Below are 57323 nucleotides of genomic sequence, written 5' to 3'. Positions count from 1 at the left end.
CAGATCTTGATTGAGTGCATGAAAGGCGGGCGAGCAATCCAGCAGACCACCGGCAGCCGGCAGGCGCCGTGGGTGTCGGCCTGATTGAAAAGGTTCACATAGTCAGCTTCGTCGGCTGTCTCGTCCGTCGCGCATTGAGCCGCGATCCACTGACCGCGGATCTCACGCGCTATCGGTTCGTGGTTCTGAAATCACGAACTCCGCAATAGAGACGATCCAGTCCCTCTGTGCTGCCAGCATCTAACTCCAGCGCGAAGACGACGTCTGAGGTGACCGCAGGCGACGCTTTAACCTTTTTTCTCCTGCCCTCCTCCGGTCGGGAACTGTCGGTCTTGATTGGAAAACATGCGCAACTCCCTTTGCCATGTCGATCGTATCGCGCATCATTCGAACGTCGGCCCCCTTTAGCGTTCATTCGGCATTTGCGGACGGCAACCTAGTGTATTTTATACAATACGGCAACAGTAATCGACTAGACAAAAGCATTTTGTCTCGGTAAAACACAATTCAGTAACTTAGAGGCGGACAATGCAGACACCACTTCAGACCCGGATTTTGGAGCAGCTTCGGCTTGAGCTGAGTGGAGATCTGAAATCGGGTGATCGCATCAACGAAGCGGAGATTGCCGAACAACTCGGAGTATCTCGCACGCCCATCCGCCGCGTTCTTCAAAAGCTTCAGGATGAGGGCGTTCTCGCCTTCGAACCACGCCGCGGTTTCATCCTGCGTGACCCCGCCTCCCTGCTGAAGAATGGCGAAGGAGAAACTGGGAAATCGCTTGACGAACGCGTAATGCGTGACATGGCGACTGGTGAGCTCAACGCGGTGATGAGCGAGCGCGCACTTATGCAACGCTACTCGGTAGCGAATGGCGTTCTCGCTTCAACTCTTCGCCGATTGACGAGGGATCATCTCGTCGAACCGTCACCGGGCCATGGATGGATTTTCGCGGACGTCAGTCCTCGGGCCATGGCCGAGAGCTATCGCTTCCGTCAGATTATCGAACCCGCCGGAATATTGGCGGATGGCTACGAAGTAGACCTGGCTGCGCTCAAGGAGCTCGACGACGATCACGCTGGTGCGATTGAGCACGTGCACCAAATGGATCGCCGGCGTCTTTTCGAATTGGACGCCCGCTTCCACAAGCTCGTTGCACAGGGCGCCCGCACAAGCGAATTGGTGAGTGCGATCGAGCGTCAGAACAACATCCGCCGAGTAACCGAGTACCTCGGTTTCATCCGCATCGAGCGCTTGCGGCAGTCGATGACTGAGCATCGCGGCATTATGGCCGCCCTCTTCGAAGGCAATCGCCAAGTCGCTGCGTCTCTAATGCATATTCACCTGCAAGTCTCGAGAGACGAGACATTCATTCACATGGACGACGATCTTGAGCTTCTTCGCGATGGCAAGGTGCGTCTGATGGAAGAGGACGACTCCGAGCTCACCGGAGACGACGATATGTAGAACTGATTTCCAAAGGTCACGCGGGAGAGATCGCGTGCGGCGCCGACGGAGCAATCCCCCAGGAAACTCTCAGGCAAAAGGACCGCGTGACTGGAAAATCTGGAGAGTGGCAGCAACGCCCACCGAAGGGGATACCGTTCAAACGGGAAGCTCTCAGGTACCAAGGACAGATGGGGATTACTAGGTCGCTTGACCTTTCGACAACTGTCTTTGGGAGAACACAAATGCCCCATATCGCGATCATTGGCGCGGGAATAACCGGGATCACCACTGCATACTCGCTGTTGCGCCGAGGCTACGACGTTACGATCTTCGATCGCCATGCCTACCCTGCTATGGAGACTTCATTCGCCAACGGCGGCCAACTGTCGGCGAGCAATGCAGAAGTCTGGAATCATTGGTCGACCCTCCTCAAGGGTATCAAATGGATGCTGACAAAGGACGCGCCCCTGCTCCTCAATCCCAGCCCATCATGGCCTAAATATTCATGGCTGGCTGAATTCGTATCCGCAATACCCAAATACAAGGAGAACACGATCGATACGGCGAGGCTCGCGATTCAAGCTCGCCAATACATGTTCGACATCGCTGAGCATGAAGGCATCAACTTCGATCTTGAGACGCGCGGCATCCTTCATTTTTATCGCGACGCAAAGAGTTTCCGTCATGCGGCGCAGGTGAACACTCTTCTGCAGGCCGCGGGCTTGGAGCGGAAAGCAGTTTCGCCTGATGAAATTCGATCCATCGAACCGACCTTGAGCGGAAATTTCTATGGGGGATTCTACACGCCTTCGGACTCTACGGGCGATATCCACAAATTCACACGCGGGCTTGCGCAAGCGTGCATCCATAGAGGTGCGCGGTTCGAACTTGAGGCCGACGTCGTTGGTTTCCAGCACCAAAGGGTCGGCATATCTGTCCAATGGGATCGGACTGTCGAGGCCGGAATGGCCGTCGCGGAGCGAGCGGAGCGGAGTTTCGACGGCCTGGTAATTTGCGCAGGGGTTGCCAGCCGGCGCTTTGCACGAATGCTGGGCGACCGCGTGAACATCTATCCGGTCAAAGGCTACTCGATCACGGTTCATCTTGACGATGAACGCAGTCAACAGGGAGCGCCCTGGGTCAGTCTTCTCGACGATGCCGCGAAGATTGTAACCAGCCGCCTTGGCAAGGATCGCTTCAGAGTCGCAGGAACCGCCGAAATCAATGGCGTGAACTACGACATCCGGGCTGACCGCATCGCTCCTCTGGTGCGTTGGACACGTCAGTACTTTCCGAACATCAACACCAGCCGAGTGATCCCGTGGAGCGGGCTGCGCCCGATGATGCCGAACATGCTTCCGCGGGTTGGAAAGGGTCGCCGGAACGGCGTTTTCTACAACACTGGTCACGGCCATCTCGGCTGGACACTTTCATGTGCTACGGCAGAGCTTGTTGGCGAGACCGTTGCGGGCGCCTACGCCGCCTGATGGGGCGGCCGGAGCTGAACGAAGACCCCGGAACCGAATTCAAAGGATGGAACCGAGATTCCACCCTTCCGGTTCTGGGGCATCACCCTTTGTCGCCGCCGAAAGCCTCCTGTGAACATTCTCGCGACCGCTCTCAACGACCGTCGTAACCACCGGTCAGCAGATGTCGCCAGAGTATTTGTTTGCGGTTGGAAGGCCCAGGAGAATTGCCGCAACGGCCGAAGGATCGAGCTGCGGGGAAATGCCAGCGATATCATCCCTTTGCCATTGCGGGTGGACGTTCTTCTCGATGTAGTTTGGAAACGCGGCTCGAAATCTTGCCAGTCGCACGGTTGTTTCGAAGAAGGATGCAAGGCACCGATAGCGCAGACAAAGCTGTCCATCACCGCCCCTTCTGAGCACCCGCCCCGCCGCCGAGATGACGGCGGGACGATTTTGCTCGATGGCGACAGTTAGAACCTCTCCGGGCTCATGAAGCGCCTCAGGACGTTTTCTGTAATTCGGGCAACGTTGTTATCGTATCCGCTCCAAGCCATCGCCGCTGCCCAGGCGATCGAGCCCGTCGAGAACACCGCGCCTCCCGATGAAGTTTCGAAGAAGGTCAGGTCGGATCTTATGAGATCGCTCTGCGTTCCGGACCATGTTGGTGTCGGATCCAGAAGATCCTCGGGCGTCATCAGATAGATGTCGGTGTGTAGACGCGAAGAGGCAACGACGAGCGCATTGGGTGGAGTGCCGAGTGTGAAATCGGTTCGGTCGATCTCATTGCCCGCTGCACCGCCCCCGTTGAGGCCGAAGTCCCCAATGATGTCTCCGTCAACCCCTTCGAAGATGAACGCAGCTCTGGGGTTCTTCGCGTCCTCGGTCTTGATGTAGGGCGACGATAAATCGAACCCTTGGGCCGTCATCCCTACACCGAATACTTCCTGTGGAGCTCGTCCGATGCGTCTCCATAATCCCCCAAGCTCTCCGGAGAACTGGTGATAGTAGTTCCCGGTGCCTGGCTCCCATCCGCGAATGCCGCTTTCTGAGCGCCTGCATTCAATCACGCCCGGAAGCTTTTCGTTGTAGGTGATACGCCAGTAGAAGCCGTTGCCACCAAGGTACATGATGCGGCCACCGCCGTCGGAATAATCCCGATAGGCGTCGAGCATTTTCGTGCTCGTGTATTCCGGATGACTTCCGGTAACGACGACCTTGTATTCGGCCAAGGCTTCGACGCCTTCCGCTTCAAGGTCCTCATCAGTCAGAACATCGTAGCCAATACCACGGCTCTCAAAGAAGCCCAGAATATGGGTGTCGGCATTGAACTGCCAGATATTGGATCCCAAGCCCCCGATAAACCCTTGAACCTTGGGCTGAATGTCTAGAACTGGTCGGAGACGGGATGAGTAGAATACGCCCGAGCCGTCCGAGTGGACCTCGTACAAGGAAAGCCCGTACTGTGGATTTTCCTGCAGGAAGACGTGGTGCCTGTCGATCTGCAGAAGCTGCCCTGCACCGATTTCGGTTTCCGAGACATCGATGCCGAGCCTATGGTTCGCGTAGGCCATATAGCTGGCCGTCGGCATTACGAACACGACAGAATTCTTCCGAGCGGTTTTTGCGGCTCTCACCGCAAACACTAGATAGTATTCGCTGTCGCCATCAGCCGAAGTCAGATGTGCTGCGTAGACGCCGCTGCGCAGGTCTTCGGGAAGCTGGAAGGTGAAATCATTTTCCCATCCGGCATTATAGAGGTCGTCATCGTGGAAATGGACGGCAGCATACTGTTCGGGACGCTCGACCCACTTATAGACAGACCCGTCCCAGGCATGGCCGGCCACAGCTCTGTGCGGAAGATTGAACAATGTTCCATCAAGGGAGTGCGGGCCGCGATCACTGAAGGTATCGTTTGCGATATCGGTGCTGAAATCCCATTCGGCGATGACTGTGCCGATCCGTCGCTTGCCCGTCAGGTGCTGGACCACGCTGTCTGCCGAGGGTTGGCCACTGCAAACAAATGGCGCCTCGATCTTCCCATTGTAGCAGAGCGTCGGCCTGCCGCCATCAAGCACGGCCGCGAACGCAATCTCGCTCCAGTCGACTTCGAGCGCAGCTGAAACTCGCCCTGTGCCGGCGCCACTGTCGCGGATCGATGGAAATGTCTTAAGAGGCTTTTGTTCGACGCGAAGTTCATTGGTGGCCGGATTGAACCATCCGACTACGGCATACCACGTTTTGCCGCGGCATGGCACATCTGTACTTGCTTCTGCGATGCGTCTGCCATCGCTGATCGCTTCAAGGGTAGCGCAGCCCCGGTCATCGAGGCTGAGCCGCAATCCGGACCCGGAGCCGACGGAGATGATGGTCTGCCGCGAAGAGCCCGGCGTCGTCGGCCAGATGAGTGCGGCGATGGAGACAGGGCCTTCTACGGAAAGAGGTGCCCGCGGCAAGACGCGCCCGTAGGAGCCTGTGACTATCTTCTGTTCACGTGCGTTGAACGGTCCGCCGATTTCGCAAGCGACCTCGTCTTCCTTGTAGCCTGGCCCATCTGGATTGATGTCGCCTTGAACGATCCGCTTGAGGGTCGCGTTGTAGGCGTCGATACCCTGCCCGCTGACTTTCACGTCGACCTCTTCTCCAGGCCGATAGCTGATCTTGCTGCTGTAGGCTGTTATCTTAAGCATTGACGGCGCCCTCCCCGATCAGTTCGTGGTCGATGTCCTCTCCTGTAAGGTCCTTCCAGCGCCGGACAAAAACGTCGCGCTCAGCTTGAAGCTGGCATTTGTATTCCACTCCCTCTACCAGGGAGATGGGCTCACCACGGCGGGCAGGAAGTCGACCGAGCGCCCATCTCCGATAAGGCTGCAAGATGACGAGAACGTATTTTCCATCGAGCTCTCCGCCGCGCATGACGTTCAAAACGCGCTGTAAGCCCGGGCTGTGGTGCCCTATAGGGTTGCGCATGAATTCGTCGATGAATTGTTTGTCTTCCGGTTGAAGCGAATACCTGTTCATAGCGCACCTCAGACGTTGAGCTTGAAATGATACGACTTAGGACGGGTCAGATAGTCAAATCCAACACGCGACAGGGTTGCCCCTCTTCCCGAGTCCTTCACGCCCGTCCACGCGAGTTCGGGATCGAGGAAGTCACATCGGTTCATAAAGACCGTTCCCGTGTCGAGCTGCTCACCGATCGCTTCGGCAGCGTCCGGATCTGCGGTCCAGATGGAAGCTGTGAGCCCATACCTGCTGTCATTCATGAGGCGCACAGCTTCGGCGTCGGATTTCACCGGCATGATGCCTGCGACTGGTCCGAACGTTTCCTCTGTCATGATCGACATCGTATGCGCACAATTCACGAGAACCGCAGGAGCAAGATACGCCGTTCTCCCGTTGTCTGCAGCAAACTTGCGGCGATCGACGAGTGCCCTGGCGCCCTGGTCCACGGCTTTGCCTATCTGCCGCCTGACAAAATCGGCCGCAGATGCCTTGACCATCGGCCCGAGGGTGGTCGCGGCGTCGCGCGGATCTCCAAGTTTCAGCTGCTCTGCGTAGGCGACAAGCCCATCCACCACTGTCTTGAAGTGGCGTTCGTGAACATAGACACGCTCGATCCCACAGCAACTCTGGCCTGAATTGAAAAAGATTCCATCGGCCACATTGGCAATGGCGTGGTCGATGTTGGCGTCTCCCCGGATATAGGCGGGATCCTTGCCTCCGAGTTCGAGCCCTGCTGATTTGAAAGTCTCAGCCAGGGCGCGTTGGACGGCGCGCCCGCCGGCAACCGAGCCCGTGAAGCAGACGTAAGCCACGCGCAGATCTGCAACCATTTTGGCGACCTGATCGTGATCGATGTGCAGGTACTGGAAGACACCATCGGGCAGGCCCGCTGCTCGGAACGCCTCATCCATTCTTTCAGCCGCTAAGGGCGTTTGATCAGAATGCTTGAGCAGAACGACATTGCCCGCGACCAGCGCCGGGATAACGGCATTGACCGCGGTTAGGAACGGATAGTTCCAAGGAGCCAGGACAGCGACCGTTCCTAACGGAGCGCGACGGATGGAACGGGCAAAGCCATCCATTGCGTTTGGAACAATCGGGGCTAGCGCGTCTGGTGCCAACGATAACATGGTATGCGCACGGGCCTCGAAACCGTTCACCTCGCCGCCGCTATATGCGATCGGTCGCCCGATCTGGTCAGTGATCTCGCGTGCGATTTCGTCCTTGCGTTCGACGAAGGCGCGGACGGCGCGCAACAGTATCTCGACACGGTCAGCGATAGACAGTCTGCGCCATTCCTCGAATCCCACGGCAGCCCTGCTGAGAGCAGCGTCGACGTCCGCGTCGGTGTGACGCTTCCGGGTAAGAAGGACGCTGTCGTCGATAGGGGTAATCGTTTCAAATGATGACATGCTGTTTCTCCTCCTCTTCCCGGCTCAGCAGCGCTCGAACAGCCGTAGCTTTTCCCAATCAGTGACCGCACCCTCGAAAGCGCCGAGCTCCCAGCGACCGCAGTGGAGGTAATGGCGCACAACATCCTCGCCGAGGGCTTCACGAAACGGACCGGAACGCTCAAGCGCATCAAGCGACCGATAAAGCGCTCCCGGAATGCGCGCTACGTTGTCCGCAGTGTAGGCGTCTCCGGCAAAGGCTTCCTCGAGAGGAAGCTTTTCCTCCACGCCGCGAAGGCCGCTCGCAATCAATGCAGCAAATGCGAGATACGGATTCGCATCGGCGCCTGGAACGCGGCATTCGAACCGAATCGACTTGCCCTTTCCGAGAACACGAAAAGCGGTTGTACGGTTGTCGACGGACCACGCCAGGCGAGTTGGCGCGAACGTCCCGGCCGTGAACCGCTTATACGAATTGATGTTGGGCGCGTAGAAATAGGTCGCCGCCGGAGCATGCTTTATCGCGCCCGCGAGGAAGTGCTTGAAGAGAGCCGACATTCCATCATCTGCCGTCGCATCATGGAAGCCAGGCGTTCCATCCTTGAGGCTGCGGAGCGACAAATGGATGTGGCATGAATTTCCCGAGAGGTCCGCGCCGAGCTTTGCCATGAAGCTGACTGACTTGCCCATCTGGTGGGCTATTTCCTTGCATCCGTTCTTGTAAAGGACAAGACGGTCGCAAGTCTCGAGGGCCTCGGCGTATTGAAGATTGATCTCCTGTTGACCTGGGCTGCATTCAGCCTTCGATCCTTCAACAGGGATATCGGCCCGCTCCATCAGATTGCGGATTGCACGGATGTAAGGTTCATCCTTTGACGTCTGGAAGATGTGACCGTCCTCAGGATACCAGCTCGAGAACTTCAAGTTCTCGTACTTCGACGATCTCGCGTCGTCGAACGTCTGGTTGAAAAGATAGAACTCCAACTCCGCAGCCATGTCTGCGGCAAAACCAAGCTCTGCGAGCTGATCTTGCTGTCTGCGAAGGACTTGCCGAGGGGAATGTTCCAGCGCGATACCGTTGGACGTCGTTACATCCGAAAGGACAAGCGCTGTCTTGGGAAGCCAGGGGATGGCGCGCAGAGTGGACATGTCAGGCACGAGCGCGAAGTCTCCATACCCCTTTTCCCAGGAGGCCGACTCGTAGCCGGGGACGAGCGTCATCTCCATATCGGTTGCGAGGAAGTAGTCGCAGAATAGCTGGGGCGAAACATTGGTTTCGAGGAAGAAGCGTGCAGTCAGGCGTTTTCCGATCAAACGCCCCTGCATGTCCGTCATCGCCACGATGACCGTGTCAATCTCGCCATTGGAAACCGCGGTCTGGAGCTGCTCCAGGGTTAAGCGGCCGGCGAGTGTCTCGTTCAACGCCTGGCCGCCCATGTCAGGCAGCCGCACCGCGTCGCGGTTCGAGAAAAATTCGTGGTTCAATCTCTTCTCCTCCAAAGAAGACCCTTCCTCATATTGGGCCCGGCGCTCAACGCCTATTGTATCTTGCATGCGTGAAACGCACACATCCGATTTCGCGCGCAGCGGATCGGTGAAGCAGCCTACGCGAGCGAGCGGCTATGGTGTCAAACTGGCAAGAACACCACAAAACCGCAGATTTGGCGGTTCTTCGGGGTGTTTTCGATGCTATCCGGACACTTTGCTTCACCGGAAGACATAAAAACTCGCTCAACTCACGAAAAGCACTTTGATCACGAATTGACATATTGCGCAAGATGGTGTTTCATTCATTTAGTGTTTTGTTCGATCAAAACGCAATTGAAGAAAAGCGAAGCCATCGTCTCAATTGGAGGAGACCTCATGAGTATTGCAGCCCAATCCTGGGAACGCCGCGAAGCGACGAGCTTCTTCCACACATTCACCGATCTTCCTTCTCTCAAGGCCGATGGCCCGGTGATCATCGATCATGGTGAAGGTCCCTATATCGTTGACACCAGTGGTCGGCGTTTCTTCGAAGGAAATTCGGGCCTTTGGAACATGACGCTCGGTTTCTCCGAGCAGCGCCTGACGGATGCAGCGATCAAGCAGTATCGGGAGTTCCCGGGCTACCACACGTTCTTCGGACGCAACTCCAAGCCGACGGTGCAGCTTGCCGAACGGATGCTGGCGCTCGCTCCTGTCCCGATGAGCCGCGTGTTCTTCACGAACTCGGGTTCGGAAGCGAACGAATCGATCGTGAAACTGCTTTGGATGATGTGGGCGGCCGAGGGCAAGCCTGATCGCCGGAAGTTGCTCACGCGCAAGAATGCCTATCACGGCGCCACCGTTATGGCTTCGGCCCTCACGGGCAAGGACTACGTCAAGGCCTTCGGCCTGCCGGGTCCGGAGATCGTCACATTGGAGTGCCCGCACGCATGGCGTTTCGCACTCCCGGGCGAGAGCGACGAGGAGTTTGCAGCGCGTCTCGCGAGTAACCTCGAAGCAACGATCCTGAAGGAAGGGCCGGAGACCATTGCTGGCATGTTTGCGGAGCCCGTGATGGGTGCAGGTGGCGTGATCGTTCCGCCAGCGACGTACTTCGCAAAGATCCAGCCGATCCTTAAGAAGTACGGCATTCCGCTGATCGCCGACGAAGTGATCTGCGGCTTCGGCCGTACGGGCAGCCTCTGGGGCACGCTCGCGGTCGGACAGCAGCCGGACATCATCGTCGCCTCGAAAAGCATGTCGGCCGGCTATTTCCCAATGGGCGCTGTGATGCTTTCCGCAGACATCGACAAGCGAGCTACCGCCGCGAGCGAGATCTGGGAGGAATTCCCTCACGGATTCACCACGGGCGGACATCCGGTAGGCTGTGCAATCTCACTCGAAGCCATCCGGATCATCACGGAAGAAGGCGTGTTCGAAAACGTGAAGTCTGTCAGCGAGACGTTCCAGTCGGGGCTTCGTGCGCTTGCTGATCATCCTATGATTGGCGAAGCGCGTGGCCTAGGCCTTATGGGCGCACTTGAAACCGTGGCTGACAAGAAGACGAAACAGTCCTTCTCCGGTGATCTGCGCATCGGCGAAAGGATCGCCAAGGAAGCCCGGGATCGCGGCTTCATCATTCGACCGCTCGGAGCCTCCGTCGTGCTTGCACCCCCGTTCATCTCGACGCGAAGCCAGATCGAGGACCTCCTCGGAGTACTCAAGGAAGTCCTGGACAGCGTCTACGGCGCCGTCAAAGAGAAGGTCGCGTAACAATGGACGCGCTACCCTTCCTCGACGGTCGCACGCCTGTCAGTGTCCGGAATGAGGATGGCAGCTCGCGGATCGTTTTGGTCTGCGAGCACGCGTCCAACTACGTGCCGCCGCATCTGGATGGACTGGGCCTGCCTCCCGAGAAGCTTGTCGAGCATATTGCCTGGGATCCCGGCGCCCTCGGGGTGGCCAAAAAACTCTCCGATATGCTGGATGCACCGCTTGTCTTCGCGACCGTCTCCCGTTTGGTCCTCGACATCAATCGCCAGCCAGATCATCCGGGATCAATCGTCAAGCTGAGCGAGGCAACGGAAATCCCGGGCAACAAATCGCTCTCGGATGCAGACCGTCTCCTGCGCTGCGATGCCATCTATCAGCCTTTTCACGCGGCTTTGGAAAAGGTCGTTGGAAAGCGAACTCACCGCTCACCGTGGGTCATTTCGATCCACAGCTTTACCCCCGTCTATAAGGGCGTGCCGCGTCCTTGGCACGTGGGGATTCTCCACAATCATGACACCCGTCTTTCTCACCATCTGATCGATCGCCTGTCGAACGATCCTGACTTGGTTGTCGGTGACAATGAGCCCTACGCGCCGACGGATGGCGTTTATCATACGATTGAGCGTCACACTCTCCCTTACGGGTTTGCGGGTGCGATGATTGAGATTCGAAACGACCTAATTTCGAATGATGAAGGTGAAGCGGACTGGGCAAGCCGCTTCAACCGTATTCTGAAAGGAATGCTCACCCTAAATAAGCGATAGGCAACCTCCGGCTGACGTCCGTTGGTTACCCAGCGGACGCTGGCCTCCAACGAACCACAGAGGAGAACAAAAAATGTCAAATGGGCAAGTAAAGCTCGATCGAAGGCTGGGAACGACATCCGCAGCGATGTTTGGGCTTTCTTACATGTCGCCGCTGGTCGTCATCGCGACATTCGGCGCAATCGCCGTCAAGACGGGCGGAGCCGTCGCCACTGCATATCTCGTCGCAACAATTGCTATGCTCGCCACCGCTGTCAGCTACGGCTTCATGGCCGCGCGTACACCGATTGCCGGATCGGCCTATACCTATACGTCGAAAGTCTTTGGCCCCGCCTCGGGCTTCATCGTCGGGTGGCTGCTCCTGCTAGACTATTTTTTCATTCCGATGGTCATTTGCCTTCTGACTGCCACCAGCCTTTCGACGCTTGATCCGAGCATTCCGTTCCCCGTCTGGGTCGTAGGCGTTACCGTTCTTTCGACCATCATCAACATCCTTGGCATTAAGCTGACGGACACCGTCAACCTGGTCATTATGGTGATCCAGCTCGTGATGGTGGCGATGCTTGGATATCTTTGCGTGATGGCGATTCTGCAAACTCCTGACGGCGCGATTCTGTCTGTAAAGCCCTTTACCAATGCGGAAACCAACTGGTCCATGATCATGGCCGGAGCCGCGGTTGCTTGCTATTCCTTTCTTGGATTCGATGCGATCTCCACTCTTTCGGAAGAGACGGTAAATCCGCGGCAATCGATCCCGCGTGCCATCATGATCGCAACTCTTCTGGGTGGAGCAATCTTCATGGTCTCCACCTACCTTCTGATGGTCACGCATCCTTCACTGACCTTCGATAGCATCGACACCGCCGCATACGAGATCGTTGGCCAGGTGGGTGGCCCCGCTTTCACGACGGTATTCACGATCGTGGTCGCAGTCGCGTTTTTTGCGGCTGGACTTTGCGCGCATGCCAGCGCTTCCAGACTGCTGTTGGTCATGGGAAGAGACAATGTCATTCCCTCCAGTCCGTTCGCTTATGTGAACCCGCGTCTTAAGACGCCGATCGTCAATATTGTCTTGGTTGGGCTGGTCATGCTCGCCGCAATGAAGTTCGATATATCCACGTCGACGGCGTTCATCAACTTCGGCGCCTTTACAGCGTTCTTTGCTGTAAATGCCTGCGTCGTTCGATATCTGATGAAGAACGCGGAAGAACGGAATGGTGGCCGAATGATCCTCATTCTTATCTCCTCAGCCGGCGCGCTATTTTGCGCAAGCCTCTTCTACAGCCTCGACAAGCTTGCCATCGAACTAGGCTTCTCCTGGCTGGCAATCGGAGTCGTGTACCTATTGGCTAAAACGCGCGTGTTTAAGCGCCCGCTGCCAACCATCTCGACCGAAGCATAACGCAATCGCAGGCGGGGCTATTCAAAGATAGCCCCGCTGGTGCAAGGCAGTAGTGTTCCTCATCGCGCTGCCTCGTGTCCCTTTCGTCGGGTGTTATAGCCACGAGGTTTATCCAGTCAGCACAACCTGCAGCGGGGGCCGATTTCCTGGCCTGCCGGCGTCCAGCAATGTTCCGCACAGGTCAATCTATCGATCTATTACGATCGTGTGCGAAGTTACTGTCTTCCAGCGTCCATGTCGCCCTCTGGAACGATAAGTTATTTCGCGACAGAGGCAATCGCCGCCAATGACGAGCTCCCGTCGAGTGAGTTCCTCGAGAATTGACCCATCGTGGCTGTTTCAAGTTTGAAGAGATTTGCAGCCCCGTTGAGGAGTTAAATCCGCCATTTCTTCGTAATCGATATGCAACTCCGTGCTCAACCACGAGAACACAAAGACTGCTGCTCTCCTGCAAGCACCTGCCGGACGTGGCGTGCAAGAAGCATGCAAAAGGCTTCGCCCGTCGGAACTTGTGGAAATGGCGGGATTCAGTGCCTTTCGAACGACGGAGGCAGGTGACAACAACCATCGCGAATGAAACCTATTACCCCGTTTTCAAAAAGGGGAACCGTCATGACCACTACCAACGAAATCGCAGACAAGATCGCCGTCGATCACAACCTCACCAAGGCTCAGAGCAAGGCGGTCGTGGAGGCTGTGTTCGCATCCATTACCGCTGCAGCGACCTCCGGCGCAGAGACGTCCATCCCAGGATTTGGAAAGTTTAAGGTCAAGGACACGCCGGAGCGTGAAGCGCGCAATCCGGGGACCGGCGCTATGATCAAAGTTGCAGCTGCAAAGAAGCTCACCTTCCAGCCGGCCAAGGCGCTGAAAGATGCGCTGAATAACTGACAACGGAACAGCCTTGCTCGGTCGAGCAAGGCTGTTCGCCTCTGTTTGGCAGCTGGACGTGGATCCACATCTGTGGCGTTGATTGGCCGCTGGATAGGTTCTGCCGTATCAATATCTTGAGCGCTTGCCCGATCAGTCGGCTGATGGGGCGAGATGAATGATGTCTCCCCTCGACCAGCCTTCGGCGAGGCGCATTAGAAACTCCATCTCCCTTCTTAGCGTGACCGTGCGACTGACATCGTCGGCATGCTCGTTTTCGGTACGGACGTGATAAAAATCACCTACCGCAATTCCGGCCGCTTTTCGCTTGTCCTCAAGCGAGAACTTCAAATCTGCGAGCTCCTCCTTAACAGCGAAGTAGCGCCGCATAACTGCGATCAAACGCAGATCGTTTTCTGCTCCATCCATATTAGCGCCTTCCAAAATGCTTTAAGTAGGAAGAAGCAGATTCGCTCTCTTTTGTCACGCCTCGACCGACAATCGTTAAGATGGTACTTTAGCACCATCTCAACTGGAGAGGATGTAAAGCTGGCTCTGTTGCAAATTTCCATTTTGGTCAAGACGGCGGGAGGTTAGGACGTTGAATACCTCGCAACCTGGCGGTTTTCGAGATTCTGAGCGAGCAATGCCGCAGCTTCCGTCAGGGCGCTCGGTCCGATGCCAAAAGCCCGTTCAACGATACGGGCTTCGCCACGAACGTCACCCGTCAGATTGAAAATCGCAGCCTGGCCCTTGCGCAAGGCTCGCATGACCTCGAAACCTTTGATCGTCGCATAGGCCGTTTTCAGCGTCTTGAACCCTCTCACCGGCCTGATCAGCTGTTTCAGCTTGCCGTGATCAGCCTCGACGACATTGTTCAGATATTTGACCTGCCGGTGCACAAGCTCGCCGGGGCATTTGCCTTCCGCTTTCAAGTGCGCGATGGCGATGCCATAAGTCGGAGCTTTGTCGGTGTTGATCACGGTTGGCTTTTCCCAATCCTTCAGACCGTTCAGGGCCTTGCCGAGAAAGCGCTGGGCGGCTTTGGCGTTGCGGGTCGGGGACAAATAGAAATCGATCGTGTTACCGTGCTTGTCGACGGCCCGGTAAAGGTATGTCCATTGGCCACGAACCTTCACATAGGTTTCGTCGACACGCCAACTCGTTGATTGCGGACGACGCCAGTGCCAACGCAGCCGTTTTTCGATCTCCGGCGCGTACTTCTGGACCCAACGATAGATCGTGGAATGATCGACGACGACGCCCCGTTCACCCATCATCTGTTCAAGGTCGCGGTAGCTGACGCCATAACGGCAATACCATCGCACTGCCCAAAGGATAATCTCGCCCTGAAAATGACGCCACTTGAAATCGCTCATCAAAAATCTCGCTCAAAATCTTCGCCGCTCTTTCGGGCATCAACCGAATTTTTTGCAACAGAGCCCTCGAAGGTGAGGCCGTCGTGCTCGATGAACAGGGCCGCTCCGATTTCGGCGCCTTGCAGCAGGCGCTCGGCGGCCGCGGCAGCAACCGAAGTGCCGGGGAAGCGATCTTCTTCGCCTTCGACGTCATGTACCTCGACGGGCACGATCTCCGGCGAATGGCGTTCTCCGAGCGCCGGCAGATGCTCGAGAGCATCATTCCGGCGGACAGTTTCGGCGCCATCCGGCTTTCCGAAGCGATCGAAGCCGATGGTGACGAGCTGTTCGCGTCAGCCTGCGAGCACGGGCTCGAGGGGCTTATTGTCAAGAAGCTCGATGCGCCCTATCGATCGGGCCGTCTCGGTGACTGGCTCAAGATCAAATGCGTCCGAAGCGACAGCTTTTCCATCATCGGCTATGAACCTTCCGCGGCGGCGCTGGGCGGTATTGGCCGATTACTGCTCGCCGCTTATCGCGGCGACGATCTCGTCTATGTCGGCGGCGTAGGCACCGGGTTCAAAGAGAGCGTGACAATCCGTCTCCGGCAGGATCTCGATAAGATCAAGACGGCGAAACCGCCCGTCGAGCTTAAGCGCAAAGGCGCGATCTGGGTTCAGCCGACCCTAATCGTTGAAATCGAGTATCGAGCTTGGACGCACGATGGAAAACTTCGGCACGCCTCATACAAGGGCCTGCGTGAAAGACAGGATAACGCGGCAGTCTATCGAATTGGCGGGGAATCGGCATGAAGGGCATTTTCGAAAACATTAGTGATCCGGATAGCGCCGCAGAAGCTGCGGTCGAGTTGTTTGGCGCAAAAGCCGCGACCGCTGTCGCCTATTGCGCTCTTCAAGCTCGAACTGACCAACGAAACGAAGACTACAAGTTTTGGTTTGAGACTTTCTGTCGTCTGACCGGGCTGCCATCAATGCACATCGCACATTAGCCGGTTGTTCGTTGCGAGCGCCTTGAAAGGAATCGAACTGCAAACACGTCGTCCAATTTAGCAAGCTATTGATATTTATGAAAATACTGTGTTGAAGCATTACATGGGCCATGTCGGCGTCGATCCGTCTGAAACTCTAATCTCCGATCGCCCAGCCCCACGTTTTTCGACGCGGACCTGCACGGCGATCCGCTCGATCATGGCGGCGACGTGCGTGATGACACCAATCTTTTGACCTCTACCCTGTAAGGTTTCCAGCGCATCTACTGCCAGGTCGAGCGTCTCCGCATCGAGCGATCCGAAGCCTTCATCGATAAATAGTGTGTCGACAAAAGAAGATCGTCCTTCGAGACCTGACAAAGCCAGCGCCAGCGCAAGGGAGACCAGAAAACGTTCACCGCCTGACAGGCTTCGGGTCCCGCGGACCTCGTCGCCCATGTCTCGATCAATGATATGCAGAGTGAGATCGGAAGCTGCCCCCCGCGCGAGTCTATAGCGGGGGGTCAATGCGTGGAGGTGATCGTTCGCCAATTGCACCATGTGGTCGAGTGTGATGCTCTGCACGAAGCGACGGAAGCGATCACCGCTGGCCGAGCCGACAGCATCGTCAACTGCCTGCCATATTGCGAGTTCCGCTTTCGCGGCGTCGATTTCCGCAGATAGATTTGCGGCGGCGCGGCGTGCCTCGTCGTCTCGCGCGAGCGTAGCAGCAAGCACACCTGTTCGTTGTTGCAAGTCTCCGATTTCTGTTGCCAATGCCGCAACGACTGCGCCCAACGCCTCTGCATCGGTGGTCTCGTCGAAACCTTCCAACGCCCGGTGTAAGTCATTCTGGCGCGTAAGCACTGCGGTACCGGCATCGTTCACGCCTCGGTCGATCTCCTGAATTCGGACCCGCAACGCTCTGGTCAAAGCTGGGTCGGTTGCGATCAGAGCGGCAACCTGGTCTGACGAGCGAGCAATATCTAGGCACGCAGCGTTGAAGGCCTCTTCGGCTAAAGCACTGCGGCCTTTGGCGGTCTCCAATCCAGCGGCGGCCTCGTCGCAACGAGCGCCGGCCGCCTGGAACGCTGCATCGGTGGCGGATTTCGTCTCGCGCGCGAGCGCGAGCGCCTCACGAGTGGTCCGGCAAGCCTCATTGATCCGAGTCCGGTGGCTTGCTGTCGCCTCGCCATCGAGAAGTTGAGCTCTGGCGCGCGCCTTCTCTCCCTCGGCCATGCGACGTTGATCAAGAAGAAGTGCCGTCGTCGACACCTGCCCCTGCGCGTGCTCAAGCGAGGCGCCCGCGGCTGCACGCTCGGGCGCCAAACGCTGGAGCGTCATTTCAAGTTGGCCAACCTGTTCGCGCAGGGCAGCATACTCCGTCCCGATTGTTGACAGCGTAACGCTAACACCGGCGGGATCGACATCGAGGTCGTCGACGGCCAGACCTGCTGCAGCGAGAAACGGCGTGATTTCACGGCGAATGGAAATGAGGCGCTCAGCAAGGCCCGCTGCCTGGACCGTGTACTCAGTTGTCTTCAATTGCGCGGCGTGGAAATCAGAACGTTTTTGGTCGATGGACCGCGCGGTTGTCTCGATCGCCTCGCCGAGCGCGTCATGCTCCCGTTGCAAACCGTCGATCTCAGTCCGAAGATGGCGCGCATTTGCGAGTGGAGATGCAATGGCTGATCGTTCTGCGATCGCGACTGAGATATGGGCCGCCAGTTTCGACGCAGCTTGGTCATCGAGAACGGGAGGTACACCCTCCTCGATCCCAGCCTTCGTGCAGAGATCGTTCAAGGACGACAACTGTTCGCCATAAGCGCTATTGGCAGCCAGAATTTGTCCGCGCGCCACATCGATTCCGCGGCTTGTCTCCGTCTGGCGAGCTTCTCCAGCGGAGAGCGCGCGCGTTGCAGCGTCCAATCGCTGGCCCGTCGTGGTCAACGCGGCATCGAGTTCTTCGCGTCGGCGGCGAAGCCTAGCAGCAATTTCATTCAGCGCGCTGGGATGCGCAAGATGCGGATGGTCGGTGCTGCCGCAAACCGGACAGGCCAAATTTGGTGCCAGCAGGCTGCGCAGATGAATGGCCTCAGATGAGACAGCCTCGTCGGCGAGCTCTGCAATTGGAACAATTTCCGCACGTGCGGTCCGATCGCGGAACTGGTCCGCTTCGGCTTCAACAATTTGGCTTTTCGCCGTGCTTACCTCTTGCGCCGCCAGCGTGTGTTCCGATTCTAGCAGTGTTAGATCTGCCGATGCTCGAGTATGCCGGTCGCAGACGGTACTTGCCTCGCGCAGAGCGTCGAGCGCGCGCTGCAGATCGATGTCTCGTTCGTGGAGCGTCGCCTCGTCGATGCCAGCGAGACCGGCTCTTCGATCAGCGATTTCACGACTTAGGCCATTCTTTCTCTCACGATGCTCGGTGAGCTTTTCCAACAGGGTGGTTATTTCACTTTGCAATTGCGTCGCTGTTTCTTCCGCTCCAACGGCCGCCACCGTGACTGTAGCGTGTTCCTGCTGGAGCGCTCCCCGCTTCGCCAACAAGTCCATCGCATCGCCAAGACGATCAGCAAGAAGAACGCGATCCGATTGATTGCTTAATTGCGCCGCGGTTGTGCGGTACGATTCTGATGTCTGACCGAGAGCCTGATCAATCATGGCCAGCGCATTGGCCTTATCGCGCAGTGTAGTTTCCGCTTGCTGCGATTTTTCCACCGCATCGTTAAACTCCGTCCGAGCTGTCGTCAGCTCGGCGTCGAGCCTTTCGGCTTCGCTCCAAAGGGGACCGAAGTTCTTGAGGACGTCTTCTGCCGCTACGTTGGCGGTTACCGCGTCCGCCAGTTGCGTTGTAGACGCTGTATCCAGCGTCCGCGCTTCCTCGCGCGCAATGAGCAAGCCGTCGAGACGGGTCTTGGCCTCCGCTGCCGTCCGTCGTGCATTTTGTACATCACCCGCTAGCGGACGAAGCGGCTCGACGAGATCGAACTCGGCAAGAGATTGATACTCATTGCCGGCTGCTTCGCGTGCGGCGCGCGCTGCGACCGCCTGGGCCTCAGCCCGTGCGAGATCGCCGCGAGCAGCAGCGACGCGCTTGAAATGATCCAATCGCTCGCTCTGTTGATCGCGGTCAGCACCTTTTTGAGCAATGGTCGAAGCAAGCTGGCTTTGCTCCTCCAGCAGCGCCTGCATGGCTTCGTCATCAAGAAGTCCAATGTCGTTCCGACGCTGCTCCAGTTGCTCGACAATTCTTCGTCGTGCGTCGGTGCCATCATGAACGCGGACCGAGATCGCTGCGTAGATTTCGGTGCCTGTGATCTTCTCGAGCAATTCCGCACGCTCGCTCTCGGCGGCGAGCAGGAAGGCATCAAATTCGCCTTGTGCGAGCAGCACCGTTCGACGAAACTGATCGAACGTGAGGTCGGTTCTCGCCTCTACGGCCTCGCGGACCTGAGTCTTGCCAGTTGCCACCGCACTGCCGTCGTCAAGTCGATACAACGCGCGCTGCTCATTCTGAAGCCGCCCATTTGCTCGCCCCCTCGCCCGATTGGCCTCCCAGCGGACGCGGTAGCGTTCACCATCCTGGCCGACAAAATCTACCTCGGCATATCCGCTCCCAGCGCCGCGACGCAGGATCGCCCGGCCATCATGAATTGAAATTGCCTCTCCGCTGGGATCGGGGGTATTTTCACGACGGTTAACCGAGACGCGTGGATACTCGCCATAGAGCGCGAGGCAGAGCGCGTCGAGGATAGTCGATTTCCCGGCGCCGGTCTCGCCTGTGATGGCAAAGAGACCCGAACCTGCAAGAGGCTCTGCGGCAAGATCGATCTCGAAGGGCGCGGCAAGACTTGCCAGATTCTCGCCGCGGATAGCCAATATCCGCATGGCTATGCCTCCGCCCGTGCCCGGTGGAAAACATCCAGATGAGCGGCATCCGGGGCCACCCCGAAGGTGCGTTCGAATGCAAGCTTGAACAGATCCTCGGGATCTCTTTCCGCTAGCCGGATCATAGGATCGGCGAGGGTCACGTCATTTGATACCCCGGGGATTGCCGCGACCCGAGTATCGACGATGCGCACCGGAAAGCTCTCGGCGATGCGGTCGACTTCCTCTCTGAACCCAGGCGATAGCCCTTCGCGGGCCAGTCTGACTTGGACGAATGGCCGTTCATGAATCGGTGGATCCGATGTGAGGTCCATTGCTGTCAGATGATCGCCGAGTTCATTCAAACGCATATCGCCCGCCTCAGGAAGGCGGACGAAGGGAACTGGCCGATCAATCGAGATATGTTCGGATAGAACCGTTGTACCGTCGAGGCTCACAAGAGTGACCCCATGCGTGTAGGGCAGCTCCGTCGCCGACAAAGGGATCAATGAACCTGAGTAGCGGACAGTATCACGACCGATAGCCTGAGCCTTATGCAAGTGGCCAAGCGCCACGTAGCTCGCTTCGGCCGGGAACACGTCATACGGCACGGCATGGTGACCACCGACCAGAATTCGGCGCTCCGCGCCTTCCGACTCGATTCCGCCCGCGACATGGAGGTGTCCCGTTAGGACGAACGGTAGACCATCCATCGGCCCCCGTAACGTATCGACCAATTCGGCATAGAGGCTTCGCACGCCGGCAATGACGGGCGAGCCTACTTCACCATCCAGCCGCGTCAAATTCGGAAGGCACGCTGCGGTTGGATAGGAAACTGCAAGCACATGAGCGGCCACCGCACCGCTTGCGTCAGCGATAGGAACGAGATGGCGTGTGGCCTCGACCCGCCCTTCACGCCGCCGAACATTGCCTACGACGCGGATGTTGAATGCCTCCAACAAGGGCCGCGGCGCTTCCAACCGACCAGCGGCATCATGGTTGCCGGCAGCGATCACCATAGCCATGCGCGGATGTGCGCGGCTCAGCCGCACGAGCGTATTGTAGAAGAGCTGTTGCGCTTCCCCGGAGGGATTTTGGCTGTCAAACACGTCGCCGGCGATAACGAGGGCGTCGACATCTCGCTCCACGACAATCTCTTCAAGCCGCTCAAACACTTTACGGTGCTCGTGCTCCCGCGAGAACCCGCGTAAAGTTTGACCGATATGCCAATCAGCCGTGTGCAGAATACGGATCATTCTTCCTCCGGCAGTTGCACCGGAGCAGAGCCCGACCATGCTTTCGAAATTGAGTCCCAATCGACGTTCCGCTCTTCGGCCAGCGTCCAAACGTTCCAGAAATCCGGATCTGCCGATTGCGGCCTCTGTGCATCAGGCAATTCGTCCACCTCCACCAGAACCGGGATCGGCGCTGCCCAACCGAGGAGAACGGCCTGCCTGGAAGGCAAACTCGGCAGCTCACGTAAGAGTCCACCGACATTGTCGGGGACGAGGCGTGCGACGAGATTCTGGTCCGCATCATTGACGATACGGTGCAGCAGAAACGTGTTGCATTGGGCGAGAACCGTTGGAGAAAGCTCTGATGGTCGCTGCGACGAAAGGACGAGCCCGAGCCCGAACTTGCGCCCCTCGCGGGCTATACGCTCGAACACTTCGCGGCAGAGCTGGGTCGGAGATGAGGCAGGGCCGTCATCTTCCTTGCCGCGCCGAACGAATGTATGCGCTTCCTCAAGAACGAGGACTGTCGGCAAGGTCTGGCCCTTCGGATGGCCGCGGCGGTATCTCTGAAGCGATTCGAAGATCAGCCGCGCCAAAACGGACACAACAATGTGGACGATTTCGGATGGGACGAGAGACAGATCGACGACCGCGATCTGGCCGTTACTCGCGCCATCGTCGCCGACATAATCTTTCAGCCAGGTTTCGAAGGAAGTTGGCGGGTCGCGACCAATTACGGCGCCGAGCCGCTGATCGGCGAGCATTCCGCGAATCCGAAGTCCGAGCGTGGAGATAAACCCTGCGAGGTTACCTCCCTGCTCGGTTGCCACCCGGTCAAGATGTTCGGCGAGAATGTTTACGTCAAAGAACTGTGGAGCGTCCTCACTGCTGAGGGCTGCGTGACCGATATCCGGCAGCGTCTGAGCCAATGTATCCAGTGCGCTGCGGATCGTTTCCAGGTCGGAAATCGCAAAATCGTTGAAGAAATTTCCAAATCGTCGGCTATCGATAATCCCTGTGATCGTGGTGGAAATCGCGGCAAGAGCGCCGCTAGCTGTATCGAGGGCCTCCCCGCCAAACTGCGAACAATCTGACGCGATCGTTTCAAGGAACCGCGCGCACTCGAATCTCGGTCTCGGAGCCCCCGCGAAGGCCTGCGTGCCGGTGTTCAACATCGCCGATATCCGGATCGAATAGGAACCGAGGTAGCGGCGGATCATCGCCTCTCTGGGCACTCCCTCCGTTTGACCGGCCTTTAGCTCCCGCAGCCCCTGCATAAGCAACGGGCGTTGCGCCCCTGGTTGGGCGTGAGCGACCGCGGTCCACTCGTGCCCACTCCAGAGCCACGCAGGGACATCGAGCGGCCGCTCTCCATCTGCAACGGGTGGAACGCGAAACAACCGCAGCTCGTCTCCGCGATCAGCGAAGGCCCTGGCGTATTCGCCATTTGGATCGAGGATGATAAACCGCGCGTTGGGCACACCCGTCTTGCCGGCATCCTTGATGGCCTTCTCTGCGGCCTCCATGGACCATCGAATCAGGCCCGCTACCGTGCATGATTTACCGCTGCCGGTGTTTCCCAATACCGCCAGGTGCCGGCCGAAAAGCTTGTCAGGGTCGACCATGATGGCCGCGTTCGATGCCATCGGAGAGGAGCCTATTCTGACTCTCTTATCGCCGTCCCTCGCGCCTACGATGGCTTCGACCTGGGAGGGCGCCGGAATGAGAACCTGGTCTCCTACCGACGGAAATGCGACAACGCCACGGGAGAGTTCGTATACGGTCGCTCCCGAAGTACGATCGCGCCGGGATGTCAGCGTCCCGACCGGAGATAGCGACATTTTCCGCAACGGAAATGGCAGATCGATCAGGCCGAAATCTTTGAGGCCAGCGCGCTTTGGATAAGGCGAGCGCTCGATCCCAATCCAGGTGATGTAGGCAACCGTCGCACCGGCTTCATTGGGTATGAGCACGTACCCATTGAGGCGCGGAAACCCGGCCGGCACTCCGGCGTTCAACGCCGTGGAGTGCGGAGCGTCCAGCTCAAGAAGCACCCTAATTTCGTCAGGCGCGATCGACTCGACGACACCGACGACAAGACCCGACAAACGTTCGATTGGAGTCGTCATGATCGCCTCATACCGCACCGGTTGAGGACGCTGGAGGTGCCGCCGCAGGTGGATCGCTGGCTTTAGGATCGCCCGGACGATGCTTCAACAGTTCCGTCATTCGGCCGGATATGTAATCGAGCGCCGGCTTTGGCAGGTAGTTCGCGACCAATGTTTCAAGATCTGCAAAATGCGAACCGATCAACAGCGAGACCTGTGCATCTCGCGTCTTTTCAATGAAGGCTTTGAGGCGATCATCAGCCTCATAGGCCATGATCACCAAATGGGTTGACGGGATGGTGAGCATATCGAGCAGCACTCGATTCACATGATCGTCACCGAAGCCATAGCCGTAGGTCACGACAACCGCGTTGGGTCGACAGACCGCGGCTGCGAAATCGCGAAAGAGCTCTGCATAAGGATATTGGGTTGTTTCGACGTCCTTCGCGGGATTGGGATAGATCATCACCGTATCGACGGGCTTTTTGGGAATGTCGGTATGATCCGCAGGCGCTCCGAATGGGATGCCCTTGCGATAGATCCGCCGTTCGTCCTTATCGAAAAACCAGTCCAGTGAGCCGTGGAGCTTGGTCAGGCGAATGACGCCCTCCATGAACCGGGGCTCTCCTCGGATGCCGGGTGGATTATAGTGGACGTCAACTTCAACGCGCGATGCCCGAAAGACCGGATTCAGCGCGCCGACGAATCTGTCGATGATCCGAAGACCCGCAAAGTCGCAACCATGTTCGATTAGGCGGTCGTAGTTGGTTGTGAAGACGTGCAAGCGCTCGCGAGACGCAGCGCGGCTCGCAAAACTCAACAGGAATGATTGCAGAGCTCCTTGGGCAGCATCCTTCGACGCCGGATTCTTTCCGACGACAATCCCGCTTTCCGTCTTCAATAATGAAGTGAGAAAGCCGGACATCTGAGCATCAATGCCGTCCTTGAGGGTTCGCTCTGCCGCCTTGTCGATGACTCCGAGGCCGTCAAGCAGAGCAAGAGCACTTCGAAACTGATCTTCGATGTTTGCCGCACCTCTTTTCATGGCCGTCGCTCCGGCCTGGGCGTGCGCATCGATGGCGACGTCATACGTAGTGCCAAATGTAACCTTGGCCATTCCGGTGGCCCCTACGCCCGCGATGTAACCGACCGCGGTGGTGAACCCGCTGCCAAGCAGCAGATTGAGGTGCTCGGCTTGGAAAACAGCGGAGAGCCATGGCTCGATGTGCTTTCGAGCACTATTGATCAAGGAGTCCAGTTCATCGGGGTCTGTCGGCAGATCGTCCCAGGCGCCTATATGGCTGCCCACGCGATAAAAGTGTTTCGTATCCATACTTCCCCCCGAGACCGCGATCGCGGCCCTTTTCTTCATCAATTGCGCCACTCGGCACGATGTAATTTGTCGTCCCGTTATGCCTCATCGATTGCTGCTCCCGGCGACCAGGGCCCGCTCGGCGGCCAGACTCGTTCTTCCTTCAATCCGACGACCAGCGGTATCAGGAAGACGCGAAGATCGGCGATGGTAACGGCGAAAGCATCAGGTGCGGCGACCATCCGATCGCGGCCGAGAAAGGCGCGCCATCGAGCGGCCCATGCCTCCGCGAATTCGTCGGTCAGGCCAACTGGAATATCGGATGGAAGAGCCGTTCCGCGTCGTTCGAAAGTACGCTGGACGGCCTCGACAAGAGCGGCCTGGCGAAGCCCGAATGTTCGGGAAATCACCCAGAGATCATAGAAGTCCTTGAGCCGGCTATTGGCCACGCCGAGCGTTACGAGCGCTTCGAATTTCTCAGCCACCACAGTTTCGACCGGATATGCGCGAAGGCGCGGCGTTGGGGCGTCCAGCAGGGTGGGATAGTCGATCTCGACGGCCGCGGGTGTAATGGCGTCGCCGAAACCAATGTCGACCTGGATCGGAATACGCGCCCCGGCGATAGTTGCGGTTGTGCGAACCCGCACGCCACCATATTCCACCTCCTCACGGATCGGAGCCGCGATCAGCGCGGCAACATCAAACCTAACACCGTCATCGGTGACCGGCTGCGCGCAAATGGCCCGGAAGGTTTCGGCAATCGCCCCGGCATCGCCGTCGCCGTGGCCAAGCAGGTCCAGATCGCGTGTAGGCCGAAACGGATCGGCGACCCAGGTCACGAAGAGCATCGCACCTTTGAGGATGAAGCGGTCGCGGTGCGGCGACGCGCTTAGCCGGTAGAGCAGACGCTCGAGCGCATATCGCGTCAGGAGAATCTGGAAATCCGATCGCTCGGCACGTGCTCGATCGAGGAGCCGCGCTCGCACTGATGCGCCGATGTTGCGAGGCTCACGCGGCATCAGACACCATTGCCTCGACGTAAGGACGCATGATCGACCAGACCCGCGCCTTACGCGCGTAACGCCAGATTTGATCCGGTTTGCATCGGCGACGGCGGAGACCCTCGCGCAGTCCCTCCATCGCGACGTCGAGGCCGATCTTCGTCCGGTAGCGAAAGCAATCGACAATTGTCCTCGCCGGATCCGTGATGGGAACGTCGACATTCTCGATGCGGTGACGCTCGACCCCTTCGGTCAGTGCCGACCCAGTGAAGCGCACGAACCGAATAGGGGGATAATCGATCTTGGGCCGCCAGGCGGCACGGTCGATCGCCATCCATACAGCCGACGGCATCTGCAGCGTCAGTTCGTGGTATTGGAGGGCTGAGGTTAGGCAGACCACACCCTTCGGAACCAGAACCGCCGCCTCAGCCAGCGTATGAGCAGCCTCGACGTGTGCGTCGGGGAGTTGATAGAGGCCACGTGCCGGGCGGATGACCGCCTCCTCCCGGACAAGGCGCGCAAGCGTCTCCGGGCCGATGCCTTCGGCAACGAACTCCTTCAGCCGGAGCATGCCCCGGGCTTCTAGGAGTTTCAGTGCACGGAGCCGCTGGTCGCTTTTGGATGACATGGCTCGTGACGTTTCCTATGCCCTTGCAGATTAAAGCAGAGGTTTTATCACGCGACGACGTGCGTGAAAAGTTTGAACATCGTCTTCAGGCTCGTAAATTTCGCTATCTAGAACTGGAGCATTGGTGGAGCGCCGGTTAGCTCCAAGAATTTCGATAAAAAGCGTTCACGGCTTGCTACGGGCGACAGGAACCTAACTTCGATATCTGCAGGCCTGATGTTCGACGGCCGTGCCCAATAATCTGTCCCTTCGGGCATTACCTGTGCTTGCTCCGCCGCCAGAACTCTGAGGTCTGCTCGCTTAATCTCAGCCCTGGCATTCAAGTCAAGATGAAAGCGGCTAAAAATAGCAGACTCGACATTCGACTCGATTTCTTTGTATTGGGGCAACAATTGCTTCAGAGGTCGGGTAATGTCCCCGAGGAACGCCTCAGCTGCGTCATGTAGGAGAGCTTCAAGCTTGTAGTTTTCAACTGCTTCGCTGACGTAGAGAGAATGCTCAGCGACAGAATAGAACTTCTTACATTGACCCGCGTAGCGACAAATATTCGAAAGACCCTGTGCGATATCAACAATTGTAAAAGTGCTGTTCCATGGATCTAACAAATCGAACCAGTTACCGCTGGCGAGCATGATACTAGGGCCCGATTTTACTTTGATAGCGATGTTCGGATTCATGACGTCCCCTTGCGAATCACATCAACGCTGCTACCTATGGTGATAATCATTCACTCTGAGTCGAGGAGCAAGAGTTGAAAGCGATAATAGTTCTTTCAGGCCCAATTGCCGTTGGAAAAACCTCTTTCTCCGATGCCTTCAAAAAACGCTACCCAGCAGATAAAGTTTCCACGCGTAATTATATCATGAAGGTTAAGGGCGTTGCTGACGATAGGGCAGCACTTCAGAAAGCTGGAGCAGAACTGGACGCCGACACAAACGGCAGGTGGATCGCCGATGCCGTCGAAGACGCGCTTCCTATGACGACGCAGGAATACCTGCTTGTGGACTCAGCCCGCATTGTAGGGCAGGTTGATAGCCTGAGAGAGCGCTTTGGCGCTGATCGCGTCCATCACTTTCATCTCACAGCTCCCTACGAGGTTCTCGAAACGCGTTATCTTTCGCGTTCAAGAGATATAAGGGAATTCGAGACTTATGCCGAAGCCTGCGAACACCCAACCGAGGCTTCTGTTGATGCGCTGCGGGCAATCGCGAATGTGGTCGTCGACACAGGGAGTTCGGATTCATCTTCCTGCGTGACTTATGCGACCGCTGGCCGTCTGAAAGCGAGCTCAGCCTATACCGGATATGTTGACGTCTTCGTCGGGGGACAATGGGGAAGCGAGGGCAAAGGCAATATCTGCGCCTTGCTGGCAACAGAATACGATGTTCTCGTGCGTGTAGGCGGGCCAAACGCTGGACATAAGGTTGCAGACCCAGCTTACACATATCGCCAACTCCCGTCGGGGACTGGCTCAAACCAAAATGCGCGAATATTTCTCGCAGCGGGCTCGACTATTTCGCTGCCAACTCTTCTCAAGGAAATAAATGATCATCCATGGTTAAAGACTGAGGGGAGGCTTTCCATCGACCCTCAGGCGATGATCATTGAACAGGGTGACATCGACATTGAAGAGAAGCTTCTTGAGAAGATCTCCTCTACTAAGCAGGGTGTCGGCTCCGCAACTGCGCGGAAGGTTCTTGGCCGTGGCGCTAACCTTGAATGGGGTCCGCAGGTCAGACTCGCACGCGATATTGAAGAGCTCAGACCCTACCGGAAAAGCGTTCGCGTCGAGATCGAACATGCCCTTGCAGGAGGGCAACGCATCATGTTGGAGGGCACGCAGGGCACCGAGTTAAGTATTCATCATGGAAGCTACCCGCACGTCACTTCGAGAGAAACCTCAGTCGCAGGTTGCCTCTCAGATGCTGGTGTACCGTACAATCGGGTACGCCGATCTGTCCTCGTAGCACGCACTTATCCTATTCGCGTAGGCGGTCCCTCCGGGCCGATGGGCGTGGAGATGACACTTAGCGAAATCGCCAAGATTTCGGGCGTGCCGCTTAACGAGATCGACAAAACGGAGAAAGGTAGCGTGTCCGGCAAGACCCGGAGAATCGCCGAAATCGACTGGGAAAAAATCAGGATGTCCGCCTACGTCAATGGCGCAACTGACATAGCTCTCACCTTCGTTGACTATCTTGGCGTCGAAAACCGATCGGCGAAAACTTTCAATAACCTATCTGAGAAAGCGCAACGTTTTATCAGAGATGTCGAGCGAGTTTGTGGTGTGCCCGTGTCCTTGATCTCGAAGGATTTTGGAGTGACGGGGCTTATAGACGTAAGAGAATGGAAATGACTGAAGAAGAACTCATCTCGTTGTACCCGCGGCTATATCATATGGCCCATGATGGGGCTTGGCCGGCGATTCAGCAGCATGGTCTTTTGAGCGCGACAGCTCTGTTGGATCTTTACAAGATTACTGGGGGCGAACGGTACGCACTCGAGTCTCAGCGCAGGCCAGAGTCCGTACCGCTGAAATCGAAAAATTTGCTTGGCGCCGTCATCCGCGATCAAAAACCAATGCAGGATCACTTGCTTCAACGTTGCCTCAAAGACGGCCTAACTCCAAAAGATTGGTACGAAATTCTGAACTCGCGGAGCTTTTTTTGGCTCTCTGCTGCACGTATTTGGCGGCTCTTAAAGGCTAAAGCCTATCGCGGTGCCCCACAGACAGTTCTGACTATTGATACTGCGCGAGTGGTCGCTGCACACCGAGATCGTATTTGGCTCAGCCCAATCAATAGTGGTTCAACTCTCTTTAAACCACAGCCCCGAGGCAACGGGACGTTTCAACGGGTCTCTGAGTTCCCGTACCATGATCGATCGAAGTCGCGATCAAAAGAAAATAACGTTGTCGAGCTTGTCGTCGACCATTCAGTGCCTGATCTGGTCGACCATGTCCTCGCAGTTCACAAGGTGGAGGGGGACAAAGTTCTTGGGGAGATTTGGCGCAGCGCCCGCGCGACTGACGCTGACCGGCCTTAGTCCTCTCGTTGTGTAACGGTTTTTCTCCTCGCGGGATACTTTGCCTTTCGCAGGAGATCCGCGATATGGCTTGTGAGGCCGACTTCGCCGGTAACAATAATACCCTGTCCTTCGACGAGCCGTCCAAGCAGGCCTCTCAATTGCTCGATTCCCGCCGCAACGTCGAATTCAATCCATATAGAAGCGTCGCCGGGGACGATCACGTCGGCCTCGGTAGAGGTCGCACCACAATGCAGTTGGACAATCCAGACGATATCACCATCATGCACCCATTCAAATCTCACGGGTCCTAACCGGTTAGATAATGCTGAATATGTAGCTTGAACGGCATCCAGCACAAACGATGGCAAAGTCTCAGGCAACTGCAGCCCAAGCATGAACTGGTCGCCTTCCCCTCTGCGGCCCTCAACGATGACTTTACCCCTCGGACCAGCTAACGCGGCGCCCGAAAACCTCGCTCTGACAGCCGCTTGGCACAAAACAGACCGAATGTTTGAACCTTCCGGGTCTTCCTTCGCGAGCAGCATAAAGGGATCCTGCCAGCCTTTAACGGTAGTATATAACCCCGGTTGGGGGTCTGTAGGCGAAGTACGGGTCCATACCTCATGAGAACCGGTTTCTTGGCCAAACGTAAATGGAGCCGTTCGTCGACCAATGACTGTAGTTTTTGGCACGGGCATCCCTAATGCGGAAGCAATCATCAGGCCGAAAGTCTTGTCACCTAGATGCCGGCTAAAATTGTTTGGCCAGCTGAAAGCGGCAGGGAGAAAGCCCGCGTCAGTAACCTCGTATTCCCATAAAATGGTGTGCTTCTGATTATAACCCCGTGGCTTCGGGTGAAGGCTGAACTCGGCTCTAGCGTTGTCAGGAAAATTGAGATCAGGCGCAAAACCATATACAGTTTTCAACACCTGCGAAGCGATCGAGATCGGCAGAGACGCAATCCCCGGCTTTTCCACGCAACGCGGCGTGTCGTCGGGAGCGAACTCGACAACCTGTCCCTGGACGACTCCCGACACGCCGCCATCGTGTATATCGATTGTTTCGTTCACGATGAGATGAAGCTCCAGAGCGGCTAATCGCTCAAGAACCGCCAGAACCTCTTGTACGTCTTTTAGGCCGTAAACGAACTCTCTGCTTCGGGGACTGCTCGGTTCATAACTCCTAACGTTGACCATCTTATCAGAGCTATGCTCCAAAAGCGCATCAACCGCCTCTCGTGCACTCAAAAATCGATGGTTAGCCTCGAAGCCGGAGACGCGACTATAACTTTGTGTAAGAGCGCCTTTTCCGTTCGGTCGAAACCCAACAAACTGGGCCACGTTCGCCGTTGCCGCAAGCGCGTTCAGAATCTCGTCTTTGTGCAGCACCATCGCAAAGCCCTCTTCTCTCTTCGGTCGGGCCGCTCTTAACCAAAAGTGGCGTCAAATAACAGTGTTCCGGCCTTCATTTCTCACAATTACCTCCACGTCTTGCGGGTCGACGCCGACGGCGACTGCCGCCATCGATCAGGACGCCGATCAGCTGATCGGTTGCGCGGCTAAACAATTCCCCACGCCCGAAACCTCCCCCTGCCCGTCATCTCTCTGAGGCCGAGCTCCAAAACGATCCGCCGCGCCGCCTGCGGCGTCACTTGGAGCGTTTTGGCCACCATCCCGGCCGACACCAACGGCTTTGCCATGACCAGCTCAACCAACTCGGGCAGCTTTGACGACGTCCGCCGTCCCTCCAGCTTTCGCTCGAACAAGGCACGCGCCAGCGCCAGGCGGTCATGTTCCTTCATGCCGATCTCGGCGGCCGCCAAAAGTCCGTGCGCGACGGCCAGCAGCCGGGTGTCGCGATCGCGATGCCGGCGCCGATCGACGGGAATGGTTTTCAGGCCAAGGTTGATGGCTACAAGATGCGCGCCAGTGGTGACGCCGGCCTGGCGCAGGATGGAAGCAACCAACAGCCGACCGAGCCAGTGCGCATGCTGCAGGACCAAAAGTTCGTTCCAGGCATCGAGGGCGACGATCGCCTGCAGCACCGCCGGCAGATTTTCGGCCTGGCGCAAGACGCCGCGCCACTCGTCTAGCCGGGCATCCTCGTCCCAATCCAGATCATAGACGAGAGGGTCTCGTTCGCGAGTATCAACACGCCCGGGCCGCTTCGCCTGCTCGATCGCCGCCTCCGAGCGGGCCAGTGCCGCATCGATGGCAGCATAATCGACGCCGGGAAGCCCTTCGGCTTCGTCGATGTCTTTCCCCTCCCCTTCCGGATCGATCGACGCCGCGGGCCGAATGACACCGACCGGCTCCGCCGCCTCAGCCCGGACCGGATTGATGTCCGACGTCTGTCGCAAGGTTCGAATACCTTCTGCGGACAAGGCCCAATCTGGCAACTGTGCGGCGATGCGCCGACGGGTACGCAACGCGTCGCGGGCCATGGTGAGTTCATGGGTGGGAGTGCGAATGTCGCGGGTGGCGTCATGGAGGACGAGGTCTTCGAGATGCACCAGTTCGCCGTCAATCCACAGTGAGGCACAGGCGTCGGCGAATTGCGTGCGTTCTAGGAAGCCCGCACCGACCGAGGAGCGGGCGATCCGCTCGTCGAGACGCGTGAGGCCGACACCGGCTGTGGGTTTTACCTTACGATTTCAAATGGCCAATTCTCCTCCACAGCTGAGGGTTAACTGGAAAAGCCATCACAATTTTCAGCTAAAGATTTCAATCGACATTACGCTTTCCCAAGCGATTGTATTACTAGCACGCAGCTGCCCTTGGGACTTTATGCGAACCGCCGCCAGGGGAGATCGCGATGAACGGGTGATTTGCCTGTCCGGCCGATCTAGCCAGCTTCCCGAACCTCGACGCCCGTAGCTGCGAGGTCCGTCCATTGTGGGGGCTTCGCTAGCCCATGTCGTGCAGAATGCTGACATTGCCTGTCATGAACATGTGCGAGAGACTGGCAAAAACTCCGCGGTCGTCGGCCGTGGTCGGGACAGCGTACTGAAGGCAGGCATATGGACGTCGAGAAGCAGGTTTACGCGTTTTCACCCGAACTGATCGAAGGGATCATCGTCAAACGGAAAAACCGCTTCATCTTTGTCGTCGAGATCGGCGACATCGCCTATGAGTGTCATTGTCCCGTGACAGGAAGTATCGGAAACATAATCTTCGATGCCATCCCTTGCCTGCTGTCCAAGAGCCAGGGCGCGGCCCGCAAGACTCCCTATACGGTCGAAGCGATTTCGCTCGATCCTCCCGGTACCGAAAACAAGACCTGGGTCGGCATCAATCAGAACCTCGTCAACCGCTATGCGGAGAACGCCTTTCGGGGCGGCATGCTGGCAAACGTCATCGACGGCGGCGATACGATCCTGCGCGAGCAGGTCCTCGGCAATTCCAAGCTCGATTTCCGGATTGGCGGCACCTACATTGAGGTAAAGACGCCGCTCAGCGAGATCCAGCTTCCAGCGGGTCCGCATATCGTGAAGAAGAAGGCTGCGGACGCGCTCGGCCCAAACCGCTTCCTCCGGCATATCGGCGAGCTGTCCGACAGTCTTGGTCCTCACAACAAAGCCATCCTGCTGGTATGCTTCATCTACGACAATCCGAGATTTACCCGGCCTGCCCAAACCAAGAACAGCGGCACGGTTCGCGGGGTCGTTGCTGCCTCCGTGGCGCGTGGCGTCGAGATCTGGCAGGTTAACTTTGAACTCACGCCATCCGGTGTCCGTCTGGCCCGACACTTCGAAATCACGGCCGATTTTGCCTGACGGCGGCGACTGCGGACTGGTTGACGGACCGGCTCACCGATCCGCCCACTTCAATCACCCGAACGTTGCAAGCGATGAATAGCGGTCATCGCGCAGGATTCCATGCAACTGCCGGCGGCGAACACCCATGTTGCCTCCATCGAACAGCGGGAAGGCGACCGCATCCTGGAGATAGCCATACAGCGGCAGCTCGTCGTCGTAGCTGTCAATCCCGACGACGCGCATGAGGTTGGTGATCATATGGACGGCCGCTTCCGAGCACCAGACTTTGGAATAGAGCGCGAGCTCCGCCGCACCCTCGATCTGTGCATCGGCGGCCCAGCAAGCTCGCCAGCTCAGAGCACGCGCCGCCTCCAGCACCGCCTTGGCATCCGCCAGTGCAAATCCCACAGCCTGATGCTCAACGATGGCAACGGCCCCGCCACGACGTTCGGCTTTGGCAAAGCGCAGGGCGCAGTCGAAGGCGGCACGCATGACCCCGGTGGACATGACTCCGACAAGCGCTGCCGTTGCGATGAAGCTCGCGCCGACAAGATCGCGGCCTCCACCCAGCGACCCGACGAGATTGCTCTTGGGAACCCGAACGTCCTCGAGCCGGAATCGAGGGGTCAGATGGCCGCGATGTCCCATGGAGTTGGCGTTGCGCTCGGTCACCAAGCCGGTCCCCGGTCGGTTGACGCAGATCACAGAGATCCCTTGCTCCGGAGGCGCATCATCGCCCGTGCGGCAGACGACGGCGAGCACGTCGGCCCCCTTACCGTCCCATCCCGTGGCACTCGAAACCCATTGCTTGCGGCCGTTGATCACCCAGTCCTCGCCGTCCAGCCGCGCCGAGGTCCTGGTTCCCTCACCCGGTTTCGCCGCATCGAAGTTGGCACTGCCACCCGGTTCGCTGTTGGCCAAAGCGGCGAGCGGAGCGCCCCTGGTTTCAAGAAACGGACCAATCCATTTCTGCTGCTGGTCCGGTGTTCCGGCCATGAAGATGGGGGTCAGCCCAAGGAGATTGGCGAACATCGTCAGAGAAACGTTGACATCAGCCGCATGGAATTCCTCGGCGACAACCGCCATGTCGACGACCCCGGTGCCCTCGCCTCCAAACGGCTGGGGGATAAGCCGCCGCAGGAATCCTTGCGCGACGAGCTCCTCGTAGATCGGTCTCGTCGCGTGGAAGCGCGCCTCGGGCGTCGGCAGATCTCGGATTAGATTGCCGACTTGCGACAGTGTCGTTGACGCGAACCTGCGCGCGTTTGCCTGCAATGCCTTCTGCTCCCTCGACAGCGCAAAATCCATGATCGTTCCCTCCTCAATCAAGGGACCGATCTTAGTGGTGACTGGAGTGCGTGGCTTGGACGGGAAGGAACCGAACTTGACCGGGAGAGAACTCAGTGGATCAGTATCCGTCGCCGGTACTCGGTCGGGCTTTCTGCGAAGCGCTGCCTGAAGGCGCGGCTGAAATACGAGATGTCCGAGAAGCCGCAGGCCAGCGCGATTGCTGTAATCGGCTCGTCGGGTCGCGCGCCCAGGAGCCTTGCCGAGGCGTCGAGGCGAATTTCCTTAAGATGCTCCGCAAAGGGCTGACCAGTTGGCGCAAGCAGGCGGTGGATGTAGCGCGGCGAGACGCCGAACACACGAGCCGCCTTCTCCGCCGACAAGTTTGGGTCGCCGTGATGCTGTCGGGCGTAGTCGAGGATGAGGTCCAGCCGCAGCGGGCCACGTCGCTGATCGTCGCTTGCCCGCTCGGTGCCGATACTCAGCAGCTCGAGAATATGTCCCGCGAGGAGCGGTCGGCCGGCGAGATCGCCGCCATCCGACAGAAGAAGCCGAGCGTATGCCTGGATCAAACCGCCGATTTCCCTGCTCGTTTCGTTCTTCGACAGCCGCAACACGCCCGAATTCAATAGCGCGTCAGGTAGGCTCCGACGAGCAACCGCGATGGAGTAGAGAGAAAAGCCGGTCCGGTGGACGATATCGAAGGGATAAAGCGTATCGGCTATGGCGATGTCGCCGGGCAGAGTAACGATTTCCCTATCATGCTGGCATGTGAGGCCACGTCCGGAGATCTGCAGGTTGACGAAGGCTATTTCCTGCGCAGTGCTGCCGATGTGTTCCCTTCGACGACTGACACCATGAGCAGATGCGTCGACGCGAGACAGGATAGTGGTGTTGCTTCGCGCCTGGACTATGCGTCCGACGAAAGGCGACTGATTGACACGCAAGGGATCCAGGCGCACGAACGCCGTGGCAAGACTGTCCCGCCAGGATACAAATGGATCCTTTGCAATGGTTCCGACCGTCGTCCAGCTCTGCATGCAGTGTCACCCCATCGATCGCAGGCGAAACGCTACCCAACCGCGGCAGGGTCGTCAAATTGGGTTCGTCGAACAGGTTGACCTCCAACCAGGCCGGATTGCAGGTGATATGGTCGCCGAATGTCCTGACATTGGCCGAGAGATGCCCGGCCGGGATAAACCGCATACCGTCTACCTCAGTGCTCGAAGGATCTCTCATCGCCGACGCTATCGAGAAAGATGGCATCGAAGTCCTGCAACATGGAAACAAGACCTTTCGCCGCCTCGTATCGCGAGGAGTCGTACCATTCCCGCGCAATGGCCATGGTCGGAAACTCGATGGCGACGACCTGCCGTTCAAGATTTTCAGTATCTGCGCGCTCGAGCTGTCCGCAAAGGAATGCGAACCTACCGCCGTAGAATTCCACGGAAGGAGCCGCCGCCTCCGCATAATCTCCCAACCCTTCCAAGTTCACGGCGTTACGATTCCATATCATGTAGTAGGCAACCATCGTTCCCGCCTTGTCATTATATTGATGATGTGCCCGCTTGCGGGGAGCGAGCGGAGACGATTGGCGATGCTATCGCCATGATTTGACAGGGAATGTCAGCATGAAGCAGTGAGGCACGCGCTTCGAAGCAACCGCTACGGCGCCGCGGCTCTGGCTCTCTCTTCCTCGACCTGCGCCCGCCATTGCCTGTAGAGTTCGCGGCGCTGCCCAGGATAGCGTTCCCCCAAAAGCTCCGCCTGCTGGATGCGGTCGGTGCGGAACGCCCTGAAATCCTGGCGCAGCTCGCACCAGGCGGCAATGACGCGCATCGTCTCCGCAAAGGCGATGCCGATCGGCCAGATGACGCGCTCGGTGTCCGCTCCCTTGCCGTCCCGGTAGACGATGTGCAGCTTCATCTGCTGCTGCATGGCCTTGCGCAGGATCTTGAGGTCGATCGCCTCGTCCTTCTGCGACGGATAGTGGACGTGGAAGTCGTTGTCGTTGAGCTTGTGGCGCAATTCGGAGGGAAGAACCGCCTCGATCTTGGCGAGCGCATCCTGAGCGGCAAACGAAAGCTCGTCGTCGGTCTGGCGGCTCACCCATTGCACGCCGAGCGCTATTGCCTTGATCTCGTCTTCCGAGAACATCAGCGGCGGCAGCATGAAACCGGGCCTGAGCACATAGCCGAAACCTGGCTCGCCTTCGATCTCCGCGCCCATCGATTGCAGCAGGATGATGTCCCGATAGATCGTACGCAGCGAGACACCCGTCTGTTGGGCGAGATAGGTCCCCGAGACCGCCTGCCGATGGCGGCGGAGAATCTGAAGGATGTCGAACAGTCGCTGGCTTTGGGACATGACACTATCCTGAAACAAATCATGCTCCAGCCTCTCATGGCTGGAGCATGACTGATCCTAGTCCATGCTGACAAGGACCTTTCCGTTGGCCTTGTGGCCGGCTTCCAGCGCCATGAGAGTGCGGATCGCCTCGGTCAACGGCACGATCTCACCGATCGGAAGCTTGAGCTTGCCCTTGGCGGCCGCGGTGGCAAGCCCGTCCAGAATGTCGGCTCTGGCCGAGCAGACGATCGGCTTGAGCTTGCGATCGAAGATCGAGCGGATGAACTTTGCGGGGGTCGGATCGATATCGAGAAAGATGCCGCGCGGCCGCAGAAGCCCGAAGGCAACGGAAAGGGTCATGGTTCCCGCCGTGTCGTAGACCACGTCGAAACGATCACCGATCTTCGTCAAATCTGTCGTTCGGTAGTCGAACAGCGACTTCACGCCCAGCTCGCTCGCGTGCTGCATGGCGGCAGCACTGCAGGTGCCGCCAACGGTAGCACCGAGGGACAAGGCCAGTTGGACCGACGCCTCGCCGACCGCGCCAGCGCAGCCGTTGATGAACACACGCTGGCCCGACGAGACCTTCGCCTTGTCCACGAGCCCGTTCCAGGCCGTGATGCCCGGGGTGCCGAGGCACGCTGCATCTTCGAACGAGATCGATGCAGGCTTCCGGGCGATGAAGGTTTCAGGAGTGATCGCAGCTTCGCCGAGGGCGCCACCATCTTGGATGCGCACCGAGCCGAACACCTCGTCACCCTGCTTGAAGCGGGTGACACCGGGTCCGACGGCGGTGACGACACCGGAAAAGTCGCTGCCCATCGCGCGGGGAAACTTCTTCCCCGTCACCATCTTCAGATAGCCGTTGCGCACCTTCCAGTCGATCGGGTTGATCGAGGCAAAGTGAACCTTCACTGCAACTTCGCCCTTGCCCGGCGTGCGAAGCTCGAAGTTCGCGAGCTTCATCAGTTCGGGGCCGCCGTAACGATCGTATTGGATCCGCTTCATAGCAGGCCATTTCTCTTGAGAGTTGAGTCGACGACTTTGATCAGCGGCGTGCTTGGACGGCCGAGAAGCCTTGGCAGATCGACGCTGTCAGTATACCAGTCACCACGCTGGGTAGCAAAGCTGGCGTCGGCGATGATGTCGGCGAAGAACGTCGGGATACCGACGGCGGCAAGCGCCCGGCTGTAGTGGTCGACCGGAAGGTCTTCATAGACCAGCGGCTTGCCGGTCAGCTTCGAGATCGCCTCCGCAAGATCGTCCATGGTGAATGCTGTCCCACCGAGCTCGTAGACCGCGTCGCCATCGATCGGCCCGGTCAGGACGGCTGCCGCTGCTTCCGCGAGATCGTCGCGGCTTGCACCCGAAAGCTGACCATGGGCGGCCGCACCGATCAATTTGCCCGTGGCAAGCGCATAGCCGATGTTGCCGAGATCGCCGGCATAGACCTCGATGTAGGCACCGTTGCGCAGGAAGACGTGCCGCAGACCCGAATTCCGGAGAAGGTCCTCGGTCTGCTTGTGCTCGTCGCCCAGGCGAAGAGTGCTGGTGTCGCTGTTGACGTAGCCCGCATAGGCGACCACCGGTACAGCGGCCGCGACGGCCGCCTTCACGGCGCGCTCCATCTGGGGATAACGCAGCCCGAAGTCGGCGGAAGGTATCAGCAGCAGTCTTTCCGCCCCGGCAAAGGCCGACGCGAGCGTTTCAGGCTTGTCGTAGTCGGCTTCACGGACCCCGATGCCCAAAGCTACAAGATCTGCCGCCTTGGCAGGGTCGCGGACGGCTGCGACGATGCTGTTCGCCGCGACACCGCGGCGCAAAAGTGCTTCGATGACGAGCCGCCCGTAGCGGCCCGTTGCTGCAGTGATGGTGATCATGTCGAATGCTCCCGGCGATCGGCTTAGTGCGGCTGGACGGTGGACATGTAGGCCGCATAGTGCGTGGCGTCGTAGATCACTTCCGTGGAGGCGATCTTGCCGTCCTTGACCTGGATCAGCTCGGCGACGAGCGAATGCGGAACCGGATGGGTTTCCACGGCATAGACGAGCACGGCCTGCGTCTCGTCACCGTAGGCGGCGCGAATGTCGAGCTTCTTGATCATGCGTGCAAAACCTTCCTGGAAGTCGCGGAAGGCGGCCACACCCGTAGTCTTGCCGATCGGCGAGGTGCAGACGATATCATCGGCGGAAATCTTTACGATCGCGTCGACGTCCTTGCTGGCCATTGCTTCGCCATAGGCGCGAGCGATCTTGGCAGCCGTTGCGTTCTGTTCAGCCATGGTTCTATTCCTTTCCTGGTGGTCTTTGGCTGAAAGGGTTATAGTTCGACCTAGTGACATGATATGTCAGTATGGTACGTTCGAAGATTGTAGCGATTGAAAACGACGCTCATAAGTAAACAGCTTTCCGTTTTCGGCGTAGAGATAAGACGTCCGATCCAATGCCGACGCCACAGGGGCGGAAACGCATGACGTCACTTGGCAGCAGAGGAGGCCGCCCGACGCGGCGACCTATTTCAAGTCGCCGCCAGGATTGCGCCTGAGACGCGGACAACCGAGGTGTTCGAGACCTCACGGCATTCACGGAGAAGCGATTTCCCGCCTCTTCGGCTCGCCCTGAGCTGCGTTCGAGACGCTTTCCCATGCTTCCCAGGTTGCAAGACGCGCGGCGTAGGCAGAGCGTACGACCGGAAGCCCTTCGGTGCCAAGGAACAGTCTGAGCGGTGGAGCCTCCATGTCGACGATCTTCAGAACGGCCTCCACCGTTGCCTCGGGATCGCCAAAAGCGATGTTGGCCGCATGGGCGAAAATGCTGGCCCTGAGGTCCGCGTAGGCATCAAGACCTGCCGAGATTTTCAGAGACGTTTGGCTGGAGAAGCCGGTCGCATAGGCGCCGGGCTCCAGCATCGTGACCTTGATGCCAAAGCCGGCGACTTCTTGCGCAAGACTTTCGTGCATCGCCTCGAACGCCCATTTGGAGGCGTGATAGAATCCGATGATTGGGCTCGCGACCAGGCCGGCAACACTGGAAACGCCGATGATATGGCCATTCCCCTGCTTGCGTAGCACCGGCAGTGCGGCCTGGATCACGCGTAGCGTGCCGAAGAAGTTGGTTTCAAATTCCGCCTTGATGTCGGCTTCTGTCGTTTCCTCGACTGCACCGACCAGCGCGTAGCCGGCATTGTTCAGGATGACATCCAGTCTGCCGAAATGGCCATGTGCGCGCTCCACGACGCCACGAACTTGATCGGCATCGGTGACATCAAGGGCGAGCGGCAGAACCGCATCGCCATACCGAACGGCGAGATCGGCGACACTTTCGAGCGAGCGTGCCGTCGCTGCGACCTTGTCACCGCGGTTGAGGGCAGCCTCCGCCCAGATACGACCGAACCCTCGTGAGGCGCCGGTGATGAACCAGACTTTGCCAGACATTCTAATCTCCTTAACTTGATTGCTTGCTTCGGATGCCCCGGCACCTTTTGGTACCGGCGAGGGCGTGCCGGCGCAGTCGCCGACGGCGCCAATCGGATTGCGACAGGCGCCAAAGGATTCTTGTCGTTCGATGCTGGAGGTTGGTTTCGCGGTTCGGCGCTGGGAATGGAGCGTGTCCACTCCGATCGGCATCAATGCAATGAAGGGATCACGGGCGCGTCCCGCCCGTTCAATTCGCGCCATTGCAGCGGCGTCAGCCCTTCCCAGTCGCGAAACGCACGATAGAAGGAGCTACGATCCTGATAGCCCAGCAGACATGCGACCTCGTCGATGTCGGTGGTTGGATTGGACAGGAGCTGGCGTCCGAGGTCCTGACGCGCTTCCGACAGCAACTCGCGGAACGTCTTCCCCTCATCGGTGATGCGGCGCTGAAGCGTTCGTTCGCTCATGTTGAGATCCTGGGCGACCTGCGACAGCTCGGGGCGCCCGCTTGCCAAGCTTCGCTTCAGCACGACCTTGACCTGGTCGCCGATGGAGCTGCGGGCCTGCAATTCACCCATGGCCGCGGCAAGGGCAGGCGTCAGGATCTCCAGGAGCTCGGGGTTGTGGCCGGGAAACGGCCGGTCGAGATCGGAGGATTTCAGGACGAGTTTGTTTTGCGGAGCACCATACCTGACAGGACATCCGAAAAAGAGCTGGTACAGATCGCTCTTTGGCCCGGCGCGCAAGAAGTCGACCCGCACTGGCGTCAGGGGTTGACCGGTTCCTCGGCGTCCAAGTTCAACTAGGAAAGCAAAGGCGACATCAGTGGCGATAGCCGGTTCCGGCTCGCAGGCGTAGATCCAGTCGCTCGTGATCGAAACTTCGCCCTTCTCCTCGCTGAAACTCAACTGCTCGGGGGTGCAGAGCCGCTTGAAACGCGCAACACGGTAGAGACCATCGCGATAATCCCTGGCATGAAAGGCCGCGAGGGTCGACGGTGGATGGACGGCGGTATCGGCTTCGCGGACCAGTCGAAGCCCAAGGGCAGGCTCCGGCATCAATTCCTCGAGCGCCCGGAATATGGCAAAATACTGCGCCGTCGTGACCATACCGCTGTCAATCAGGTGCAGCGTGCCAGGAAGCCGCGCCTGCCGCAGGACCGCAGACGGCGGCACACCGATCCTTTCGACCGCGCGCCAGAACGCCAGAGGAACTTTGCATTTATCCGCCGGTATAGCCGTCATGCGAGTTAGGCTCCTGGAAACGCTCATAAGGGATGCCGCGTTCTGTTACTGAAACTCTATCGCATCTGGCTCATGATGATACGATCGAACATGCGGTCGCCAAACCACTTGCGAATAGCGATCATCGGCTTGGCATATTTGCCAGCAACATAACGCGTGCGCGGCCTTCTTGCGCTGGCTGCTGTGGAGACGACATCCGCGATTACCTTTGGATCCGTACCGCGGCCATGACCGTACGTCGCCCTGGTGGTCTTGGCGACGGCCTGCGAGACCGTGGCATAGGCACCCGCACCCGAGCGCTTGAGGAGGCCATCGGCAACGACATCGCCGAATCCGGTCTCGGTCAGACCCGGTTCCACGATCACGACATTGATACCGAAGGGTGCCAGTTCCAGCCGTAGGCTGTCCGACCAGCCTTCGAGCGCGTGCTTGGTGGCGTGATACCATGCACCGAGCAACGTATAGATCTTTCCGCCCATCGACGTGATGTTGACGATGGTGCCGGAGCCTCTCTGCCGCATCGCCGGCAAGAGAAGCTGCGTCAGACGAGCCGGGCCGAAAACGTTGACTTCGAACTGGTATCTGGCCTCATCCAGCGGAATGTCTTCGACCGGCCCGTAAAGTCCGAAGCCGGCATTGTTGACCAGGACATCGACGCCGCCGCTTTCCATCAGGATTGCGCTAACGACGGCCTGGATTTCGTCGTCGTCGGAAATATCCATCTGCAGGGCACGCGCGCCAATTTTCTCAAGATCTATCATTTTGTCGACACTTCGTGCGGCCACGTAGACCCTGAAGCCGTCGGCGATGAGGCGCTTGGCAATATCCTTGCCCATGCCGGAGGATGCGCCGGTTACAAGTGCTGTTTTCTTGCGGTTGTCGATCATGTTTGCCTCTCTGTTCGTGAGATTACAGATAAGGCCTCGCCAGCATCACTTCATTGACGGAACGTGCCAACACTGTTGCATATTGTGCCAATGAGGACATCAATGGCGCCAAGGCAGTTGCCGTGCGCAGTCGAGAGACAAGCCAGCAGCGGTTCCGTCTCATTCCAGGAAGGCAGGTCGGTTATATTCAAGAAATCGGGCGGATGCCGCCTCATGCGGCATCCGCCCGACGCCGAACCGGCGAGTTCCCACCATATGCGGGGGTGCAACTTATGTTGGAAACCCGTCGGCTGAGCTCATGCCCGCAATCGCAGAGTTACGCGCCAACGCGGTGGAAGGCCCGCGTCTGCCCGAGCGCGGAGATACCGATATAACCGCGGAGATTCATTTTGCCGCTCTGCATGGTGATCTGGCAGTTATAGGTGCGGCCCGATGAACCATCGTAAAGTGAGCCGCCGGTGCAGCTCCCATCATTCCAATGAAGACCGGTGATGAAGACAACATTCTTCATGGATCGGGAGCGCAAGGCCGGATCAGGGTTTTTGGCATCCTTCTTGAACGTGACGTTGTCTGCCTCCATCAGTTGATTGCCATAGAGCAGGCGCGCGCGGAACTCTGTTCCCGCCTTGAACATGTCCAGCTTTACGCTCCCGTCGTCGGCCTGCCATGTTCCGACGATAGCGTCGGCCGGAGAAGCCTGCTGCGCATAAGCCGCCGGAACCGCGGCCAATCCGATTGTTGCCACTGCCAGGAATATGGCAGATCGCCTTGAGACCTTTGACACGTTCATAAGGTGAAACCTTTTCAATAAGTCGATGTTGATGCATCCGCACAGGAAAGACGAGAACCTTCGCTCCGGCTTGCCATCTCTCTCGCGACGACAGTACCGGCCGATTTTCACCGGCCCTGGGGTATGTCCGATGCTGTTTGTTGCCGCCGGACGCTAGGAAGACTAATGGCCTGCCGGATATTCAGCAGTGACCGAACACGTCAATCCGGTTGCAACGTCCGCCAACGAGCTGGTTCTACCGGCCGGCGGTGATACGATAGACCGCGGCCGGTGGGAGATTCCGAAACGTTCGGCCGACCAGCGTTGCGCTCAGATCGAGATGATCAAGAACTGACTTGGGGACAGGACACTTGTTCATATAGGCGAACTGGTAGAATGCGCCCCCGGGCCGCAAGTGCCGGAAAGCTCCTTCGAGGATATCAGTCACCTTGCGTGCCGGTATGGTCAGTAGCGGAAGGCCGCTAACGACCGCACCCACCGACGTCTCTGGTGGGAATTCAAGATCTTGCAGGCGCGCAGCGTCCATAGACAGTACGCGGGCGCCCGGAAAGCGGCTGTTCAGCCGCCCGGCGAACTCCTGGCTGTACGGGCCTCACACCGCGCTCGATCATCCTGGTCGTAAATACGCCGGTGCCTGGCCCGAGTTCGATGACGTGCCCTGTTTGTGGCATGATCTCCCGCGTGATGATCTCGGCAAGCGCCCGTCCTGACGGTACGATGGCGGCTATCTGAAACGGTCGGGCAACCCAAGCCCGAAAGAAAACCAAGCTGTCGCTCTGCATCTCGCCTCCTGCGAATGTGGCGGAAACGGAATGCGGTTCGAATGAGTATGCCACTCCTTACCAACCTACTGCCGCTTCCAAATTCGTTCGACAAAGCCTCGATGACAGTCAAACAATCCAAGACAGATCGATCATCACCGTGGGTGCGGAAAGGGTATTGATTGGCGGCAGGGTTTGCATTGACGGGGTATGCCAATCGAGTGGCAGAATCTGCCAACCAACGTCAACTCGCGCGCAGTCGATGTGGCAATCGTCAGTCTTCTTTTCAGCGCCGGCGCGACCGCTTCCACGGCACTCTCACAAGAACCTCGGGGGGTGAGAGGCCCCTCCCCTTTCCTGGTCTGAAATTGTTAGGTGAAAATTGCGCGTCGGGTTTTTAGCTAATCGCTTCAATTGAAATCGGCAGGTAAAAGCCACACCGAATCTGCCCCACGTACCCCGAAGGTGTACGTGGGGCACATTCGGTGGCAGCGTTTCGGTGAGCGAGCATAGAAGTGTGCATAACCTCGCACTTTGAGCGTTGATCGCGAGCGTGGGGATTCTCTTGCTGGGGCAAATCATGATTCGATTCTGTCATGACGAAACGGCTCCCCTCCCCCGAGCATGCCGACACGCTTTCGCTAAAGGCGTTGCGCAGTTTGGTGACGGGTCTGCTGGAGCGGTCGCAGCAGGCAGAAGCCAGACTTGAGAAGCTTGAGGCCGAGACCATCCAGCTTCGCGAGGAAAATGCGGCCCTTCGGCTCGATAACACCCGCCTGAAACTCGACAACCAGCTGCTGCGCGACGAGATCGCCCGGTTGAAGAACCTGCCGCCGCGCCCGCCGTTTCGCTCCTCCGGTATGGACAAGGCGACGGATGCCAAATCCGATGACAAAGCCCAGACAAAGAAGAAGCCACGCGGCGCAAAATTGGATGTGAAACGGGTGAGCCGGCAGGAAATCCTGCGCATCAATGCCCCGGCCGGCTCACGCTTCAAGGGGTACAAAAGCGTCTATGTTCGCGACCTGGTGCTCAAGGCCGAACTCGTGCATTACCGTCGCGAATGCTGGGTGACGCCGGATGGAAAGACGGTGCTGGCACCCTTGCCGGCGGGGATCATCGGCGGCTATGGCACCAACCTCAGGCGGCTGTGCCTGATGTTGCATGCACAAGGACAGGTAACGACCGCGCGTCTGACGACATTGCTCAATGACATTGGTCTCGACATCTCAAAACGCCAGATCGTCCGGCTTTTGACCCAGCAGCTGGATGGCTTTGTTGCCGAGGACGCGGCGGTGCTGCATGCCGGTTTAGTGTCGTCGTCTTATGTGACGGTTGACGACACCGGCGCCCGGCATTCCCATAATAACTGTTACGCCACACACATCGGCGGCCCGAATTTTACTGTCTTTCGCACCACAAAATCGAAGTCTCGCCTGAATTTCCTGTCGCTGCTGCGCGGCAATTACCAAGACTACGTGCTCAACGATGCCGCATTCGACTATCTGAAAGAGCGCCGTGGCGAGCCAGTCGTGTCCGCTGGACTTCGCACTTTTGAACCACAACGCTTCTGCAACCAGGTGCCGTTCATGGCGCATCTGGCCGACAAGGGTGTCGATATCTTCGATCGGCAGGAGATCGGCACGCTTGCTGAAGCCGCGCTTTGGGGTTCTATCCGCCATCATGGCCTGGTGGGAAACATGGTAATCGTGTCCGACGATGCCGGCCAGTTCCGCGTCGGCAATCACGCGCTGTGTTGGGTCCACGCCGAACGCCTTCTGCAAAAGCTTATGCCGGCCACTGCCAAGGAGGAGCGATCCGTCGCACTTATTCGCGATCTCGTCTGGCGCTTTTACAAGGCGCTGAAGGCCTGGAAGCAGAGGCCCTCACCGCATGCTGCTCCAGCCTTCCGACGACGGTTCGACCGGATCTTCGCCCTGCGCACCGGTTATGAGGCACTCGATAAGCTGCTTGAGCGGCTGCGTCGAAGGAAGAACGAGCTACTCAAGGTGCTCGAGCATCCCGAGATTCCGCTGCACACCAATGCATCCGAAAATGATCTGCGGAGTTTTGTCACGAAGCGAAAGATCTCCGGCGGCACGATGAGCCGCGATGGCCGTGTTGCGCGCGACGTCATGCTCGGCCTTATGAAGACCTGCCAGAAACTTGGGCTGTCCTTTTACCACTATCTCGGTGACCGGCTTGGTATCGGCAACGTCGGCCAACCGGTTCCGCCCCTGTCGGCGATCATTCTCGCTCGGGCTTGAACACCCGAGGCCGCTTCGGCTCGGCTGCGCCACCACCGTTGCCCAATGAACCGGCACCGCCACCAAATCTGCCCCACGTACCCCGAAGGTACCACGTACCCCCGGTTTTCCGAATTCATTAACCATATGAATTAATGCTGTTCTTTTCTGTAACGGAAATTATTTGAACAGTAGCTTCCGTCACTCCGGATGGTGCTGCGGGTGGTATTTGACTATCGATAGGTATCACGTATCGATAGTGAAGAGTACATGCGGCTTGTACGCGAGCGTTTGCGGTGCTACCATGGCGTCACAAGGCAGTATCGGAGTGCACAATGCCCCAGACTAGCTACAAGATCAGCGAAGCGCGCAAACATTTCGCCGAGGTGCTCGAACGCGCCAACCAGGGTGAGGAAATCGTTATCATGCGCGGCAATGAAGTCTACGCCCGCATCGGTCCGGCCGACGGCGGTAAGCGCCCCTTCGGCCTGTTGCGCCAGCGTGGCCTGCCCGACGATCTGTTCGATGATGTCGATGCCGAACAGGTGGCCATCGACGCCGGCGACTTTAACGACGATACCGGTGTCTGGCAGGGCAGCCGAGCCGACCGCGGGCCCAAGGCATGAAGGTGCTGCTCGATAGCCACGCCGTCTATTGGTGGACGATCGGCAGCGACCGCCTTTCCACAAAGGCGCGATCGCTGATCGAGGACAAGATGAACACGGTCCTCGTCAGCGCCGTGTCCTTCTACGAACTCGACAACAAGATGCGCCTGAAGAAACTCGATCTGAAGCCGCAGGAATTGCGCGCCGCCGTTGCCGCCAGCGGCCTGCAGACGCTCGCCATCTCCGATCTGCACGCCGAACTGGCGGCAAGCTTCGACTGGGACCATCGTGATCCTTGGGACCGCATCCTCGCCGCTCAGACGCGGTTGGAACATTGCGCACTCGTGTCGACCGATTTGGTGTTCGACGCTGTATTGCATGAGCGGGTTTGGTGAGGGCAATCGCGATGAAGATTTTTGGGGATATTCCGGAACCTGCCGAACGATTTGAAGAGTTGATGGATCTTGCCCTGCGTCATGACGAGGTCTTCATCTGCCGAGCCGGGCAGCCTATCGCCGTGCTTACGGCGATGGCGAAGCCGGGCGAGGGCACGATGGATGCGTTTTTGGCATTGGCAGCCGAAGGCCGCTCGACGATCGGTGATCAGACCTCGAACCACGATGAATTCTATGACGAAAACGGACGGCCGAAATGAGCGGCGCGTCGCCAACTTCGATCGAAAGGCGTGCTGAGGAACTCGACTCCCTCGATGCCATTCTTCCGTTCGATCGGCGCGACCACCTGGCAGCACAGCTCACCGAAGAAGACGTTGCCACATTAAAACATCTGGCCAAAGAGGGTATGGGCGACAACACGCTCAGGGCGCTCACCTCCGATCTTGGTTATCTCGAGGCCTGGGCCGCCCTCGCGACCGGCGCTCCCCTCCCCTGGCCGGCGCCGGAAGCGCTGCTGCTGAAATTCGTCGCCCATCACCTCTGGGATCCCGTCGAACGCGCCGACAATCCTGACCACGGCATCCCGGTGGAGGTCGAGGCGGGGTTGCGCGCCCAAGGGCTGTTGCGCGTCGGCGGTCCGCATGCGCCGGATACGGTGCGTCGGCGCCTGACCTCCTGGTCGATCCTGACGCGCTGGCGCGGGCAGACGGGGGCGTTCTCCGCACCTTCGCTGAAGTCTGCCTTGCGGCTGGCGGTTCGGGCCGCACCGCGGCAACGTCGCCGCAAGAGCAAAAAAGCCGTCACCGGCGATGTGTTGGCAAAGTTGCTTTCCACCTGTGCCGGCGATCGCCTGGTTGATCTCCGTGATCGGGCGCTATTGCTGACCGCCTTCGCCTCCGGCGGCCGCCGGCGCTCCGAAATCGCCAGCCTTCGGATCGAGGATCTCATCGATGAGGAACCGGTGCGCCAGAACCCGGCCGATAAGGACTCCTCTCTCCTGCCCTGCCTCACCATCAATCTCGGCCGCACCAAGACGACGACCGCCGATGACGACGCCCACGTCGTGCTGATCGGCCGGCCAGTTATGGTACTGAAACAGTGGCTGACAGCAGCCAGGATCGACAGCGGACCGCTGTTCCGGCGCATCGATCAGTGGGGCAATATCGACCGGCGCGCGCTGACGCCGCAATCGGTCAATCTGATCCTCAAAGGCCGCTGCAAGCAGGCCGGCCTAGATCCTGAGGCGTTTTCGGCGCACGGATTACGCTCCGGCTATCTGACCGAGGCCGCCAACCGTGGCATTCCCTTACCCGAAGCGATGCAGCAATCGCTGCACAAGTCGGTAACGCAGGCAGCGAGCTATTACAACAACGCCGAGCGGAAGAATGGCCGGGCGGCACGGCTTGTCATCTGAACGCTAGTCTTGGCGGGTCTTGACAGGCCGCAATTTTAATCACCGGTCTCAGGCTCAGCCAAGGCGTTTGATGGCCCGCAAAGCTCGCCTTTTTACCGCTTCCGTTCGGCCCAACGAGACTGGTGATGCTGCTTCTGACATAAAGAGGCCCGCGGCTTGACACGCGCCGGAGAACGAATGCAAACGCAGCGCTCCAGTCCGAACTCAAACGCTCGCCCAAACATGAACCGGCTAGCCGGATGAAATGTCCTGCCGTCATACACTTGAGCACGATCTGGATGATTACCTCCAGAGTTCAGATCCAGTTGAGGCGCACCGCACGTGTATGCATCCGTTTTGTCGATGTGCTCTATTCAAACAATCAATTACCTCAGTTGGCCGATAAGGCATATGAATGAGGCTAGTGGGGCTTGTTTCACAAGGAGGATTGGCGATGGAAAAAACAATTCTGGGTGGCCCCGGTAGCAACAGTCTCTTTGGCAGCAATGGTGACGATATAATAGTCGATCCCACGGGAGATGACTGGATCGACGGTGGTCCCGGCAGCGACTCCATCTCGGCCGGCGAGGGCAATGACCGAGTCTTCGGTGGTGTGGGCAATGACCACGTCTTTGGCGACGAGGGCAACGACTACCTCTACGGCGACACTGGCCTCGACAACCCGCGCATCCTCGGTGCGGTCATCCTCGGTGCGGACAATGACAAGCTCTACGGCGGCCCCGGCGACGACGCCCTCTTCGCTGGCGACGGCAGGGACTCTTTGACCGGAGGTGCCGGCCACGACACCTTTGTGTTCCAGTTCCACGACCCGTTCCCCGGGATTGATCAAAACTACGGGCCAACCGCGGAGGACCGCACCAGCATTGTGGATTTTGACCCAGCGCAGGATAGTTTCATCTTCGACGCGGTGGGCCTTGGCAGCGATGGTCTTGCGGCGAATTTCGTCAATCATGCGACGCGCGGCAATCAGGTGGACACGTTCTATAGCGGCCCCGCCAACGGCGCGCACAGCGAGCACGTCGTCGTGATCACCGATCACGGTTTCACCGATGGTTCAGCCGCAGCCAGGGATATCTCCGGCGAAGCTGCAGGCGATATCGTTGCCTATTTTAATTACAACACCATGACGGCGGAGCTGGGTTATGTTACCTCCGACAATCAGGTGGATGACTTCGCGCATTTGGCTAACGTGCAGAGTTTGCTCCACTTGGCCGGCCTGGGTCTGACCGCGTCCGATTTCATGTTCTGCTAATCCGGAAAATCATGGGGAACCGCGCCACGCCGGCTCAAGCGCGGTCCCGCAAAACCGAGGTCGCCAAAGAGCACAGCCTCGCCACGCCCTCTAGGAGGAACCGTTAGGGACCAATCCAGCCGATGCGAATTCCCCTGCCCTTCCCTGCCTGGCAATCCAACTCGGTCGGACCAAGACGATGGCGGTGAATGCAATGGAAAATTCCGTGTGGCTTCTCGGGAAGACCTCGATGCCCCCGTTACATCACTAATCGCGCCGCGCGACGTTATATCATCCGACTGAACGAACTGCTAGACACCAGCCCGGCTGTCGCACTCATCGGCCCGCGTCAGGTCGGTAAAACGACATTGGCACTCTTGATAGCCGAGCATCGTCCATCGATCTATCTCGACCTGGAGTCAGCTGTTGACCGAGACCTAAGCACATCCAGTGCGAGCAATCCATGCCCACGCATTCGCCTCTCGGGACAGGAGGATGTTCGCGCCGAGCATCATAGGGGCGTGTTCACCCAGGTTCGGTGGACCCATCTGTCTGATGAGTGGAATGAAGCTCGCCGAATCGGCCGCACCGCTGTCTCTCCCCGACCGTTACTCTGCGTCAGAACCTGCCAAAACGCCGGGGCCGGAGCAGACTCCTTCCAAAACAACCTATTTCACGCGATTTCCGCCATGGAAGCCCGCTGACGCGCTTTCAGGGGTCGCGATGGAGCGGCGCCTATCCCAAATCATAAAACATGCTGGATAGCCCTCCATTTTGATCTCAAAACACGCTTGCAAACCTACATTTTCTCAAGCATTCATTATCTGTACAGCGCCAAACCAAAACAAGGCGAGAATTAATGCCACAGACAGCAACCGTCAGCTCCCCGTCCGCGCCGCAACGGCTGATCGGATACGCGCGGGTTTCAACGGACGATCAGCTCAAAGACGCCCAGGTCGATGAGTTGCGCGCAGCCGGCTGCGACCGCATTCATCAGGAGCACGGATCCGGCTTATCTCGCGCAAGTCCGGTGCTCACCAAGTTGCTGAAGGATCTCACTTCTGGCGACGTGCTAGTTGTCGTTCGTCTCGATCGCTTGGCACGATCAGTCAATCATCTGCTTCACGTGATCGAAGATCTCGAAAAGCGCGGAGTTCATTTCCGCTCGTTGCGCGATCCGGTCGACACGTCCACGCCGCAGGGTATCTTTTCCCTGCAGGTGCTCGGCGCCGTCGCCCAGCTTGAGCGCTCCCTGATCGTCGAACGAACCAAAGCTGGCATTAAGGCTGCGAAAGCCAGAGGGAAGGTTCCCGGAAACCCCGGTCTGCGCGAGCGCCGACCGGAGGCGATCAAGGCGGTGTCGAAAGCACGCCAGAAACTTTATCTCGACGAACTGATTTCGTCGGCACAGACGTGGCTCCCGACCGTGCGGCAGCTCCGGCCGCAGCACAGCTGGGACAATGTCGTGCGCGTCCTTAACCGCCGCGGCCACGACTGGACCGTCGAGCGGCTCCGACGCGCTGTTCACCGGATGGTTCGTGAGAAGCTTGCAGAGCCAGAGGTGCTGGCCCGCTCACCGCGCCGCGCTCCCGAAGATCATTTGATGAAGTTGGTCGCCGCGATCACCATCGCCGATCCCAGTCTGTCGCTGCGCGACATTGCCGCGCAACTGGACCAAATGGGGGAACGACCGGCGCATGGCAGTAGGAAGTGGCAGCCCTCTTCCGTCAGGGCGCTGTTGGATGAGGCACATCGCTTCGGCTTAGTTCGTTCTTGAGCAGCTGATTCATAAGAGCGCCCGAGCTTTTTGTCCCGCCAGCTTCCTTTCCGGGCGGAGATCTCCTTCCAATCCGTGCTTGCCACGACCTGTTCGGCCAAGCCGGCCAAGGGGATTTGCTCCTCGAGCTGACGACCGCAACAGACACCGCCGGTTATAATGTCTTTGCAAAAACATTATAACCGGCGGTGTCTGCGGTGATTGGAGACGCCTTCATAGAAGAAGGCCGCTCACAAATAGGGTGACGGCCGAACAGTCGCCGCGCTGAAGAAAGATCGCGACCAGCCGGCAGACCAAGCCACCGAATTAGTTAAAAGAAGGCTGATTACAGTCGCTCATTAGGCTCGGCCGTCTGGAAGCTGCACTGTGTGATCCTCATGAGCTACCACTCATGCGCTGAGATTGGGCGCAACCCGGCTGGCAGCACTTCAGCTAAGATCGTGAACCCCTCGAACCGCTGGAGCGTCAGTTTCTCAAGTCCTCGGGAGAGGTCATCGGGGCCATGCTTCACTTCAATGAAGAGGATGGCAAGTCCCTGCGGATCGAGCTTTTGAGCGATGAGGTTGTGAAAACCTCAGAGATCGAGGGTGAGATGCTCGATCGGCTGAGCGTGCAGTCGTCGCTGCGTCGGGACTTCGGCCTTGATGCCGACAACAGAGCGATCAGGCCTCAGGAACGTGGCATCACCGAGATGATGATCCACCTCTTCGACACCTGGTCCAAACCGCTCGACCACGAAACCCTCTTTCATTGGCATTCGATACTGATGGCAGGCAACAGCCATCTCGCAACGATCGGTGGCTATCGGACTCACGAGGACGCGATGCAAATCGTCTCCGGCTGCTTCGACAAGCCGACCATTCACTTCGAGGCGCCGCCTTCCCGGCAGGTACAGTCCGAAATGGGTGGGTATGTCTCCTGGTTCAACAGATCCGGATCGGAGGGCGAAAGTCCCTCCCCGCTCTGACGCGTGCCGGCATAAGTCACCTTTACTTCGAAAGCATCCATCCATTCGAAGATGGAAACGGCAGGATCGGCCGCGCATTGGCGGGAAAGTCGCCGGCGCAAAACATCGGGCAGCCAAGCCTGATTTCGCTCTCACTCGCGTCGCTTTTTATATCCGCAAGGGAAAGTTCTACGACCGGTTCCGCGGCCAGTTCAACAGGCGCCAGGACAAGGTGATCTCCCGCAGTTTCTCGAAGGGATTGAGGGCTTCAAAGGCGGCCTGAGCGCGGAAAACTACATCGCGATCATTGGGGCGTCCGGGCGGTGGCTACTCGAGACCTTCACGATATGGTGGGGGAAGGGAGCGATGAACGGGACCGGCAAACGCCGGCATACGCGGTACACCTTGGAACTGCCGGAGCAGGAGCGATAGAAGCAACGGTTCGGGCGCGGGGCTTTTCGTCCGCTCTATCAAGAGAGTGCGGTATCAATCGCCGGAAGCGGACTGGCTTGATTCTTGCGTTGGCTGGTCATTGGTTCGCCGCCCAAACTGCGAAGACACGAGGATTGTTATGCCAACTGGCAAGGTAAAGTTCTTCAACGCCGATAAAGGCTTTGGTTTCATCACGCCGGAAAGCGGAGGAGGCGACGTTTTCGTGCATGTCACCGCTCTGCAATATGGCGATTTGCTCAGAGAGGGACAGTGCGTTTCCTACGATCTCGGTCAAGATCGAAAGACCGGCAAGCTAAAGGCGGAAAACGTGAGACCGCTCTGACGCCATTGGACAGGAGCGGCGGTAACGCGCTCAAACGCGCCTTCGGCCGCCTGCTCTTAAGTTGCGACTTGCTGAAATCATCAGTTCAAGTGGGCCTTAGCATATGTGGCACAGCCCCCAACTTGAAGCGCTTCTTGACCCGGTCGACGGGTCTCCCATCCAGGAGCGGAACCTTTATGAGCCTGTCATAATCCTCAAAACCCATCTTGGTGTAATAGGCAAGACCCCTTAAATTGTCGGCACGGATGGTCGCATTGATGAATTCAAACCCGAGTTCTTCGGCTGTTGCACGCGTTGCAGGAAATAGCGCGCTGCCGACGCCGGATATGTTTGGGTTCGCGCGTGCAAATGTAGCAATGTCGACAAATCCCTTCGGTGGATCGCCGTATAGGCTCAACGACTGAAAGCCGACGAGCAACCGATCGTGCTCAGCAACATGACAAGCAAGCGCAAACTCGCCATCGATAAACCACTCGGCGAACTCAGTGGCAGAAAGCGGTGTCTCGAGTGCGGTTGTTCCGCCAGTGCGGATGATTTCGTTCAGAAGGCTACACAGCTCCTCCGCATCTGCGATTACGGCCGTTCGAATATGCATGTTTTCAGCAACTCCATCTTGGATTGACAGCTAACGGTGAAACTCAGGAGACAACTAGCAAGCATTTCGCCCGCCGCGGTCTCATAAACAGTATGACCCTTTTGTTGATCACGATGCCCTCCGGCCAGGCGAAGCATTCGTTCGCATCAACGCCATCAACATCGGTCCAAGCGAAAACTCGCCGCGTTCTGCTTTGCGGGTGAGGTCACGCAAATAACCGCCCGCGTTGTTGATGTGCCCCGCCCTTTCGAGGATGCAGGCCATCACTGCCGCGGCGTTCTCGGCGCCCAATGCCTCGCAGGCATTCTGGTAGGCACTCGGACTGACGGCCAGCATCGATCGCACGACCACCGCAGCCGACATCAGATCGCGCCAACTACCGATCGCACCGCCCGGCCCGTAGTTGGAAATCTCAGGGCAGGCCTGCAACACCATTCCCAGTGGAAAAGCCTTTATCGGCTCTCGCATCCGCCCGATATCTGGGCTCGATTTCGCCCCCGGCTCTTTTTCAGAGCGTGGTTCAAGTTCATTGCTGGATTCGGATTTTGAATTTTGTATGTGACGTCCATTTTGGACATCATTGCTATCTGTTTTTTGGGAATCTTCCGGAAATTCCAAGTGGTTGATGATCTCTTCACGCAATATCCGCATTTCGTCGAGGACGGATTCAATATCTTTGAGGGTTGGGGAGCGGGGGACACGGGCGAGCAGCTGCACGTAGTAGCCTTCCAGCTTTTCCCAATCGCCAGAAGCGCCCTCTTCTATCGCAGCCGTCAGCAGCTTGCGTACGTCTCGACGGCAGATCGTCAGGGCTTCCTTGGTGCGACGGAAGTGCCGGCGCTCGGCCGCTACCTGCTGGGCGAGCTGCGCAAGCTCTTCGGCGCGAGCAAGCAGCGGCGCGAGGCTGAAGCCGAACGCATCTTCAATCTGGCCGCCATTGTCCTTTCGGGCGTATCGTTTGCCATTAGCACTGTCTTTGCGCTGGATCAGTCCAGCATCGACGAGTGCGGCAAGGTGCCGGCGCAATGTCGTGCCAGCAATACCATGCGCTCGAACCGAAAGCTGCTGATTTGACGGGAACACCACCAGGCCGCGCTCTTCCGAAAGCTCATTGTCCGGATAGAAGGTCAAGAGCGCATCAAGAATGGCAAGGGCGCGATCCTGAATGCCGAGCACTGTTCTCGCCTCCGAGGCATCGCGAAAAATCTTCCATTTGTCGGCCGTCTTACCCGGCCGCATCTCAGCCGTCTTCATTTGCCCTTTTACCTGGGCAAGCGACATCGACCGCCGCCCGAAGGGCGTCGTCACATTTCCAGTCTGCATTTTCTCTCACCTTCATTGAGGCAAAAGAGATCCGCCCGCCAAATCGACGGTTACGACTCTTGACAGCGATTCGTGGAAATGCGACTCTCGATCTTGCTTAGGGAATACGAGAAGGGCTTCCACGACTTGGTCGTTTGGGGGCCTTTTTCTTTTGCGGCTTCAGTCTCCTTTGCTTCCCTCCTTCAGGAATTGCTCATAGAGCACATCCAAATTGCGGGAAAGATATTCTCCGAAACGGCCAGCATTCTTCGCCTTCATCGAGAGCGAGAAAGCTTTGCCCGTATTCTTGATTTCAGCCTGCACCGCCTTGTCACGGGGCTGCCATTTCGCCTTTTGAGTCGAAACCTCCGCCTTCTTCACAGGCCGCGCTGTTCTGTTGAGCGCCTTGTACAGAGATGAAAAGCGCTCATCAGACGGCAATGCGTCGAAACCGTCTGTGCTCAAAACTTCTGATACTTTGCCGCCATTGGCGAATTTTCCGACTAAAAGTGAAAGCTCAACCCAACGCTCTCGGCCCACACCGGGAGCTGGTCCGATTTTTTCTATCACGTCAGCCGAGATGCGCTCTGCAACAGTCATCATCTTCGAGATCGAAGCCGCATTCGCCGACAATGCCAAGGAAATCACCTCTCGGCCATAACCAAGATCATCCAGGCGCTTGGCGAATAATGCCCTTTCGATAAAAGAGAGGTTTGCACGCGCGGAATTTTCTTGCCCTTGAGCAATGACATGGGCACGGTCGTCAATTGCCTTGACAACAGCCCGGACTTTTCTGCCGAGGTCTCTTGCTACTCTTACTCGTCTGTGGCCGAACACGACCTGATAAAGACCATCGACCTTCGTGTGGGGCCGCACGAGAATAGGCGTATCCTGCCCACGTACCCGGATCGCCTCTAGCAGATCTTGATACTCGCCGCCGTCGTCTGAAATCCGATCCTTCACGAAAGAGCCTTCAATTTGTGCCGGATCGAGTTCGACAATTGCCTCGCCTTCGAGAAATTTATCAGCCTGCTTTGCCAACTCGTCCAGCGAACGCACGAGAGATTTTCCTGCGCCCCGCATGGGGTATGCGGGTGCCGCGCTGCTATCATCATGCAGGTCAGCGAGTCCCTCGAGCAGATTTTTCCGTGCCATCTCATTTGCTCCGAACAACCGTTAGCCGTTTGTTTTTCCGCATAAAACTTCCGTTTTTGTCAGCCGACAAATCGGCGCCCCCATGATTCGTGAACGAGGCCGGCAATTTCAGCATTCACTGCATCCAACGATTCCATCGCACGGTCATAGGTGCCTCTATTCATGGATGCGCGATCAACCTCGTACAAAGTTTGCTTGGTAATCCCGGCATCCGAAACCGCCGTCGACTTCACCATCTGGTTCTTCAGTATGAACTCGTGGAACATCGTGGACATAAAGCCGACCATCTGGGCTTGCGGAACATCGGTTGGCTCGTAGCGCGTAATCAAGTATCTGTACCAGGAGAGGTTCACTTCCGCGCCGGCTGCACGGATCGGCTTTAGAATTCCACCAAGCATCAGAAGAAACTGACCCATCGACATCACGTCCAGCATCTGCGGATGGATTGTTATCAGAACACTTGTCGCTGCGGTCAGTGCGGTCAGCGTCAAATATCCGAGCTGCGGTGGACAGTCGACGACGACGACATCATACCGATCGTCGACCTCAGCCAAAGCCCGCGATATACGGGTGAAAAACGTTTTGCCTTCATTGGACGACTTATCAGACATCGCGAGCGGCGTGTCATATTCGTACTCCTGCAAATCCAGGTTTGCAGGGACAATATCCAACCCAGGGAAATTGGTGGTCTGGATGATTTCCGAGATTGGCTTTCTCGCACCATCATAGCGGATGGCGTCGTAAATCGACGCGATCTGATCGAGCTCCGGTTGGAAACCGTGCAGAGACGAGAGGGATGCTTGAGGGTCGAGGTCTACGGCAAGGACGCGATGCCCCGTCAATGCCAGGTACTGCGCCAAATGGGCGGCGGTCGTGGTCTTCCCCGAGCCGCCCTTGAAGTTGACTACGGCAAGCACTTGCAGCTTTTCACCGCCGCGCCGATGGGGAACATACATGCGGTTGTCGGATCGACCGTGCGTATCCAGATATTGGCGAAGTTCCAACATTTGTTCGGCGGTATAAGAGCGACGACCCGAGGACGAGGTTTGAGGGGAGGGGCCCTTACCCTCCAGATGCAGCTTTTTCAATGTGCTCTGCGATACACCGACATAGGTCGCGACCTCTGCCAGCGAGAAGCTTCGCAATGTCTTTTTCGCGTTCGGCGGGAATCGTTGTACGCTAAGGAGGTGCAGCTTTTTCGAAATCAAATCACCCTGTTCAAGGATTTGATCTTCAAAGTGCATCGGCATCTTAAGCGAAGCCATCGAATTAGCGTTCAT

General features: G+C 58.0%; 49 protein-coding genes, 4 pseudogenes and 1 riboswitch. Of the genes and pseudogenes, 22 read left to right on the top strand and 31 right to left on the bottom strand.

Annotated features, from left to right (window positions below; translation table 11 throughout):
• The first annotated feature begins 528 nt into the window (after nucleotides 1-528).
• Nucleotides 529-1464, top strand: a complete 936-nt coding sequence (locus QA648_RS32325; RefSeq protein ID WP_283054571.1) for a GntR family transcriptional regulator — start codon at nucleotides 529-531, stop codon at nucleotides 1462-1464.
• 11 nt (nucleotides 1465-1475) lie between these two features.
• Nucleotides 1476-1559: riboswitch (glycine riboswitch) on the top strand.
• A gap of 129 nt (nucleotides 1560-1688) precedes the next feature.
• Nucleotides 1689-2933 carry a D-amino acid dehydrogenase gene (locus QA648_RS32320; RefSeq protein WP_283054570.1) on the top strand — a complete coding sequence of 415 codons (1245 nt, stop codon included), beginning with the start codon at nucleotides 1689-1691 and terminating at the stop codon, nucleotides 2931-2933.
• Nucleotides 2934-3385: 452 nt separating this feature from the next.
• Here the strand turns inward: QA648_RS32320 and QA648_RS32315 are convergent, their stop codons facing one another.
• The 4 genes from QA648_RS32315 to QA648_RS32300 are packed head-to-tail and all read right to left on the bottom strand — an operon-like array spanning nucleotide 3386 to nucleotide 8746.
• Nucleotides 3386-5602 (bottom strand): N,N-dimethylformamidase beta subunit family domain-containing protein, encoded by a 2217-nt coding sequence (locus QA648_RS32315; protein WP_283054569.1) that lies wholly within the window; start codon nucleotides 5600-5602, stop codon nucleotides 3386-3388.
• Entirely contained in the window at nucleotides 5595-5933 is a 339-nt protein-coding gene (locus tag QA648_RS32310; RefSeq protein WP_283054568.1) for a hypothetical protein, read from the bottom strand. The genes QA648_RS32315 and QA648_RS32310 overlap by 8 nt, the downstream gene beginning before the upstream one ends.
• Before the next feature lie 8 nt (nucleotides 5934-5941).
• Nucleotides 5942-7330 (bottom strand): aldehyde dehydrogenase family protein, encoded by a 1389-nt coding sequence (locus QA648_RS32305; protein WP_283054567.1) that lies wholly within the window; start codon nucleotides 7328-7330, stop codon nucleotides 5942-5944.
• Nucleotides 7331-7354: 24 nt separating this feature from the next.
• The gene (locus tag QA648_RS32300; RefSeq protein ID WP_283054737.1) at nucleotides 7355-8746 is read right to left on the bottom strand and encodes a glutamine synthetase family protein; all 1392 of its coding nucleotides are present in this window, start codon (nucleotides 8744-8746) and stop codon (nucleotides 7355-7357) included.
• 426 nt (nucleotides 8747-9172) lie between these two features.
• On the opposite strand from QA648_RS32300, the gene QA648_RS32295 reads away from it, so the two are divergent.
• From QA648_RS32295 to QA648_RS32280, 4 genes are all read left to right on the top strand, one after another.
• Nucleotides 9173-10549 carry an aminotransferase gene (locus QA648_RS32295; protein WP_283054566.1) on the top strand — a complete coding sequence of 459 codons (1377 nt, stop codon included), beginning with the start codon at nucleotides 9173-9175 and terminating at the stop codon, nucleotides 10547-10549.
• Nucleotides 10550-10551: 2 nt separating this feature from the next.
• Nucleotides 10552-11313, top strand: a complete 762-nt coding sequence (locus QA648_RS32290; protein WP_283054565.1) for an N-formylglutamate amidohydrolase — start codon at nucleotides 10552-10554, stop codon at nucleotides 11311-11313.
• A 73-nt stretch (nucleotides 11314-11386) separates the two neighbouring features.
• On the top strand, nucleotides 11387-12715 hold the full coding sequence (locus QA648_RS32285; protein ID WP_283054564.1) for an APC family permease: 1329 nt from the start codon (nucleotides 11387-11389) through the stop codon (nucleotides 12713-12715).
• Nucleotides 12716-13327: 612 nt separating this feature from the next.
• The gene (locus QA648_RS32280) at nucleotides 13328-13606 is read left to right on the top strand and encodes an HU family DNA-binding protein (RefSeq protein WP_283054563.1); all 279 of its coding nucleotides are present in this window, start codon (nucleotides 13328-13330) and stop codon (nucleotides 13604-13606) included.
• A 132-nt stretch (nucleotides 13607-13738) separates the two neighbouring features.
• On the opposite strand, the gene QA648_RS32275 is transcribed toward QA648_RS32280, so the two are convergent.
• Nucleotides 13739-14014, bottom strand: coding sequence for a hypothetical protein (locus tag QA648_RS32275; RefSeq protein WP_283054562.1), 276 nt, complete (start codon nucleotides 14012-14014; stop codon nucleotides 13739-13741).
• Between the two features lie 164 nt (nucleotides 14015-14178).
• The gene (locus QA648_RS32270; protein WP_283054561.1) at nucleotides 14179-14964 is read right to left on the bottom strand and encodes an IS6 family transposase; all 786 of its coding nucleotides are present in this window, start codon (nucleotides 14962-14964) and stop codon (nucleotides 14179-14181) included.
• A gap of 65 nt (nucleotides 14965-15029) precedes the next feature.
• Here QA648_RS32270 and ligD point away from each other — a divergent pair.
• Together ligD and QA648_RS32260 are read left to right on the top strand one after the other, a co-directional pair.
• A pseudogene (gene ligD, locus QA648_RS32265) lies at nucleotides 15030-15755 on the top strand (non-homologous end-joining DNA ligase); the annotation flags it as partial.
• The gene (locus tag QA648_RS32260) at nucleotides 15752-15952 is read left to right on the top strand and encodes a hypothetical protein (protein WP_260305930.1); all 201 of its coding nucleotides are present in this window, start codon (nucleotides 15752-15754) and stop codon (nucleotides 15950-15952) included. The pseudogene ligD and the gene QA648_RS32260, both read left to right, overlap by 4 nt.
• Before the next feature lie 99 nt (nucleotides 15953-16051).
• Here the strand turns inward: QA648_RS32260 and QA648_RS32255 are convergent, their stop codons facing one another.
• From QA648_RS32255 to QA648_RS32225, 7 genes are all read right to left on the bottom strand, one after another.
• Nucleotides 16052-19822: an AAA family ATPase gene (locus QA648_RS32255; RefSeq protein ID WP_283054560.1), complete on the bottom strand. Its 3771-nt coding sequence runs from the start codon at nucleotides 19820-19822 to the stop codon at nucleotides 16052-16054.
• Nucleotides 19823-19824: 2 nt separating this feature from the next.
• Complete coding sequence (locus QA648_RS32250) at nucleotides 19825-21057, bottom strand: exonuclease SbcCD subunit D (protein ID WP_283054559.1); 1233 nt, start codon at nucleotides 21055-21057, stop codon at nucleotides 19825-19827.
• Complete coding sequence (locus QA648_RS32245) at nucleotides 21054-23165, bottom strand: DUF87 domain-containing protein (RefSeq protein WP_283054558.1); 2112 nt, start codon at nucleotides 23163-23165, stop codon at nucleotides 21054-21056. Before QA648_RS32245 ends, QA648_RS32250 begins: the two co-directional genes overlap by 4 nt.
• A gap of 7 nt (nucleotides 23166-23172) precedes the next feature.
• Nucleotides 23173-24516, bottom strand: a complete 1344-nt coding sequence (locus QA648_RS32240; protein WP_283054557.1) for an SIR2 family protein — start codon at nucleotides 24514-24516, stop codon at nucleotides 23173-23175.
• 38 nt (nucleotides 24517-24554) lie between these two features.
• Entirely contained in the window at nucleotides 24555-25475 is a 921-nt protein-coding gene (locus QA648_RS32235) for a nucleotidyl transferase AbiEii/AbiGii toxin family protein (RefSeq protein WP_283054556.1), read from the bottom strand.
• A complete protein-coding gene (locus tag QA648_RS32230) occupies nucleotides 25465-26085 on the bottom strand; it encodes a type IV toxin-antitoxin system AbiEi family antitoxin domain-containing protein (protein WP_283054555.1) in 621 nt (206 codons plus the stop codon). Before QA648_RS32230 ends, QA648_RS32235 begins: the two co-directional genes overlap by 11 nt.
• A gap of 107 nt (nucleotides 26086-26192) precedes the next feature.
• On the bottom strand, nucleotides 26193-26762 hold the full coding sequence (locus tag QA648_RS32225) for a hypothetical protein (protein ID WP_283054554.1): 570 nt from the start codon (nucleotides 26760-26762) through the stop codon (nucleotides 26193-26195).
• Between the two features lie 74 nt (nucleotides 26763-26836).
• On the opposite strand from QA648_RS32225, the gene QA648_RS32220 reads away from it, so the two are divergent.
• Nucleotides 26837-28441 carry an adenylosuccinate synthetase gene (locus QA648_RS32220; protein WP_283054553.1) on the top strand — a complete coding sequence of 535 codons (1605 nt, stop codon included), beginning with the start codon at nucleotides 26837-26839 and terminating at the stop codon, nucleotides 28439-28441.
• Nucleotides 28438-29130, top strand: a complete 693-nt coding sequence (locus tag QA648_RS32215) for a hypothetical protein (RefSeq protein ID WP_283054552.1) — start codon at nucleotides 28438-28440, stop codon at nucleotides 29128-29130. The genes QA648_RS32220 and QA648_RS32215 overlap by 4 nt, the downstream gene beginning before the upstream one ends.
• Here the strand turns inward: QA648_RS32215 and QA648_RS32210 are convergent.
• Entirely contained in the window at nucleotides 29127-30503 is a 1377-nt protein-coding gene (locus tag QA648_RS32210; RefSeq protein ID WP_283054551.1) for a hypothetical protein, read from the bottom strand. The two genes, QA648_RS32215 and QA648_RS32210, sit on opposite strands and share 4 nt — an antisense overlap.
• A gap of 167 nt (nucleotides 30504-30670) precedes the next feature.
• Nucleotides 30671-31744, bottom strand: a pseudogene (locus tag QA648_RS32205) (RHE_PE00001 family protein); the annotation flags it as partial.
• 387 nt (nucleotides 31745-32131) lie between these two features.
• On the opposite strand from QA648_RS32205, the gene QA648_RS32200 reads away from it, so the two are divergent.
• Nucleotides 32132-32887 (top strand): DNA/RNA nuclease SfsA, encoded by a 756-nt coding sequence (locus QA648_RS32200; RefSeq protein ID WP_283054550.1) that lies wholly within the window; start codon nucleotides 32132-32134, stop codon nucleotides 32885-32887.
• Nucleotides 32888-32941: 54 nt separating this feature from the next.
• Here the strand turns inward: QA648_RS32200 and QA648_RS32195 are convergent, their stop codons facing one another.
• The 11 genes from QA648_RS32195 to QA648_RS32145 form a co-directional block, all read right to left on the bottom strand.
• Complete coding sequence (locus tag QA648_RS32195; RefSeq protein WP_283054549.1) at nucleotides 32942-34177, bottom strand: acyl-CoA dehydrogenase family protein; 1236 nt, start codon at nucleotides 34175-34177, stop codon at nucleotides 32942-32944.
• 92 nt (nucleotides 34178-34269) lie between these two features.
• Nucleotides 34270-35196, bottom strand: a complete 927-nt coding sequence (locus QA648_RS32190) for a helix-turn-helix domain-containing protein (protein WP_283054548.1) — start codon at nucleotides 35194-35196, stop codon at nucleotides 34270-34272.
• Between the two features lie 176 nt (nucleotides 35197-35372).
• Nucleotides 35373-35672, bottom strand: coding sequence for a DUF1330 domain-containing protein (locus QA648_RS32185; protein WP_283054736.1), 300 nt, complete (start codon nucleotides 35670-35672; stop codon nucleotides 35373-35375).
• Between the two features lie 149 nt (nucleotides 35673-35821).
• A complete protein-coding gene (locus QA648_RS32180) occupies nucleotides 35822-36523 on the bottom strand; it encodes a YafY family protein (protein WP_283054547.1) in 702 nt (233 codons plus the stop codon).
• 57 nt (nucleotides 36524-36580) lie between these two features.
• Nucleotides 36581-37513: an NAD(P)-dependent alcohol dehydrogenase gene (locus tag QA648_RS32175; RefSeq protein WP_283054546.1), complete on the bottom strand. Its 933-nt coding sequence runs from the start codon at nucleotides 37511-37513 to the stop codon at nucleotides 36581-36583.
• On the bottom strand, nucleotides 37510-38385 hold the full coding sequence (locus tag QA648_RS32170; RefSeq protein ID WP_283054544.1) for an NmrA family NAD(P)-binding protein: 876 nt from the start codon (nucleotides 38383-38385) through the stop codon (nucleotides 37510-37512). The genes QA648_RS32175 and QA648_RS32170 overlap by 4 nt, the downstream gene beginning before the upstream one ends.
• Nucleotides 38386-38408: 23 nt before the next feature.
• Nucleotides 38409-38786, bottom strand: a complete 378-nt coding sequence (locus QA648_RS32165) for a nuclear transport factor 2 family protein (protein ID WP_283054543.1) — start codon at nucleotides 38784-38786, stop codon at nucleotides 38409-38411.
• 300 nt (nucleotides 38787-39086) lie between these two features.
• Nucleotides 39087-39938 (bottom strand): SDR family NAD(P)-dependent oxidoreductase, encoded by an 852-nt coding sequence (locus QA648_RS32160; RefSeq protein ID WP_283054542.1) that lies wholly within the window; start codon nucleotides 39936-39938, stop codon nucleotides 39087-39089.
• Between the two features lie 191 nt (nucleotides 39939-40129).
• Nucleotides 40130-41164, bottom strand: a complete 1035-nt coding sequence (locus QA648_RS32155; protein WP_283054541.1) for an AraC family transcriptional regulator — start codon at nucleotides 41162-41164, stop codon at nucleotides 40130-40132.
• A 56-nt stretch (nucleotides 41165-41220) separates the two neighbouring features.
• Nucleotides 41221-42051, bottom strand: coding sequence for an oxidoreductase (locus tag QA648_RS32150; RefSeq protein WP_283054540.1), 831 nt, complete (start codon nucleotides 42049-42051; stop codon nucleotides 41221-41223).
• A gap of 316 nt (nucleotides 42052-42367) precedes the next feature.
• Nucleotides 42368-42685, bottom strand: coding sequence for a DUF2147 domain-containing protein (locus QA648_RS32145; RefSeq protein WP_349254334.1), 318 nt, complete (start codon nucleotides 42683-42685; stop codon nucleotides 42368-42370).
• Nucleotides 42686-43028: 343 nt separating this feature from the next.
• Here QA648_RS32145 and QA648_RS37085 point away from each other — a divergent pair, with 343 nt between their 5' ends.
• Nucleotides 43029-43175, top strand: coding sequence for a hypothetical protein (locus QA648_RS37085; protein WP_349254333.1), 147 nt, complete (start codon nucleotides 43029-43031; stop codon nucleotides 43173-43175).
• A 163-nt stretch (nucleotides 43176-43338) separates the two neighbouring features.
• On the opposite strand, the gene QA648_RS37080 is transcribed toward QA648_RS37085, so the two are convergent.
• Entirely contained in the window at nucleotides 43339-43623 is a 285-nt protein-coding gene (locus tag QA648_RS37080) for a hypothetical protein (RefSeq protein ID WP_349254332.1), read from the bottom strand.
• A 575-nt stretch (nucleotides 43624-44198) separates the two neighbouring features.
• Between QA648_RS37080 and QA648_RS32135 the strand changes: the two genes are divergently transcribed.
• The 10 genes and pseudogenes from QA648_RS32135 to QA648_RS32090 all read left to right on the top strand — a co-directional run bounded on the left by QA648_RS32135 (nucleotide 44199) and on the right by QA648_RS32090 (nucleotide 52991).
• Nucleotides 44199-45869 carry a transposase gene (locus tag QA648_RS32135; protein ID WP_283053001.1) on the top strand — a complete coding sequence of 557 codons (1671 nt, stop codon included), beginning with the start codon at nucleotides 44199-44201 and terminating at the stop codon, nucleotides 45867-45869.
• 314 nt (nucleotides 45870-46183) lie between these two features.
• The gene (locus QA648_RS32130) at nucleotides 46184-46474 is read left to right on the top strand and encodes a type II toxin-antitoxin system prevent-host-death family antitoxin (protein ID WP_283054539.1); all 291 of its coding nucleotides are present in this window, start codon (nucleotides 46184-46186) and stop codon (nucleotides 46472-46474) included.
• Nucleotides 46471-46848, top strand: coding sequence for a type II toxin-antitoxin system VapC family toxin (locus QA648_RS32125; protein WP_283054538.1), 378 nt, complete (start codon nucleotides 46471-46473; stop codon nucleotides 46846-46848). Before QA648_RS32130 ends, QA648_RS32125 begins: the two co-directional genes overlap by 4 nt.
• 11 nt (nucleotides 46849-46859) lie before the next feature.
• Nucleotides 46860-47108 (top strand): prevent-host-death family protein, encoded by a 249-nt coding sequence (locus QA648_RS32120; protein WP_283054537.1) that lies wholly within the window; start codon nucleotides 46860-46862, stop codon nucleotides 47106-47108.
• Complete coding sequence (locus tag QA648_RS32115) at nucleotides 47105-48262, top strand: tyrosine-type recombinase/integrase (protein ID WP_283054536.1); 1158 nt, start codon at nucleotides 47105-47107, stop codon at nucleotides 48260-48262. The genes QA648_RS32120 and QA648_RS32115 overlap by 4 nt, the downstream gene beginning before the upstream one ends.
• A 433-nt stretch (nucleotides 48263-48695) precedes the next feature.
• A complete protein-coding gene (locus tag QA648_RS32110) occupies nucleotides 48696-49514 on the top strand; it encodes a calcium-binding protein (RefSeq protein WP_283054535.1) in 819 nt (272 codons plus the stop codon).
• Nucleotides 49515-49783: 269 nt separating this feature from the next.
• Nucleotides 49784-49927, top strand: a pseudogene (locus QA648_RS32105) (AAA family ATPase); the annotation flags it as partial.
• A gap of 425 nt (nucleotides 49928-50352) precedes the next feature.
• Nucleotides 50353-51270, top strand: a complete 918-nt coding sequence (locus QA648_RS32100) for a recombinase family protein (RefSeq protein WP_283054534.1) — start codon at nucleotides 50353-50355, stop codon at nucleotides 51268-51270.
• Between the two features lie 391 nt (nucleotides 51271-51661).
• Nucleotides 51662-52648 (top strand): annotated as a pseudogene (locus QA648_RS32095) (DUF4172 domain-containing protein).
• Between the two features lie 139 nt (nucleotides 52649-52787).
• Complete coding sequence (locus QA648_RS32090) at nucleotides 52788-52991, top strand: cold-shock protein (RefSeq protein WP_283054533.1); 204 nt, start codon at nucleotides 52788-52790, stop codon at nucleotides 52989-52991.
• An 85-nt stretch (nucleotides 52992-53076) separates the two neighbouring features.
• Here QA648_RS32090 and QA648_RS32085 read toward each other — a convergent pair whose 3' ends face one another.
• The 4 genes from QA648_RS32085 to repA form a co-directional block, all read right to left on the bottom strand.
• Complete coding sequence (locus QA648_RS32085; protein ID WP_283054532.1) at nucleotides 53077-53586, bottom strand: GNAT family N-acetyltransferase; 510 nt, start codon at nucleotides 53584-53586, stop codon at nucleotides 53077-53079.
• A 108-nt stretch (nucleotides 53587-53694) separates the two neighbouring features.
• Nucleotides 53695-54909, bottom strand: coding sequence for a plasmid replication protein RepC (gene repC / locus QA648_RS32080; RefSeq protein WP_283054531.1), 1215 nt, complete (start codon nucleotides 54907-54909; stop codon nucleotides 53695-53697).
• Between the two features lie 159 nt (nucleotides 54910-55068).
• Nucleotides 55069-56043 carry a plasmid partitioning protein RepB gene (gene repB / locus QA648_RS32075; protein ID WP_283054530.1) on the bottom strand — a complete coding sequence of 325 codons (975 nt, stop codon included), beginning with the start codon at nucleotides 56041-56043 and terminating at the stop codon, nucleotides 55069-55071.
• Nucleotides 56044-56102: 59 nt separating this feature from the next.
• Nucleotides 56103-57323, bottom strand: coding sequence for a plasmid partitioning protein RepA (gene repA, locus QA648_RS32070; RefSeq protein WP_104825918.1), 1221 nt, complete (start codon nucleotides 57321-57323; stop codon nucleotides 56103-56105).

Origin of the sequence: Rhizobium sp. CB3171, assembly GCF_029714265.1 — a bacterium.
Classification (GTDB): domain Bacteria; phylum Pseudomonadota; class Alphaproteobacteria; order Rhizobiales; family Rhizobiaceae; genus Rhizobium.
Note: the sequence above shows the minus strand (reverse complement) of the source record. Positions and strands in the feature narration are given on the sequence as shown.

Bases quoted from the DNA above. Each gene is read 5' to 3' on its own strand.
- QA648_RS32270 (WP_283054561.1), bottom strand. From the start codon at position 14,964: ATGAGCGATTTCAAGTGGCGTCATTTTCAGGGCGAGATTATCCTTTGG.
- QA648_RS32295 (WP_283054566.1), top strand. From the start codon at position 9,173: ATGAGTATTGCAGCCCAATCCTGGGAACGCCGCGAAGCGACGAGCTTC.
- repA (WP_104825918.1), bottom strand. From the start codon at position 57,323: ATGAACGCTAATTCGATGGCTTCGCTTAAGATGCCGATGCACTTTGAA.
- QA648_RS32160 (WP_283054542.1), bottom strand. From the start codon at position 39,938: ATGTCTGGCAAAGTCTGGTTCATCACCGGCGCCTCACGAGGGTTCGGT.
- QA648_RS32100 (WP_283054534.1), top strand. From the start codon at position 50,353: ATGCCACAGACAGCAACCGTCAGCTCCCCGTCCGCGCCGCAACGGCTG.
- QA648_RS32300 (WP_283054737.1), bottom strand. From the start codon at position 8,746: ATGGGCGGCCAGGCGTTGAACGAGACACTCGCCGGCCGCTTAACCCTG.
- QA648_RS37080 (WP_349254332.1), bottom strand. From the start codon at position 43,623: ATGCAGAGCGACAGCTTGGTTTTCTTTCGGGCTTGGGTTGCCCGACCG.
- QA648_RS32200 (WP_283054550.1), top strand. From the start codon at position 32,132: ATGGACGTCGAGAAGCAGGTTTACGCGTTTTCACCCGAACTGATCGAA.
- QA648_RS32320 (WP_283054570.1), top strand. From the start codon at position 1,689: ATGCCCCATATCGCGATCATTGGCGCGGGAATAACCGGGATCACCACT.
- QA648_RS32315 (WP_283054569.1), bottom strand. From the start codon at position 5,602: ATGCTTAAGATAACAGCCTACAGCAGCAAGATCAGCTATCGGCCTGGA.
- repB (WP_283054530.1), bottom strand. From the start codon at position 56,043: ATGGCACGGAAAAATCTGCTCGAGGGACTCGCTGACCTGCATGATGAT.
- QA648_RS32310 (WP_283054568.1), bottom strand. From the start codon at position 5,933: ATGAACAGGTATTCGCTTCAACCGGAAGACAAACAATTCATCGACGAA.
- QA648_RS32165 (WP_283054543.1), bottom strand. From the start codon at position 38,786: ATGGCTGAACAGAACGCAACGGCTGCCAAGATCGCTCGCGCCTATGGC.
- QA648_RS32130 (WP_283054539.1), top strand. From the start codon at position 46,184: ATGCCCCAGACTAGCTACAAGATCAGCGAAGCGCGCAAACATTTCGCC.
- QA648_RS32145 (WP_349254334.1), bottom strand. From the start codon at position 42,685: ATGTTCAAGGCGGGAACAGAGTTCCGCGCGCGCCTGCTCTATGGCAAT.
- QA648_RS32210 (WP_283054551.1), bottom strand. From the start codon at position 30,503: ATGGTGCTGCACAAAGACGAGATTCTGAACGCGCTTGCGGCAACGGCG.
- QA648_RS32110 (WP_283054535.1), top strand. From the start codon at position 48,696: ATGGAAAAAACAATTCTGGGTGGCCCCGGTAGCAACAGTCTCTTTGGC.
- repC (WP_283054531.1), bottom strand. From the start codon at position 54,909: ATGCAGACTGGAAATGTGACGACGCCCTTCGGGCGGCGGTCGATGTCG.
- QA648_RS32325 (WP_283054571.1), top strand. From the start codon at position 529: ATGCAGACACCACTTCAGACCCGGATTTTGGAGCAGCTTCGGCTTGAG.
- QA648_RS32150 (WP_283054540.1), bottom strand. From the start codon at position 42,051: ATGATCGACAACCGCAAGAAAACAGCACTTGTAACCGGCGCATCCTCC.
- QA648_RS32185 (WP_283054736.1), bottom strand. From the start codon at position 35,672: ATGATATGGAATCGTAACGCCGTGAACTTGGAAGGGTTGGGAGATTAT.
- QA648_RS32175 (WP_283054546.1), bottom strand. From the start codon at position 37,513: ATGAAGCGGATCCAATACGATCGTTACGGCGGCCCCGAACTGATGAAG.
- QA648_RS32240 (WP_283054557.1), bottom strand. From the start codon at position 24,516: ATGAAGAAAAGGGCCGCGATCGCGGTCTCGGGGGGAAGTATGGATACG.
- QA648_RS32215 (WP_283054552.1), top strand. From the start codon at position 28,438: ATGACTGAAGAAGAACTCATCTCGTTGTACCCGCGGCTATATCATATG.
- QA648_RS32305 (WP_283054567.1), bottom strand. From the start codon at position 7,330: ATGTCATCATTTGAAACGATTACCCCTATCGACGACAGCGTCCTTCTT.
- QA648_RS32290 (WP_283054565.1), top strand. From the start codon at position 10,552: ATGGACGCGCTACCCTTCCTCGACGGTCGCACGCCTGTCAGTGTCCGG.
- QA648_RS32170 (WP_283054544.1), bottom strand. From the start codon at position 38,385: ATGATCACCATCACTGCAGCAACGGGCCGCTACGGGCGGCTCGTCATC.
- QA648_RS32275 (WP_283054562.1), bottom strand. From the start codon at position 14,014: ATGGATGGAGCAGAAAACGATCTGCGTTTGATCGCAGTTATGCGGCGC.
- QA648_RS32260 (WP_260305930.1), top strand. From the start codon at position 15,752: ATGAAGGGCATTTTCGAAAACATTAGTGATCCGGATAGCGCCGCAGAA.
- QA648_RS32235 (WP_283054556.1), bottom strand. From the start codon at position 25,475: ATGCCGCGTGAGCCTCGCAACATCGGCGCATCAGTGCGAGCGCGGCTC.
- QA648_RS32120 (WP_283054537.1), top strand. From the start codon at position 46,860: ATGAAGATTTTTGGGGATATTCCGGAACCTGCCGAACGATTTGAAGAG.
- QA648_RS32195 (WP_283054549.1), bottom strand. From the start codon at position 34,177: ATGGATTTTGCGCTGTCGAGGGAGCAGAAGGCATTGCAGGCAAACGCG.
- QA648_RS32115 (WP_283054536.1), top strand. From the start codon at position 47,105: ATGAGCGGCGCGTCGCCAACTTCGATCGAAAGGCGTGCTGAGGAACTC.
- QA648_RS32090 (WP_283054533.1), top strand. From the start codon at position 52,788: ATGCCAACTGGCAAGGTAAAGTTCTTCAACGCCGATAAAGGCTTTGGT.
- QA648_RS32245 (WP_283054558.1), bottom strand. From the start codon at position 23,165: ATGACGACTCCAATCGAACGTTTGTCGGGTCTTGTCGTCGGTGTCGTC.
- QA648_RS32250 (WP_283054559.1), bottom strand. From the start codon at position 21,057: ATGATCCGTATTCTGCACACGGCTGATTGGCATATCGGTCAAACTTTA.
- QA648_RS32155 (WP_283054541.1), bottom strand. From the start codon at position 41,164: ATGACGGCTATACCGGCGGATAAATGCAAAGTTCCTCTGGCGTTCTGG.
- QA648_RS32285 (WP_283054564.1), top strand. From the start codon at position 11,387: ATGTCAAATGGGCAAGTAAAGCTCGATCGAAGGCTGGGAACGACATCC.
- QA648_RS32135 (WP_283053001.1), top strand. From the start codon at position 44,199: ATGACGAAACGGCTCCCCTCCCCCGAGCATGCCGACACGCTTTCGCTA.
- QA648_RS32255 (WP_283054560.1), bottom strand. From the start codon at position 19,822: ATGCGGATATTGGCTATCCGCGGCGAGAATCTGGCAAGTCTTGCCGCG.
- QA648_RS32225 (WP_283054554.1), bottom strand. From the start codon at position 26,762: ATGAATCCGAACATCGCTATCAAAGTAAAATCGGGCCCTAGTATCATG.
- QA648_RS32190 (WP_283054548.1), bottom strand. From the start codon at position 35,196: ATGCAGAGCTGGACGACGGTCGGAACCATTGCAAAGGATCCATTTGTA.
- QA648_RS32125 (WP_283054538.1), top strand. From the start codon at position 46,471: ATGAAGGTGCTGCTCGATAGCCACGCCGTCTATTGGTGGACGATCGGC.
- QA648_RS32085 (WP_283054532.1), bottom strand. From the start codon at position 53,586: ATGCATATTCGAACGGCCGTAATCGCAGATGCGGAGGAGCTGTGTAGC.
- QA648_RS32280 (WP_283054563.1), top strand. From the start codon at position 13,328: ATGACCACTACCAACGAAATCGCAGACAAGATCGCCGTCGATCACAAC.
- QA648_RS32230 (WP_283054555.1), bottom strand. From the start codon at position 26,085: ATGTCATCCAAAAGCGACCAGCGGCTCCGTGCACTGAAACTCCTAGAA.
- QA648_RS32180 (WP_283054547.1), bottom strand. From the start codon at position 36,523: ATGTCCCAAAGCCAGCGACTGTTCGACATCCTTCAGATTCTCCGCCGC.